The 57,671-nt window shown below is 38.6% G+C and carries 55 protein-coding genes and 1 tRNA gene (1 of these 56 running past the window's edge); 29 read left to right on the top strand and 27 right to left on the bottom strand.

Annotated features, from left to right (window positions below; all coding sequences use genetic code 11):
- Window positions 1–12 carry the beginning of a TerB family tellurite resistance protein gene (locus ASG38_RS05080; RefSeq protein WP_056067790.1) on the bottom strand. 420 nt of this gene lie to the left of the window's left edge, so 12 of the gene's 432 nt are visible here — the first part of the coding sequence; the start codon lies at window positions 10–12; its stop codon lies beyond the left edge, outside the window.
- A 130-nt stretch (window positions 13–142) separates the two neighbouring features.
- Between ASG38_RS05080 and ASG38_RS05075 the strand changes: the two genes are divergently transcribed.
- Both ASG38_RS05075 and ASG38_RS05070 read left to right on the top strand, forming a co-directional pair.
- Window positions 143–736 carry a HupE/UreJ family protein gene (locus tag ASG38_RS05075; RefSeq protein ID WP_056067789.1) on the top strand — a complete coding sequence of 198 codons (594 nt, stop codon included), beginning with the start codon at window positions 143–145 and terminating at the stop codon, window positions 734–736.
- 67 nt (window positions 737–803) lie between these two features.
- A complete protein-coding gene (locus ASG38_RS05070; protein ID WP_369814295.1) occupies window positions 804–1,553 on the top strand; it encodes a UDP-2,3-diacylglucosamine diphosphatase in 750 nt (249 codons plus the stop codon).
- Here ASG38_RS05070 and ASG38_RS05065 read toward each other — a convergent pair.
- The 5 genes from ASG38_RS05065 to ASG38_RS17635 all read right to left on the bottom strand — a co-directional run bounded on the left by ASG38_RS05065 (window position 1,550) and on the right by ASG38_RS17635 (window position 6,048).
- A complete protein-coding gene (locus ASG38_RS05065) occupies window positions 1,550–1,909 on the bottom strand; it encodes a hypothetical protein (protein ID WP_056067785.1) in 360 nt (119 codons plus the stop codon). The two genes, ASG38_RS05070 and ASG38_RS05065, sit on opposite strands and share 4 nt — an antisense overlap.
- Window positions 1,910–2,066: 157 nt before the next feature.
- Window positions 2,067–3,764: a single-stranded-DNA-specific exonuclease RecJ gene (gene recJ / locus ASG38_RS05060; protein ID WP_056067783.1), complete on the bottom strand. Its 1,698-nt coding sequence runs from the start codon at window positions 3,762–3,764 to the stop codon at window positions 2,067–2,069.
- A 78-nt stretch (window positions 3,765–3,842) separates the two neighbouring features.
- On the bottom strand, window positions 3,843–4,259 hold the full coding sequence (locus ASG38_RS05055) for an OsmC family protein (RefSeq protein ID WP_056067782.1): 417 nt from the start codon (window positions 4,257–4,259) through the stop codon (window positions 3,843–3,845).
- Window positions 4,260–4,291: 32 nt separating this feature from the next.
- The gene (gene rsmI / locus ASG38_RS05050; RefSeq protein WP_056067780.1) at window positions 4,292–4,969 is read right to left on the bottom strand and encodes a 16S rRNA (cytidine(1402)-2'-O)-methyltransferase; all 678 of its coding nucleotides are present in this window, start codon (window positions 4,967–4,969) and stop codon (window positions 4,292–4,294) included.
- Between the two features lie 5 nt (window positions 4,970–4,974).
- Window positions 4,975–6,048 (bottom strand): hypothetical protein, encoded by a 1,074-nt coding sequence (locus ASG38_RS17635; RefSeq protein WP_056067778.1) that lies wholly within the window; start codon window positions 6,046–6,048, stop codon window positions 4,975–4,977.
- Window positions 6,049–6,149: 101 nt separating this feature from the next.
- Between ASG38_RS17635 and ASG38_RS05040 the strand changes: the two genes are divergently transcribed.
- The 12 genes from ASG38_RS05040 (at window position 6,150) to ASG38_RS04985 (ending at window position 19,275) form a co-directional block, all read left to right on the top strand.
- Complete coding sequence (locus ASG38_RS05040; RefSeq protein WP_056067776.1) at window positions 6,150–6,776, top strand: thymidine kinase; 627 nt, start codon at window positions 6,150–6,152, stop codon at window positions 6,774–6,776.
- Between the two features lie 107 nt (window positions 6,777–6,883).
- Window positions 6,884–9,325 carry a bifunctional UDP-N-acetylmuramoyl-tripeptide:D-alanyl-D-alanine ligase/alanine racemase gene (locus tag ASG38_RS05035; protein ID WP_056067774.1) on the top strand — a complete coding sequence of 814 codons (2,442 nt, stop codon included), beginning with the start codon at window positions 6,884–6,886 and terminating at the stop codon, window positions 9,323–9,325.
- A gap of 99 nt (window positions 9,326–9,424) precedes the next feature.
- Entirely contained in the window at window positions 9,425–9,811 is a 387-nt protein-coding gene (gene mscL, locus ASG38_RS05030; RefSeq protein ID WP_056067771.1) for a large conductance mechanosensitive channel protein MscL, read from the top strand.
- A gap of 177 nt (window positions 9,812–9,988) precedes the next feature.
- Window positions 9,989–10,978 carry an aspartate-semialdehyde dehydrogenase gene (locus tag ASG38_RS05025; RefSeq protein ID WP_056067769.1) on the top strand — a complete coding sequence of 330 codons (990 nt, stop codon included), beginning with the start codon at window positions 9,989–9,991 and terminating at the stop codon, window positions 10,976–10,978.
- A gap of 163 nt (window positions 10,979–11,141) precedes the next feature.
- The gene (locus tag ASG38_RS05020) at window positions 11,142–11,972 is read left to right on the top strand and encodes a hypothetical protein (RefSeq protein WP_056067765.1); all 831 of its coding nucleotides are present in this window, start codon (window positions 11,142–11,144) and stop codon (window positions 11,970–11,972) included.
- A gap of 77 nt (window positions 11,973–12,049) precedes the next feature.
- A complete protein-coding gene (locus ASG38_RS05015) occupies window positions 12,050–12,376 on the top strand; it encodes an STAS-like domain-containing protein (RefSeq protein WP_056067763.1) in 327 nt (108 codons plus the stop codon).
- Between the two features lie 3 nt (window positions 12,377–12,379).
- Complete coding sequence (locus ASG38_RS05010; protein ID WP_056067761.1) at window positions 12,380–12,997, top strand: hypothetical protein; 618 nt, start codon at window positions 12,380–12,382, stop codon at window positions 12,995–12,997.
- A gap of 107 nt (window positions 12,998–13,104) precedes the next feature.
- Window positions 13,105–13,449, top strand: coding sequence for a hypothetical protein (locus ASG38_RS05005; protein ID WP_101471163.1), 345 nt, complete (start codon window positions 13,105–13,107; stop codon window positions 13,447–13,449).
- Window positions 13,450–13,530: 81 nt separating this feature from the next.
- Window positions 13,531–15,918: a TonB-dependent receptor domain-containing protein gene (locus ASG38_RS05000; RefSeq protein ID WP_056067758.1), complete on the top strand. Its 2,388-nt coding sequence runs from the start codon at window positions 13,531–13,533 to the stop codon at window positions 15,916–15,918.
- A gap of 19 nt (window positions 15,919–15,937) precedes the next feature.
- Window positions 15,938–16,507, top strand: a complete 570-nt coding sequence (locus ASG38_RS04995) for a hypothetical protein (RefSeq protein ID WP_056067755.1) — start codon at window positions 15,938–15,940, stop codon at window positions 16,505–16,507.
- Window positions 16,508–16,722: 215 nt separating this feature from the next.
- Window positions 16,723–17,103 (top strand): hypothetical protein, encoded by a 381-nt coding sequence (locus ASG38_RS04990; protein WP_056067752.1) that lies wholly within the window; start codon window positions 16,723–16,725, stop codon window positions 17,101–17,103.
- 48 nt (window positions 17,104–17,151) lie between these two features.
- Complete coding sequence (locus ASG38_RS04985) at window positions 17,152–19,275, top strand: prolyl oligopeptidase family protein (RefSeq protein ID WP_056067751.1); 2,124 nt, start codon at window positions 17,152–17,154, stop codon at window positions 19,273–19,275.
- A 67-nt stretch (window positions 19,276–19,342) separates the two neighbouring features.
- Here ASG38_RS04985 and ASG38_RS04980 read toward each other — a convergent pair whose 3' ends face one another.
- The 7 genes from ASG38_RS04980 to ASG38_RS04950 all read right to left on the bottom strand — a co-directional run bounded on the left by ASG38_RS04980 (window position 19,343) and on the right by ASG38_RS04950 (window position 25,340).
- On the bottom strand, window positions 19,343–19,948 hold the full coding sequence (locus ASG38_RS04980; protein WP_056067749.1) for a carboxypeptidase-like regulatory domain-containing protein: 606 nt from the start codon (window positions 19,946–19,948) through the stop codon (window positions 19,343–19,345).
- Between the two features lie 246 nt (window positions 19,949–20,194).
- Complete coding sequence (locus ASG38_RS04975; protein WP_056067747.1) at window positions 20,195–20,497, bottom strand: hypothetical protein; 303 nt, start codon at window positions 20,495–20,497, stop codon at window positions 20,195–20,197.
- Between the two features lie 55 nt (window positions 20,498–20,552).
- On the bottom strand, window positions 20,553–21,479 hold the full coding sequence (locus ASG38_RS04970; RefSeq protein ID WP_235498567.1) for a lipid A deacylase LpxR family protein: 927 nt from the start codon (window positions 21,477–21,479) through the stop codon (window positions 20,553–20,555).
- Between the two features lie 27 nt (window positions 21,480–21,506).
- Window positions 21,507–22,184 (bottom strand): monofunctional biosynthetic peptidoglycan transglycosylase, encoded by a 678-nt coding sequence (mtgA, locus tag ASG38_RS04965; protein WP_056067743.1) that lies wholly within the window; start codon window positions 22,182–22,184, stop codon window positions 21,507–21,509.
- Between the two features lie 26 nt (window positions 22,185–22,210).
- Window positions 22,211–23,335, bottom strand: coding sequence for an FAD-binding oxidoreductase (locus tag ASG38_RS04960; RefSeq protein ID WP_056068447.1), 1,125 nt, complete (start codon window positions 23,333–23,335; stop codon window positions 22,211–22,213).
- Between the two features lie 53 nt (window positions 23,336–23,388).
- A complete protein-coding gene (locus ASG38_RS04955) occupies window positions 23,389–24,087 on the bottom strand; it encodes a DedA family protein (RefSeq protein ID WP_056067741.1) in 699 nt (232 codons plus the stop codon).
- A gap of 2 nt (window positions 24,088–24,089) precedes the next feature.
- The gene (locus tag ASG38_RS04950; protein ID WP_056067739.1) at window positions 24,090–25,340 is read right to left on the bottom strand and encodes a dicarboxylate/amino acid:cation symporter; all 1,251 of its coding nucleotides are present in this window, start codon (window positions 25,338–25,340) and stop codon (window positions 24,090–24,092) included.
- 259 nt (window positions 25,341–25,599) lie between these two features.
- On the opposite strand from ASG38_RS04950, the gene ASG38_RS04945 reads away from it, so the two are divergent.
- Both ASG38_RS04945 and ASG38_RS04940 read left to right on the top strand, forming a co-directional pair.
- Window positions 25,600–29,202, top strand: a complete 3,603-nt coding sequence (locus ASG38_RS04945) for a GEVED domain-containing protein (RefSeq protein ID WP_056067737.1) — start codon at window positions 25,600–25,602, stop codon at window positions 29,200–29,202.
- A 112-nt stretch (window positions 29,203–29,314) separates the two neighbouring features.
- Window positions 29,315–31,216, top strand: a complete 1,902-nt coding sequence (locus ASG38_RS04940; RefSeq protein ID WP_056068445.1) for a S9 family peptidase — start codon at window positions 29,315–29,317, stop codon at window positions 31,214–31,216.
- 60 nt (window positions 31,217–31,276) lie between these two features.
- Here ASG38_RS04940 and ASG38_RS04935 read toward each other — a convergent pair whose 3' ends face one another.
- The 3 genes from ASG38_RS04935 to ASG38_RS04925 form a co-directional block, all read right to left on the bottom strand.
- Window positions 31,277–32,119 carry a T9SS type A sorting domain-containing protein gene (locus ASG38_RS04935; RefSeq protein WP_056067733.1) on the bottom strand — a complete coding sequence of 281 codons (843 nt, stop codon included), beginning with the start codon at window positions 32,117–32,119 and terminating at the stop codon, window positions 31,277–31,279.
- Between the two features lie 173 nt (window positions 32,120–32,292).
- Window positions 32,293–33,015, bottom strand: coding sequence for a tetratricopeptide repeat protein (locus ASG38_RS04930; RefSeq protein ID WP_056067731.1), 723 nt, complete (start codon window positions 33,013–33,015; stop codon window positions 32,293–32,295).
- Between the two features lie 7 nt (window positions 33,016–33,022).
- Window positions 33,023–33,604 carry an RNA polymerase sigma factor gene (locus ASG38_RS04925; RefSeq protein ID WP_056067730.1) on the bottom strand — a complete coding sequence of 194 codons (582 nt, stop codon included), beginning with the start codon at window positions 33,602–33,604 and terminating at the stop codon, window positions 33,023–33,025.
- A 173-nt stretch (window positions 33,605–33,777) separates the two neighbouring features.
- On the opposite strand from ASG38_RS04925, the gene ASG38_RS04920 reads away from it, so the two are divergent.
- The 6 genes from ASG38_RS04920 to ASG38_RS04895 all read left to right on the top strand — a co-directional run bounded on the left by ASG38_RS04920 (window position 33,778) and on the right by ASG38_RS04895 (window position 41,573).
- On the top strand, window positions 33,778–34,218 hold the full coding sequence (locus ASG38_RS04920) for a hypothetical protein (protein ID WP_157486050.1): 441 nt from the start codon (window positions 33,778–33,780) through the stop codon (window positions 34,216–34,218).
- A 52-nt stretch (window positions 34,219–34,270) separates the two neighbouring features.
- Window positions 34,271–35,236, top strand: coding sequence for a hypothetical protein (locus tag ASG38_RS04915; protein ID WP_157486048.1), 966 nt, complete (start codon window positions 34,271–34,273; stop codon window positions 35,234–35,236).
- Between the two features lie 63 nt (window positions 35,237–35,299).
- The gene (locus ASG38_RS04910) at window positions 35,300–35,905 is read left to right on the top strand and encodes a hypothetical protein (RefSeq protein WP_056067724.1); all 606 of its coding nucleotides are present in this window, start codon (window positions 35,300–35,302) and stop codon (window positions 35,903–35,905) included.
- Between the two features lie 67 nt (window positions 35,906–35,972).
- The gene (locus ASG38_RS04905; RefSeq protein WP_056067721.1) at window positions 35,973–36,941 is read left to right on the top strand and encodes a hypothetical protein; all 969 of its coding nucleotides are present in this window, start codon (window positions 35,973–35,975) and stop codon (window positions 36,939–36,941) included.
- Window positions 36,942–37,023: 82 nt separating this feature from the next.
- Window positions 37,024–39,030, top strand: a complete 2,007-nt coding sequence (locus ASG38_RS04900; protein WP_056067719.1) for a PKD domain-containing protein — start codon at window positions 37,024–37,026, stop codon at window positions 39,028–39,030.
- Window positions 39,030–41,573, top strand: coding sequence for a CHAT domain-containing protein (locus ASG38_RS04895; protein WP_157486045.1), 2,544 nt, complete (start codon window positions 39,030–39,032; stop codon window positions 41,571–41,573). Before ASG38_RS04900 ends, ASG38_RS04895 begins: the two co-directional genes overlap by 1 nt.
- 33 nt (window positions 41,574–41,606) lie before the next feature.
- Here the strand turns inward: ASG38_RS04895 and accC are convergent, their stop codons facing one another.
- The 6 genes from accC to pdxA form a co-directional block, all read right to left on the bottom strand.
- Entirely contained in the window at window positions 41,607–42,953 is a 1,347-nt protein-coding gene (gene accC / locus ASG38_RS04890; protein ID WP_056067716.1) for an acetyl-CoA carboxylase biotin carboxylase subunit, read from the bottom strand.
- A gap of 102 nt (window positions 42,954–43,055) precedes the next feature.
- On the bottom strand, window positions 43,056–43,544 hold the full coding sequence (gene accB, locus ASG38_RS04885; protein ID WP_056067715.1) for an acetyl-CoA carboxylase biotin carboxyl carrier protein: 489 nt from the start codon (window positions 43,542–43,544) through the stop codon (window positions 43,056–43,058).
- Window positions 43,545–43,568: 24 nt separating this feature from the next.
- Window positions 43,569–44,567: a beta-ketoacyl-ACP synthase III gene (locus tag ASG38_RS04880; protein ID WP_056067713.1), complete on the bottom strand. Its 999-nt coding sequence runs from the start codon at window positions 44,565–44,567 to the stop codon at window positions 43,569–43,571.
- A gap of 167 nt (window positions 44,568–44,734) precedes the next feature.
- Window positions 44,735–44,929: a 50S ribosomal protein L32 gene (gene rpmF, locus ASG38_RS17375; protein ID WP_082482157.1), complete on the bottom strand. Its 195-nt coding sequence runs from the start codon at window positions 44,927–44,929 to the stop codon at window positions 44,735–44,737.
- A gap of 9 nt (window positions 44,930–44,938) precedes the next feature.
- On the bottom strand, window positions 44,939–45,484 hold the full coding sequence (locus tag ASG38_RS04875) for a DUF177 domain-containing protein (RefSeq protein ID WP_056067711.1): 546 nt from the start codon (window positions 45,482–45,484) through the stop codon (window positions 44,939–44,941).
- An 84-nt stretch (window positions 45,485–45,568) separates the two neighbouring features.
- The gene (gene pdxA, locus ASG38_RS04870) at window positions 45,569–46,618 is read right to left on the bottom strand and encodes a 4-hydroxythreonine-4-phosphate dehydrogenase PdxA (protein ID WP_056067710.1); all 1,050 of its coding nucleotides are present in this window, start codon (window positions 46,616–46,618) and stop codon (window positions 45,569–45,571) included.
- A 57-nt stretch (window positions 46,619–46,675) separates the two neighbouring features.
- Between pdxA and ASG38_RS04865 the strand changes: the two genes are divergently transcribed.
- On the top strand, window positions 46,676–47,263 hold the full coding sequence (locus ASG38_RS04865; RefSeq protein ID WP_056067708.1) for a riboflavin synthase: 588 nt from the start codon (window positions 46,676–46,678) through the stop codon (window positions 47,261–47,263).
- Window positions 47,264–47,280: 17 nt separating this feature from the next.
- On the opposite strand, the gene ASG38_RS17970 is transcribed toward ASG38_RS04865, so the two are convergent.
- The 3 genes from ASG38_RS17970 to ASG38_RS04850 form a co-directional block, all read right to left on the bottom strand.
- Window positions 47,281–47,547 carry a hypothetical protein gene (locus ASG38_RS17970; RefSeq protein ID WP_056067706.1) on the bottom strand — a complete coding sequence of 89 codons (267 nt, stop codon included), beginning with the start codon at window positions 47,545–47,547 and terminating at the stop codon, window positions 47,281–47,283.
- 276 nt (window positions 47,548–47,823) lie between these two features.
- Entirely contained in the window at window positions 47,824–49,287 is a 1,464-nt protein-coding gene (locus ASG38_RS04855; protein WP_056067703.1) for a tetratricopeptide repeat protein, read from the bottom strand.
- Window positions 49,288–50,266: 979 nt separating this feature from the next.
- A complete protein-coding gene (locus ASG38_RS04850; protein WP_056067701.1) occupies window positions 50,267–51,154 on the bottom strand; it encodes a hypothetical protein in 888 nt (295 codons plus the stop codon).
- Between the two features lie 329 nt (window positions 51,155–51,483).
- Between ASG38_RS04850 and ASG38_RS04845 the strand changes: the two genes are divergently transcribed.
- The 4 genes from ASG38_RS04845 to ASG38_RS04830 all read left to right on the top strand — a co-directional run bounded on the left by ASG38_RS04845 (window position 51,484) and on the right by ASG38_RS04830 (window position 54,805).
- Window positions 51,484–51,663, top strand: a complete 180-nt coding sequence (locus tag ASG38_RS04845; RefSeq protein ID WP_056067698.1) for a hypothetical protein — start codon at window positions 51,484–51,486, stop codon at window positions 51,661–51,663.
- Window positions 51,664–51,731: 68 nt separating this feature from the next.
- The gene (locus ASG38_RS04840; RefSeq protein ID WP_082482156.1) at window positions 51,732–53,672 is read left to right on the top strand and encodes a tetratricopeptide repeat-containing sensor histidine kinase; all 1,941 of its coding nucleotides are present in this window, start codon (window positions 51,732–51,734) and stop codon (window positions 53,670–53,672) included.
- 17 nt (window positions 53,673–53,689) lie between these two features.
- Entirely contained in the window at window positions 53,690–54,358 is a 669-nt protein-coding gene (locus ASG38_RS04835; protein WP_056067695.1) for a response regulator, read from the top strand.
- A gap of 165 nt (window positions 54,359–54,523) precedes the next feature.
- A complete protein-coding gene (locus tag ASG38_RS04830; RefSeq protein ID WP_056067694.1) occupies window positions 54,524–54,805 on the top strand; it encodes a hypothetical protein in 282 nt (93 codons plus the stop codon).
- A gap of 442 nt (window positions 54,806–55,247) precedes the next feature.
- Here ASG38_RS04830 and ASG38_RS04820 read toward each other — a convergent pair.
- Together ASG38_RS04820 and mce are read right to left on the bottom strand one after the other, a co-directional pair.
- Window positions 55,248–55,321: transfer RNA gene (locus ASG38_RS04820), tRNA-Ile, on the bottom strand.
- A 131-nt stretch (window positions 55,322–55,452) separates the two neighbouring features.
- On the bottom strand, window positions 55,453–55,854 hold the full coding sequence (gene mce, locus ASG38_RS04815; RefSeq protein WP_056067690.1) for a methylmalonyl-CoA epimerase: 402 nt from the start codon (window positions 55,852–55,854) through the stop codon (window positions 55,453–55,455).
- 277 nt (window positions 55,855–56,131) lie between these two features.
- Between mce and rbfA the strand changes: the two genes are divergently transcribed.
- Window positions 56,132–56,524 carry a 30S ribosome-binding factor RbfA gene (rbfA, locus tag ASG38_RS04810; protein ID WP_056067688.1) on the top strand — a complete coding sequence of 131 codons (393 nt, stop codon included), beginning with the start codon at window positions 56,132–56,134 and terminating at the stop codon, window positions 56,522–56,524.
- 1 nt (window position 56,525) lies between these two features.
- On the top strand, window positions 56,526–57,671 hold a 1,146-nt coding region (locus tag ASG38_RS04805; protein ID WP_056067686.1), incomplete at its 3' end, for an ABC transporter permease.

Below are 57,671 nucleotides of genomic sequence, written 5' to 3'. Positions count from 1 at the left end.
TGAAATTGACATAATTATATATTTTTTGCAAATATAATTCTATTTCTATTTTAACGGCATAAATTGCTGACTTTTCTTAACAGAAATAAACTCTTTCCAAAATATATCGTATGTTTGAAATCCCAATCAAAAATATCTATATATGTCTGAGTTTTGGATTTACTTCAACACAGGATTACGTCATGTTTTAGACATCAACGCCTACGACCATGTCTTGTTTTTAATCGCATTGACAATTCCTTATGCTTTTAAGGACTGGAAAAGAGTATTGCTTCTGGTCACTCTTTTTACTGTGGGGCATACCATGTCATTGTTGCTTTCTGTATATGGCTTTGTACAAATCAAGGTCAATCTTGTTGAGTTTCTAATTCCAATCACTATATTAATCACGGCCGTTTTCCATCTTTTTACTGCCGGAAAAAATTCAAAAAAGGAAAGTATCAGCTTTATCGCTATCGTAACGCTTTTCTTCGGAATCATTCACGGATTGGGATTCTCAAATTATTTCAACACCATCCTTCCGGGAAATTCTTCTGACAAATTGCTTCCGTTACTGGAATTTGCATTAGGTATTGAAGCTGCACAGATTATTGTAGTTCTTATCGTGTTGATTCTGTCCTACATCGTACAAACCGTTTTCCGTTTTTCCAAACGCGACTGGACGCTCGTCATGTCTTCTTTTGTTATAGGTGTCGTTATCCCGATGGTTATTGAAAGTGAAATCTGGGGAAGGTAAAAGAAGAAAGCGCCATATTCTGTTAAGTGCTCAATCTTTCTTATCTTTGGATTTTAATTGAATAAACGTGGCAGACACTAAAATATATTTTGCTTCCGACCAGCATTTTGGAGCGCCAACGCCTGAATTGAGTTTTCCAAGAGAGCAGAAATTTGTAGCCTGGCTTGATGAAATCAAAAAAGATGCAACTGCATTATTCCTATTAGGTGACTTGTTTGATTTTTGGTTTGAATACAAAACCGTAGTTCCGAAAGGATTTGTACGCGTTTTGGGCAAATTAGCTGAAATTCGCGACAGCGGCATTCCGGTTTATTTTTTTGTAGGCAATCACGATTTATGGATGAGTGACTATTTTGAGAAAGAACTTAATATTCCTGTTTACCATACTACAAAAGAATTCATATTCAACGACAAACATTTTTTGATTGGCCACGGTGACGGATTAGGCCCCGGCGACAAGGGCTATAAAAGAATGAAAAAAGTGTTTACCAATCCTTTTTCAAAATGGCTTTTCAGATGGCTTCATCCTGATTTGGGCGTGAAACTGGCACAACATCTTTCTGTAAAAAACAAATTGATTTCCGGAGCAGAAGACGTTCGTTTTTTAGGCGAGGACAATGAATGGCTGGTACAATACTCCAAACGAAAACTGGAAACCAAACACTACGATTATTTTGTATTTGGACACCGGCATCTTCCTATGACAATAAAAGTTGGCGAAAATGCTACCTATATAAATCTGGGGGATTGGATTGGCTATTTTACCTACGGCGTATTTGACGGAATTACTTTTGAATTAAAAGAATACAAATCTTAATTCTGGCAGATTTCATCCAGATAATCTTTTAATTGGATTTGGAACAGGGTGCCTTCTACCAGGTCTTTAATCTGCATCAATTCATTGACGGAAACGGCCAAATCAATCTGCTGCACGGGTGTTTTCAGTAAAAATTTGTGGCATTTTCTTTTGAACTCGCAGGTGTCACAATTGGCATTGACCTCATAGCAAGTGGCATCAATCGTTTCTGCAAAATAATTCAGTTCTTCTTTTGAAAGATAGAAGCCTGTTTCCTTAAAAACCAGTTGTATTTTGTTTTTCAACACCTTCTGCTCTTTTTTCCAATGGAAAGCGACACCAAAGTCATTAAAATAGATTTGCTCGATTTCTTTCATAACTGAATTGTTTCGAACAAATATAAGAATTATTTAAAATCGTTCTAAATTAAATTTTCATAAAGTTTTTTCTTGGCATCTTTGTCTCTTTGCGAGAAAATAATGGCACGCGAAGGCGCAGAGGCGCAAAGTTTCTAATATGCTTATTCGTATAGTCTTATTCTTTGCCTTTGATATCGCGGAGTCTTAGCTGCAGGCTGACGTTTCCATTGAATTCATTTTCTTCAAGTGAGTAGACTGCATCGAATGGTTGCTGATTTTGAGTAAGTTCAAACTTATTCCCCATTCCAAATCCTATGGCACCATAACCTTCTGAATCGTCTTGCTTTACAAAAAGCCTCAGGTGGCTTTCATCACTGCCAATTCTTTTTCCGTAACCGGTATCTCTCAAATTTTCCGTCATAAAAACCGGCATCATGTTCATAGGCCCGAAAGGCTCGAATTGATTTAAAATGCGGACAAATTTTTCGGTAATATCGTTCAGGTTGATTACGGCATCAATCAGGATTTCCGGAGTCCTTAACTCTTCCGGAATAGTTTCCGAAATCACTTTTTCAAACTGTGCCTTGAAATTCTCGAATTGTGCTTCTTCCAAAGTCAATCCGGCGGCATACATGTGCCCGCCAAACTGCAACAAATATTCAGAACAGGCTTCCAATGCATTGTAAACATCAAAATCTTTGACAGAACGGGCAGATGCCGCTAGCTTATCGCCACTTTTGGTAAACACTAAAGTCGGACGGTAATAGGTTTCAATCAGGCGTGAAGCCACAATCCCAATAACTCCTTTGTGCCAATCTTCTTTATATACGACCGTTGAATACCTGTCTTCTTCCTGATTTTCTATAATCTGGAGTAAGGCTTCCGAAGTAATCTGTTTGTCTAATTCTTTTCTATCAGCGTTAAAAACTTCCAGTTCTTTTGCAAAGGCTTCTGCTTCTTCAATTCCGAATTCCGTGAGTAATTTAACGGCGTAATTGCCATGCTTTATTCTGCCTGCTGCATTGATTCGTGGCGCCAATATAAAAACGACATCCGTAATGGTAAGGTTTTTTTTCTTGAGGTTTTGGGTGATTGCCTTAAAACCCGGTCGTGGATTTGAATTAATAACTTCCAACCCGAATTTGGCCAAAACTCTGTTTTCACCCGTTATCGGAACAATATCAGCGCCAATAGCCGTTGCCACCAAATCCAGATACAGACGCAAATCTTCTATAGTTTGTTTTCTGTTTTTGGCCAATGCCTGCAATAGCTTAAAACCGATACCGCAACCGCACAATTCGTCATACGGATAATGGCAATCTTCGCGTTTCGGGTCTAAAACAGCAACTGCGTCCGGCAATGTATCGCCCGGCCTGTGGTGGTCGCATATGATAAAATCGATGTTTTTTTCTTTGGCATACGCTACATGGTCTATAGACTTGATGCCACAATCCAGTGCAATAATCAGCGTAATCTCATTATCATCCGCATAATCGATACCTTTAAAAGAAACGCCATAACCTTCGTCATAACGGTCCGGAATATAAGTATCAACATTAGGATAAAAGCTTTTCAAATAGGAAGAGACCAATGATACTGCCGTAGTACCATCAACATCATAATCTCCAAAAACCAGAATATTTTCCTGTTTTTCAATGGCCTTTTCAATACGGGCCACTGCCTTATCCATATCTTTCATGAGATATGGGTCGTGCAGGTCTTCTAACTTTGGCCGGAAAAACTGCCGGGCCTGTTCAAAGGTTTCAATACCTCGTTGCAGGAGCAACGTTGCAATAAGTTCATCAATGTTTAAGGAATCCTGCAGGCTTTTAATTTTTTCTGAATCGGGTGTAGGTTTAAGGTTCCAGCGCATTTTTAAGATTCTAAGTTACTAAGTGGCTAAGCGGCTAAGGTCTTAGAAACTTAGTACCTCAGCAGCTTAGCAACTCTATTAATGATACAATATTCTAACTTCTACCTTTGCAAAATGACGGAACATTTCCATCACGCCGCAATATTTTTCAACGGATAGGTCTACGATTTTCTGAAGTTTGGTTTGGTCGAGATTCAATCCGTAAAAATGGTAATCGACACGAACCGTATGGTAAAATTTCGGATGTTCTTCCGTCAGGTCGCCTTCCACTTCAATCGTGAAGGTATCAATATCTACTTTCATCTTTTTTACCAAAGAAGCAATATCAATTCCGGTACAGCCTGCCAAAGAAGCCAGCATCATGGCTTTTGGACGAAGTCCGTCGTCATGTCCGCCATATTCCGGATCTGAATCCATTTTTATTGTTCCTCCGGGATTAGTGGCTTCAAAAGCCATGTCGCCCAGCCATTTTGTAGTTACGTGATGTGTTGTCATGAATGTTTACAGTAAGGTATTAACTGATAAAATTATTTATTGCTTTTCCCTCCAACTATAACAACAATTTCGCCTTTTGGAGGTTTGGTTTCAAAATGTTTCAAAACTTCTGTAGCTGTGCCGCGAACCGTTTCTTCATGCAATTTGGTCAATTCGCGCGAAACCGAAACCGGCCTTTCTGCTCCAAAATACTGTATAAATTCTGCCAGAGTCTTGACTAATTTATGAGGCGAAACGTATAAAATCATGGTTCGGGTTTCTTCTGCCAAAGCCAGAAAACGTGTCTGCCTTCCCTTTTTATCAGGCAAAAAACCTTCAAAAACAAATTTATCATTTGGCAGGCCGCTGTTGACCAAAGCCGGAACAAAAGCAGTTGCTCCGGGAAGACATTCTACTTCAATATTATTTTCTACACAAGCCCGCGTCAACAAAAAGCCCGGATCAGAAATAGCAGGCGTACCAGCATCCGAAATCAGGGCAATCGTTTCACCTGACTTTAGTCTTGCAATCAGATTTTCCACCGTTTTATGCTCGTTGTGCATATGGTGACTCTGCATGTGCGTTCCAATCTCGAAATGTTTTAGCAGCTTGCCGCTGTTGCGGGTATCTTCTGCCAGAATCAGGTCGACTTCCTTCAGAACTTTTATAGCCCTGAATGTCATATCTTCAAGATTCCCGATAGGTGTTGGAACTAAATATAATTTTGACATCCGGATTATTTAAACTTGTTCTCTACCACTTCAAGGAAACGCTCGGCATAATCTTCCTTACCTTTCCATTCGTTATAGTCCGGCTTTACTAAATCTTCAATAAAATTTCTGGCATCCTGGAAAGTATCAAAGGTGTTCAACTGAGATAACACTCTGTTGAAATCTTCATTACTACCGCCAAAAAGATGGTTTACAAAACCAACCCTGTCGTTTAGCCCAATCGTAATTCCTTTGGTTACTTTTTCAACAGCCGGTTTTGGAGTTTCCGCAACAGGCTCTTCTATCTTTTGAGGCTCTTCTGCTTTGACTTCTTCTGCAATTTCTTCTTTTACTTCTTCCTTGGTTTCTTCTGCGACAGGCTCTTCATCGTGGTCATGCCTGTGCTTTTCTTCGATTTCCGCCTTTACAAATTCAAGGTCTTTATAATCCGAACCTAAGAAATCCTCAAAAATTATCTGGTGTCCTGACTCTTTTGCTACTTCTTCAACATCCTCTTTTTTATCAAAAGCCAATTCAAAAGCCGGTTCTGCCAATTCTTCTTTTATTTCTTCAGAAGCTTTTTCTTCCTCCTCTTCTTCCGGTTCTTCTATTGCGGGTTCTTCTTCCTCTTCTTTCTCAACAGGTTCCTCCTCTTCCATTTCTTCATCAGAAAGTTCAATTTCGCCCACTACCACTTTTTCCTGTTCAGATTCCGGTTCATTAGCCACTTCCTCTTCTGCCTCTTTTATTTCTTCAGCAGTGGTTTTTTCTTCTTCAGGCGCTTTTTCTTCCTGTATTTCTTCTTTCGGCGCTTCTTCTATTGTTTTTTCGGCTTCCAAAGCAATTTCTTCCTGTACATCCATTTCAATTTTTCCAGGAACCTCATCATTATCAAAAGCGGTTTCCAAAACTTCATAAGCCTCAGACCTGCCAATTGTTGGCTGCGACCCTGTAAAATTCTCTTCTACAAACAGCAAGACAGACAGTTTTTCATACAATTTTTGGCTTTCCTGATGGAGCTGAATCAATTCAGATTTATTTTTCAGCTTCAAAATCCTGTGTGCTATGCTGATTAACTCGGCCTCTAATTTTTTCTTCATAACTTTTGATATTATATTGAGTAAAGCAAGGGTTTTTTAATAAATTTGTTTTCAGCACAAAGTAAAAAAAACTAATCCTTTTTAAGGCTGAAAAATACAAAATGTTTCTCGAAAATACAGTAAATCATAAAGAACAATTTGGCTGGATTGAAGTAATCTGCGGTTCAATGTTTTCGGGAAAGACCGAAGAGCTTATCCGCCGTCTGAAAAGGGCGCAATTTGCCAAGCAGAAAGTAGAAATTTTCAAGCCTGCAATCGATACGCGCTACCATGACGAAATGGTCGTTTCGCACGATTCTAACGAAATACGCTCAACTCCGGTTCCCGCCGCCGCCAACATCCGCATATTGGCTCAGGGCTGTGAAGTGATTGGCATTGACGAGGCACAGTTTTTTGACGATGAAATTGTTTCGGTCTGCAATGACCTCGCCAATTCCGGAATACGCGTGATTGTGGCCGGACTGGACATGGATTTCAAAGGCAATCCTTTTGGCCCTATGCCCGCTCTTATGGCTACTGCAGAATATGTCACAAAAGTCCATGCCGTATGCACCCGCACCGGAAACCTTGCCAATTACAGCTTCCGAAAAGCCAATAACGACAATCTGGTGATGCTTGGCGAAACAGAAGAATATGAACCTTTAAGCCGTGCAGCCTATTTTAATGCGATGAAAGAATTACAGGAAAAAGAAGAAGGCTTTTTTGCCAAAAAGAAAGAAAACAAATAATTGTTTCAGACATAAAATAACCCGTTTTTCTTTTTGTTTCTATTATCATTCTTCCTGTGAATCGTCTAAAATCGCTACCTTTAACCTAGCTTTAAAAAGAAACCAAATTGAGCCTGAAAATTCAACATATTGTTCCTGAGATACAAGCCCGTCTTTCAGGAAATCCAGACATTGAAATCAACAATGTTTCCATAGACAGCCGTTCGCTGCAGAACAATTCCGGAACTTTATTTTTTGCCCTTTCCGGACAAAATAATGATGCACACAGCTATATCCCGGACCTTATCGGTAAAGGTGTACGCAATTTTGTTGTGAACCATATTCCAAAAGGACTGGAAAACAAGGCTAATTTTTTGGAAGTAAACAATACGCTGCAGGCATTACAGGAATTTGCTTCCTATTACAGAAAAAGCTTCCGTTTTCCAATCATCGGGATTACGGGAAGCAACGGAAAAACCATCGTAAAGGAATGGCTTAATTTTCTGTTGAGTCCGGATTACAACATCATCCGAAGCCCAAAAAGCTACAATTCGCAAGTTGGCGTACCGCTTTCGGTAATTTCTATAAATGAAAAACACAATCTTGGGATTTTTGAAGCCGGTATTTCCACCGTACATGAAATGGAAAAACTGGAAAAAATCATCCAGCCTACCATTGGAATCCTAACCAATATAGGTTCTGCCCATGATGAAGGTTTTCAAAATCAGGAAGAAAAAATCAAGGAGAAACTGCGCCTTTTTGAACATTCAGAAGTCCTGATTTACCAAAAAAATACTCTTGTCGATTCGCTTATCAGACCAGAAATCAAGACTTTTTCGTGGAGTCTTGACGACAAAGAAGCATCAGTACACATTTTGCAAAAATCGGTTGCAGAGAAAACCCAATTGACCATCACTTATGATAAAATTTCTTTTGATGCGGTGATTCCTTTTCAGGACAAAGCGTCTATCGAGAATGCCATAAACTGCCTGATGGCTATGCTTTATTTGGGCTACCTGCCGGAAATTATACAGGAAAGAATCCAGCTTCTGTATTCTGTTGAAATGCGACTCAAAGTGAAAAACGGAATCAACAATACTGAAATCATTGACGACAGCTACAGTTCCGATTACCAATCGCTCAGAATTGCCCTGGATTTTCTGGAACAGCAAAAACAATACAAGAAAAAGACAATTATCCTTTCGGATATTTTCCAAAGCGGATTGCCCACAGACGATTTATACAAAAGAGTTTCGGAACTCGTCGCTTCCAACAAAATAGACCGTGTTATTGGCGTAGGAGAAGAAATAGGCACTTATTCCGGCAGTTTCAAAAATATCATTACCTATAAAAATACGGATGAACTGATTGCCGACTTCAAAAACCTAAATTTCGCCAACGAAACCATATTGATAAAAGGAGCCCGTATTTTCCAATTTGAGAAAATCGCTTCCTTGCTCGAAGAAAAGACCCATGAAACGGTTTTGGAAATCAACCTGAACGCCATCAGTCATAATCTGAATTTTTTCAGGTCAAAGCTAAAACCCGAAACCAAACTTATGGTTATGGTTAAAGCTTTTGGTTATGGCAGTGGCGGTTTTGAAATCGCAAAACTTCTGGAATATCATAAAGTAGACTATTTGGGTGTTGCCTTTGCAGATGAAGGTATTGCCTTGAAAAGCGCAGGAATAACATTGCCAATTATGGTGCTTAATCCTGAAAACACGAGCTTTGGCGCCATAATCGAACACAATTTAGAGCCTGAAATTTATTCCATAAAAGGATTAAGAGCCTTTTTGAAAATAGCCGAACAGAGAAACCTGCAACAGTTTCCAATCCATATCAAACTGGACACCGGAATGCACCGTCTTGGCTTTCAGGAAAATGACCTTCCGGTATTGATAGATACGCTCAGAGGAACTTCCTACATACAGGTAAAAAGTATTCTTTCACATATGGCAACCAGTGACGACCTGGAACACCACGATTTTGCGAAATCACAGATTGCCCTTTTTGAAAAATTATCATCCCGATTGATGCAGGAACTTTCTATAGAGCCAATTCGTCATATCCTAAATACCTCCGGTATCAGTAATTATCCGGAAGCCCAATACGGAATGGTACGATTAGGAATAGGACTTTATGGAATTTCCAACGACCCGTCGGAAACAAAATATTTAGAAAACGTAGGAACCTTAAAATCCATAATCTCACAAATAAGAACCATACAGTCTGGTGAAAGTGTTGGTTATGGCAGACGGTTTATGGCTCAAAAAGAAACCCGAATCGCCACAATCCCGATTGGTTATGCCGACGGAATTCCAAGAAGTTGGGGGAATCAGTTGGGTTATGTGCTAATCAAAAATGAGAAAGCCCCAATTGTAGGCAGTATCTGTATGGACATGCTGATGGTGGATGTTTCTGCAATTGATTGTCAGGAAGGCGACCCGGTTGTAATTTTTGGAGAAAATCCGAATGTTACCTACATCGCTGAAAAACTGGGAACCATTCCATATGAAATATTAACCGGCATTTCGCATCGCGTCAAGCGTGTTTTTTACAGAGAATAGCACATTTTTTAAAAAGCCGTCGTTGAAATGTTAAAATATTTAACTACTTTAGCTAGTAACAAAAACCAATTTATTTAATAATCCTAAAATCAAATAATTATGGGAATGGTATCTGAATTTAAGGCCTTTGCACTGAAAGGCAATGTTGTAGACCTGGCTATTGGTGTCATCATTGGTGCCGCTTTTGGAAAAATTGTCAGTTCTTTTATTGAAGACGTGATAACGCCGTTATTGCTAAAACCGGCTCTTGAAGCTGCTAACCTTTCCAAAATTGAGGACCTTGTTATTTTCGGGTCTGTCAAATACGGTATGTTCCTTTCTGCCGTAATTAACTTCCTTATCGTAGCGTTCGTTCTTTTCCTGGTTGTGAAAGGTATTAATGCTGCCAGAAAAAAAGAAGCCGAGGCACCTGCTGCACCACCTGCTCCAACCAATGAAGAAAAGCTGTTGATGGAAATCCGCGATGCCCTAAAAAACAGACCGTAATCAGCCAATACCGCTATACTATATATTCTAATTAAACCGCCTGAAAAACAGGCGGTATTTTTATAAAATATAATTTTATATAACAATTTGTTATATTTTTTAAATTCGTTTTTTCAATGATTTTATTAGCTACTTTTGCAGTCATAAATCAGTTTTAACCACTTTAAAAAATAGAATATGAGAGTTGCTGTTGTTGGCGCAACCGGAATGGTTGGCGAAGTAATGCTTCAAGTTTTGGCAGAAAGAAATTTCCCTGTAACCGAATTAATTCCTGTAGCTTCTGAAAAATCAGTAGGCAAGGAAATTGAATTTAAGGGTAAAAAGTATGCCGTTGTCGGATTGGAAACAGCCGTATCAATGAAGCCGGACATTGCCTTATTTTCTGCCGGTGGTGAAACCTCATTGGCCTGGGCTCCAAAATTTGCAGAAGCCGGGACTACCGTAATCGACAACTCTTCTGCGTGGAGAATGCACGCCGACAAAAAACTGATTGTTCCTGAAATCAACGCTTCAGAACTTACAAAAGAAGATAAAATTATTGCCAACCCAAACTGTTCAACCATACAAATGGTTCTGGCTTTGGCACCTTTGCATAAAAAATACAACATCAAAAGAATTATAGTTTCAACCTACCAGTCTATTACCGGAACGGGAGTAAAAGCTGTACAGCAACTTGAAAATGAATATGCCGGCACTAAAGGTGAGATGGCCTACAAATACCAAATCCATAGAAATGCCATTCCGCAATGTGATGTTTTTGAAGACAACGGATACACCAAAGAAGAAATGAAACTGGTTCGCGAAACTCAAAAAATATTAAGCGACAAAACGATTGCAGTAACCGCTACAGCTGTTAGAGTGCCTATCGTGGGGGGACATAGTGAAGCTGTGAATGTTGAATTTTCTAATGATTTCGATGTAAATGAGGTAAGACGAATTCTACATGAAACTCCGGGAGTTGTTGTTCAGGATAACACCGATACGTTTACTTACCCGATGCCTCTGTATGCACAAGGAAAAGACGATGTTTTTGTGGGAAGAATCCGCCGGGACGAATCACAACCGAACACGCTAAACATGTGGATTGTTGCTGACAACCTTCGCAAAGGTGCTGCAACCAACACTATCCAGATTGCAGAATATCTGGTTGCTAACGGCTTGGTATAAAATGCTGTATAAAAGCCGCAATTTAATTGTGGCTTTTATACAAACCACTCTTATTTTTTATCAAAAAAAATATACCCGCTAAGAATAAATCCTATAAAAGCATCAGATTAATGTTAAATACATAAATATTAGCTATTTTTGTTAAAACTTATTATGGTTATGTATGGATACATTGATAAAAATTTCCGGGTATGTTCGTACAGACTTTATTGGAATTAACAAACTCTATGATTTTTACCGCAGTGCTTCACAATATCAAAAAAGAAACATAGTTCTAGATTTTAATGAATTAAAGTTTCTAGACGGTAATCTATGCGCTTTATTTATAAGTCTTATGTATAAATTAATGATTGAGCGAGATCTTACTTTTTCAACAAATCATAGTTTTATTAAAGAAAAATTTAATGTACTCATAAGAAATGGTTTTATAAAAACCGATGAGAAGATAAATGATGTACAAAAATCGACTCTCCATTTAAAACATTTCGACATAAAAAATTTAGATGATTTTGTCGGATATGTTCAACAAGATTTAATGCAACATAGGGGTTTAAATCTTCGAGAAGATATTGCAGACAAAATAATGGACTCAATTATTGAAATTGCAACAAATATTGAAATCCACTCAAATACTCAACATCCTTTTTTTGCATGTGGTCAATTTTTCCCAGACAATAAAATCTTTAAATTTAGCATGGTTGATTTAGGCGATGGTTTTTTACCTGCAATTAACAAACATACAAGCGGGTTAATATCAACTAGTCATGATGCTATAAAATGGGCAATAGGAGGCAATACAACGAAAACAAATGAACCTGGCGGGTTAGGTCTTTCTGGGTTAAATGAGTATTTTTCAAATAACAATGGTCATTTACAAATCATAACAGGGGATGCTTTTTGGAGTACTGAATTACAATTGCAAAATCATAGTGGTAAAAAATTCGACATCCCTTGTTGCGGCACAATGATTAATTTGTTATTCATATATAATTAACATACCTTTGCGCCCTTAAAATTTTTACATTAATTTATCATATTATTGTATCTAAATTTTGTACTTTAGTAAAAGTTATGAAAATCGAAATTAAAAATATTATTGGTTCTTCAAACGCAATTAGTCAATCAGACGGATTTGCTGTTTACAAAGTGTTGGAAAAAGGAAACCTCAATAATGATAAAATAACCATTGATTTTAGCAATATCCAATTACTTTCAACAGCTTTCCTAAACGCTTCAATTGGTCGTTTGGCTCAAATGCATGCCCCTGAGACTATAAAGAATTTACACTTTATTTTTCCTAAAGAAAAAAACATGTTTGAAGTTAAGGTCAATAAAGTCCTGGAAAATGCCATCTTAGGAGATTACTTTGACAAAATAGTTGACGAAGCAACATCCTAAAAAATGGCTTTCAATATAGTTAGCGCAAAAAATCATACACTTGAAAGCGGAACACATTACTTTCTAGACGCTAACATATGGATTAATATCCTTACTGCCCCATCAAAAACTTCTTACAAGATAAAAATTTATATCTCTTTTTTTGAAAAAATATTAGCGCGCAATGATATTAAGATTGTTGTACCTATCATTCTAATGTCAGAAATTATCAACAGAATAATAAGAGATGTTTATTTTCTAACATTTGCCAAAAAAAATAATCTAGAAAAGCCTAACATCCCGCTAGATTATTTTAAATCGGTATTTAGACCCTCCCAAGAATACATCGATTCATTTAATCTTATCATTGATGAATTCAAATCCTACTCAACACATATTGAATTTATTAATGATGGCCTTGGAAGCGATATTTCAAAAGAATCAATATTTGAAAATATAGATCAACATTTTGATTTCAATGATAATTTTTACTACCAACTTGCCCTAGCAAGAAATTACAAGATCGTTACTGACGACAAAGATTTTTGGAGGGAAAACGTAATGATTATAACAGAAAACGAAACCCTTTTAAATAAGCAAACAAAAATCCATATTGCTGCACAAAGCGGTAATAAAAAGTAACACATCTACTTTTTTTATTAATATTACTCGACAGGACTCAAAATACAAACCATAAAATTTGTTAAAACGGGCGGTATTTTTTTTCACTTTCATACATTTGCATTGGAATGAAGAAGAAGTTTGCCATAATAAATCTCTCATTGATGATTGCAGTATTGTTTTCAATACTGTTTCAATCCGTTCACTCCTATGAGCATTTCTTAAGTGGAAAAGCAGCAACAGTAAGCCAGTCAGACGACAATGGCCATACTAAAATCCAAACTTTAGACCACGACCACGAAAAATGTTTTGTCTGCGAATTTACGCTAAGCAGTTTTATCGCGACAGAAACCTACACTTTTGATTTATTTGTCCCTTTTAAGGCAGTTGCCTATAACTTTGCTTCTGTAGAATCATCTGAATTCTTTGCCGGAAGCCTGTATTCACATCGCGGACCACCATCTAACTGCTAATTAACGAAAAGAGCAACGCTCTTCTTTCGGACGGCTTCATTCCCGAAGCACGTCTCAATTATCATTTTAGATTTTTTCAAAATGCGCTATATCTTATTTTTTGTTTTCCTCCTGGCAGGAAACCAAACTCGTGTATATTCCCAACAGGTGTTGAGCGGAATGATAACCAACGAGAAAAAACAACCTTTGGCAGGAAGCCACATCCATGCCGGAACTTTTTTTGCAACCACTGCTGTTGACGGCCGTTACGTAATAAATGGAATCCCGCAGGGAAACATTCCGGTCACTATTGAATATCTGGGTTACAAAACCCTGGATACTATAATCGCCATACAAAATGACAAAGTACTGGATATTTCCCTCCAACCGGACGTATCGCAACTGTCTGAAGTAGTGCTAAAAAAGACTGTTTCTGAAAAGAACGCCTCAACACAGGAACTCAAAGCTAATGTGCTCGAGAACTACAGCAGCGAGAGTCTGGGCAATGCGCTTAAGGAAATCAGCGGTATTTCTTCGCTAAAAACCGGGAGTACTATTGTCAAGCCAATTATTAACGGATTGCACAGCAGCCGTGTATTGATTATCAACAATAATGTGCGTCTCGAAGACCAACAATGGGGGACTGAACACGCTCCGAATATGGATGTCAATACGGCCGGGAAGATTTCCGTAATCAAAGGTGCTTCCGGGCTGCAATATGGTGGCGATGCCATTGGCGGAACCGTAATTGTAGAACCTGCCCATATACCGGTAAAAGACACCATTTTTGGAAAAACCATTATTAACGGTGCTACGAACGGACGAGGTGGCAGTGTTTCTTCCTCACTTTCCAAAGGTTATGAAAATGGCTGGAACTGGAACCTTCAGGGCACTTTCAAATATTTTGGAGATTTTGAAGCACCGGACTATGTGCTTTCCAATACCGGAAGCCGTGAGAAAAATTTTTCCGGAAATGTGGGCTATAAGGGAGAAAACCAGGGTTATAGTTTTTTCTACAGTTATTTCAATGCTGATATCGGTATTTTGAGGTCATCACATATCAGCGGTATGTCTGACCTGATTCGGGCTATCAATAGCGGACAGCCACAAATTATCAGGGATTTCACTTATGATATTAACGCACCCAGACAGGAATTACAGCATCATTTAGGAAAAATAAATTACTATACTTTCTTCTCTGACGCTTCAAAACTGTCTTTGCAATATTCTTTCCAGTTCAACAACCGTAAGGAATTTGACCTGAGAAGAGGTGATGACCGCAACAAAGCCGCTGTTGACCTCGACCTGATGACACATTCTTTTAATGCCGATTTTGAAACCAATTCTTCAGAAAAGGCAAAATACAAAGCCGGAATTAGCGCTGCTTATCAAAACAATGCGGCGAATACAGGAGACACACAGGTTCGTGCCCTGATACCGAATTATAACAAATTTGATGTGGGAGCTTATGCTGTTGCCAGCTATCAAACCAATGAAAATCTGGTTTTGGAAGCAGGCTTACGCTACGACTTTAGCCATATTGATGCCAAGAAATATTATTTGAAATCGCGATGGACGGAACGGGGTTACGACCGTGACTTCAGCGACATCATTATTGGTGAAGAAGGACAGCAATGGTATACGAATCCTGTCTTTACCTATCATAATTTTTCAGGAAGTCTGGGTGCCAAATACCAACTCAACGACAAGCTGACGTGGTTTTCCAACATTGGAATAGCCAGCAGAAATCCAAATCCTGCCGAATTGTTCAGTGACGGACTGCACCATGCTACCGGACAGATTGAACTTGGCGACCTGAGACTGAAACGCGAAGTGGCGCTTAAAATGTCAACGGCACTTCATTATGCCGGTGACGGTTTTGCTTTTGAAATCAATCCCTATTTCAACACTATTTCCGATTTCAAAATCCTGATTCCTACTACCATCATCCTGTCCAATCGCGGACCATTTCCGGTTTGGGAATACAGACAGGTTGATGCCAGAATGTTAGGAATTGACCTCACTGCAGATTATGATTTCGCCAAAAACCTCAACTGGCATTCAACTGCCGCTTTTGTATATGGCGAAGATGTGACAAATGACAGGCCTTTGATTGATATGCCGCCGTTGAATCTCAACAACACTATAAGCTTTAAGAAGGAAAATTGGAATCATCTGGTGCTGGGAATTAAAAACGAAACTGTGTTTACACAGCACCGCTACCCTAACAATGACTTTTATGTGGATGTAACGGATTCCGGCGAACCTGTCAGTACGCTGGTAAAAATAAGCAGACCGCCAAAGGGATACAGCCTGTTGCATTTTAACTCTGAAATGAGTTTTGATGTTTTGAAAAAATCTAAAATGACCATCGGATTCAATATCCAAAATCTTTTGAACACGAATTACAGAGATTACCTCAACAGAACGCGCTACTATGCAGACGAGTTGGGCAGGAATTTCAGGATTCAGGTGAAATTAAATTATTAATCTTTTAAACCATTATCTTATGAACGTATTTAAATTTTTATCAATGGGCTTAGCTGCCATAACACTTTGTGCTTCCTGCAGCAACGACGACAGCAATCCTGTAAATGAAGAAGAAGTAATCACAACGCTTACCGCTACTCTAACAGGCGGTGGCCAAACTATTACCCTGACCTCCCGCGACCTTGACGGTGCGGAAGGACCAAATGCTCCGGTAGTGACGGTATCCGGCAATCTGGCAACAAACACAACCTATAATGGTTCTCTGACTTTACTGAATGAAGCCGCAACGCCAACCGAAAGTATCACCGAAGAAATCCTGGAAGAAGGCCATGAGCACCAATTCTTCTTTACAGTTTCAAATGCCCTGGCGACTACTGCCTATGCTGTTCCAAATGATGTTAATGGCAAACCGATTGGCCTGAACTTTACGTTTACGACAAACGCCACAACAGGAAACGGCCTGTTTACCATAACTCTTAGACACGAACCAAATAAAAATGCGGAAGGTGTGTCTTCCGGAAACATCACCAATGCCGGAGGAGAAACAGACATACAGGTAAGTTTCCCTATAACGGTAGTTGCTCCATAATTTGTTATACTTATAAAAACCGCCTGAGTGGCGGTTTTTTTTATTCCTATCCAATACTTTTGAATTCTCCAAAAAAATGAAAATTTTACCTGTCCTCAAATTGCATTTTTGTTAATTAACTTTTTATTTTTTTAACATCCTTAATTTTAATTAACATTTTTTTAGTAATTTAGGATTTTCAATAAATAGTTAGTAACCAAAAAATTGTAGATAGTATGAATTCGAAATTTACCTCCCTGGTCCGAATATTACTCGGACTCGTTCTTTTAGTTTTTGGATTGAACAAGTTTTACACGCTACCTTTTATTCCAACGCCTAAACTTCCTGAACAGGCCGCAGACTTTATGGGTTCGTTAGCGGCAACAGGCTATGTACTGCCCATCATTGGTATCCTTGAAATTTTCATCGCATTGCTTCTTTTTACAAAAAACTGGATTGCATTTGCGTTGATTTTACTGGTTCCAATTTCTCTGAATATTCTTCTATTCCATTTATTTCTGGATATTCCGAGCATAGGCGGCGCTATTTTAGTAGCCGTTCTCAATGGTATCTTAATCTACAAACATTGGCCGCAATACCGACCACTTTTTAACTAATTACTAACTAATGATTCCCTATTTTTGTAAGAATCAAAAAACATTTTAATGAAAAAAGTATTATTAACCATGATTGCAGCATCAGCACTTCTATCTTGTAAAGAAGAAACTAAAGAAGAAGCCATAGTGCTGAAATATCCTGAAACAAAAAAGGTTGACACCACTAACACTTACTTCGGAACTGAAGTAAAAGACCCTTATCGCTGGCTGGAAGATGACAAATCTGCCGAAACTGCCGCCTGGGTAAAAGCCGAAAACGAAGTAACTTTTGGCTATCTTGAAAAAATTCCTTTCCGCAAAGAGATGAAAGACCGTCTTGAAAAGCTTTGGAATTATGAAAAGATTTCTGCCCCAACACAAGAAGGAGATTATACGTATTACTTTAAGAACAACGGACTGCAAAACCAATCCGTAATGTATCGAAAAGACAAGAGCGGTAAGGAAGAATTATTCCTTGACCCGAACACCTTCTCTTCAGACGGAACAACGTCTTTATCGTCTGTTGAATTTTCAAAAGACGGTTCTTTGGTAGCCTATTCGATTTCAGAAGCAGGTAGTGACTGGAATAAGATTATCATCATGGATGCTGTAAGCAAGAAAAAACTCGAAGCTGAATTGGTAGATGTAAAATTCAGCGGTATTGCCTGGATTGGCAACGAAGGTTTCTACTATTCAAGCTATGACAAGCCAAAGGGAAGCCAGCTTTCTGCTAAAACCGACCAGCACAAATTGTATTTCCACAAGTTAGGAACGTCGCAAAAAGAAGATAAGGTTATTTTTGGACAAAATGAAAAAAGAAGATATGTAGGTGCCAGCGTAACAGAAGACGACAAATACCTTGTAATTTCTGCTTCAAATTCTACTTCCGGAAATGAGTTATACTTTAAAGACCTTAGCACTCCTAACAGCAAAATAGTCAACATTATTGATAATTTTGACAGTGACAGCTATATTATGGATAACGTTGGAACGAAATTATATATCGTAACCAACCTGAATGCACCGAACCAAAAAGTAGTTACGGTTGACGCTTCAAATCCAAAACCTGCCAACTGGAAAGACTTTATTGCAGAAACAGAAAACGTGCTATCGGTTTCTACCGGTTCGGGCTTTATTTTTGCCAACTACATGAAGGATGCCGTTTCACAGGTAAAACAATATGATTATGACGGAAAAATGGTTCGTGAAATCAAATTGCCGGGAATAGGTTCTGCAGGTGGTTTTGGAGGTAAAAAAGAAGATAAAGAACTGTATTATTCATTCACAAACTACACAACTCCGGGAACAATCTATTCTTTTGAACCTAAAGGTGGCGTATCTGCTGTATATGAAAAACCAAAAGTAGATTTCAATTCTGCCGATTATGAAAGCAAGCAGGTATTCTACAACTCAAAAGACGGCACCAAAGTACCGATGATTATTACCTATAAAAAAGGCATAAAACTGGACGGTAAAAACCCGACTATTCTTTACGGATATGGTGGTTTTAACGTAAGTCTTACACCTGCTTTCAGCATTACCAATGCGGTTTGGTTAGAGCAAGGCGGTGTATATGCCGTTCCAAACCTTCGCGGTGGTGGTGAATATGGTAAGAAATGGCACGATGGCGGAACGCAAATGAAAAAACAAAACGTATTTGACGATTTCATTGCTGCAGCAGAATATCTGATTGCACAGAAATACACTTCATCTGACTTCCTGGCTATACGAGGCGGTTCTAACGGAGGGCTTTTAGTAGGAGCTACTATGACCCAAAGACCGGACCTGATGAAAGTGGCACTTCCGGCTGTTGGTGTATTGGATATGCTTCGTTATCATACATTTACTGCCGGAGCAGGATGGGCTTATGATTACGGAACAGCAGAAGATTCAAAAGAGATGTTTGAATACCTGAAAAAATATTCTCCGGTACACAATGTTAAAGAAGGTACCAGCTATCCGGCAACCCTAATTACTACAGGTGACCATGATGACAGGGTAGTTCCTGCGCACAGCTTTAAGTTTGCAGCAGAGCTACAAGCCAAGCAGAAAGGAAACAATCCGGTATTAATCCGTATTGAAACCAATGCCGGACATGGCGCCGGAAAACCGGTTTCCAAGACTATCGAAGAAGCGGCAGACATCCTTTCGTTTACCTTATACAATATGGGAATTCGCGAATTGAAAAAATAACCGATTTACTCAAATAAAAAAAGCATCCTTAGCGGGATGCTTTTTGTTTTTAATAAAATCTCAGACGTTATTTCAATTTGACTTTAACAACTTCACCGTCTTCTTTAATCTCTACAAATTCTTCAAGTCGTTCATTGTGATCCACAGTGTAGTATTTCTTTTCATAATGATTGGCTTGCGTACCGTAACTTCCATAACTGGTTCCCGTAAGTTGGTCATACGAACCTGTAGAACTCCAGGTCATAAAACCCTGTAGAAAATATTTCCCTGGTTTCATATCCGGAAAAGTAAACTTTCCTGCACTGTTGGTTATGGCTTCCAGCCTATACTTATAAGCTACATCAGACATATAAACATACCTGCGCTTTTTTAAGTTTTCCTTACTTTTTCGAAGTTTGTACCACGCTTCAAAATAAGGCGTGACCGGAAACAGCACAATCTTGATATTACCGGCATAAATTCTAGGTTGTGAAAATATTGGTCTGGTAAAGGCAACACCCGTAATTTTCCCTTTGCCTAATGCCAGGGCTTTTTTGGCCTGTATGGAATCAAAAACGACTTCAGGATAAAGGGTTGTGATTTTTTCTTCTTCTTCTTTTTCAACATACTGTGCCTGAATGTTCTGGTTAAGACAGAGCATAAAAACAACGGAACATAAGAACTTTAAATTCATAGCAATTTTTATTTTGGGTTATAATTGGTTTTCAAAAAAAACCGGTCGTTTTTAGATTGAATGATAAAATTAATAACCTCATTGCAGAATATGTTCAAAACAGCAATCAAAATATATAAAAATACCTGATATCAGGTAGATTTAGAGGCAATTACGAAATCGATTTGTACTATTTTGACATGTTTAAAAACAAAAAAACTGCCGGAAAAAGCAGTTTTTTTAAAGATATAGTATTGCTACAAAGTTTTATTTGAGTGAAAGCTTTTGCAATAACTCTTCAGAAATATCATCAATATACATTCCGTAAGAAGTTACCAGAATACCTTTTACACCATCTTTTGATTCAATACCATAAACGGTCGATTCTTCATCCGGATTGGAATCGCCTTCATAACGGTAAACTTCAACAATCTCGAAATCGTCGATATGGTAATTACTGGAATTTGCAGTCAAAAAATTTCCTTCTATATTAAAATCGACCATAAATCCGGCATCTCTTAATTGTTTTATGGCTTCCAGCACTGTGGCATATTTATATTGAGCACTCATGTAAAAAAAGTTTTGATTATGTTCCTAAAGTTAGGAAAAATATCAACGCCTAGGTCTAATACAGCAAATATGTCGCACCAATAGAGCCGTAAAAATAGTTTTCCATTCTGTCATTCCGCAATTCCTTACTCCTGAAAACGAAAAGGTAATGAAGATTCCAATGGTCTTTTCTGTAACGGAAACCCGCTTCTCCGTTAAAACGTAACGGCACAAGATTATAAGTTACAGGACTGTTGTCGTTAAAAAGCCGGCCCTGTATCGTGGCATCATAAACCTGAACATTCAGATTCGGATTGATGTAGAAATAAAACTCGGACTGTTCTTTATATTTTGCCTTATCTGCATTTAATGACGCGCCATACAGTCCCGAATCATAAACAGGCAACAATGTTTTTTTAAGACTGATTCGTGCCAGCGGACCTACTGTAATGCCGGTAAACACCGTCCCTAAATTTGCTTCACCCTGAATATGGTAGTCGATTTTATCCGTCTGTTTTGGACCAATCTTTTTAGAATAGAACAAACTTCCCTGTACGGCTATTCCGTTATGAATCTGATAATTCCATCCTTCCACATCTTTATAACCAAAAGCTTTATGAAATAATTTCTGAAAGCCCTCAGCCTGTGAATTGGGACCAATAACACCGAGTTGTGCTCCTAACTTCAAAACCGATTCGTTTTGGTAAAATTTTGCAAATCCCGCTTCTCCGAAAAGATAGCCTGCAAAAGGACGGTCGTGCTTTGAAATGGAAGCCGCTTCAACAGTGTGTGGATTATAAATGTATTGTCCAACCCTGAATTCGGTTGTTTTTTTATTGACTTTTGGGTTCTCGTTGTGATTCATGTACCGGTAGAAAATCTCGATACCGTTGGTGTAATACTGGTCATTGACCGTCGAAGTAAACAGGTCGTTATCTATAATTATTCCTATTTCTCCATTTCTTTGCTGAGCCATAAGCGGCAATGCAAAAATCAGTAGCAAAAACAAAGAAATTTTCCGGCACATAAATCAATAGTCTAGCTTGACATAATTCATGTGTTTCATGATTCTGCCTTTTCTTCTTTCAATATAGGCCGACGAATTGGTCGCCTTGAATTTTCGGGGATTAGGAAGTATTGCAGCAATTCCGGCAGCTTCTCTTTTTGAAACCTGAGAAGCATCTTTACTGTACCAATATTGCGATGCTGCCTGTACGCCATACACGCCATCTCCCATTTCGATACTGTTGAGATATACCTCCATAATACGTTCTTTGCCCCAAAATATTTCAATCAGGACTGTAAAATAAGCTTCAAGCCCTTTTCGCAGATAGCTCCTTCCCTGCCAAAGAAATACATTTTTTGCTGTTTGTTGTGAAATGGTGCTTCCTCCTTTCAGCTTTCTTCCCCGTGAATTATTTTTGTAGGCTTTTTGCAAGGCTTTAAAATCAAAACCATTATGGCTTAAAAAGGTCCCATCTTCACTGGCAATAACAGCCTTTTGAAAGTTAACGGAAATATCTTCAAGTGGCACCCAGTCATGGCTGCAAGTCATTTCTTTTCCTGCTTGCTTTTGTTCCAGAGCACGAATACCCATCAGAGGTGTAAACGGAACAGGAACAAATTTGAAAAGGATGACAAAAAAAACTGAGATTCCGAAGAACCAAAGCGCACACTTCCATAAAAACCTGAATATTTTTCTCAACATATGAATATAAAAACTTAACTATTTTTTTAGCCTGTTACCAAATCTGCCAATTCCTGACCTATAAGGCTGCCAATTGCAACTCCCATACCTCCCAGTCTTACGCCGCAATAGACATGTTCGGAAAGTTTTTCAACAATAGGCTTTTTGCTTGAACCCATTCCCATAATACCACTCCATCGGTGTTCAATTTTGAAATTGTGCCCCGGCAAAATTACTTCTTTTAAAATTTCCTCAAGTTTATTTTGGATTAAATCTGTCTGTCCAAATGCTGATGTCGTTTCGCCCTCAAAATCAAGATTCCTTCCCCCTCCAAAAAGAATGCGGTCACCAAAATTTCTAAAATAATAATAACCTCTGTCAATATGGAAAGTTCCTTTTATGTCCAGATTGGGAATTGGTTCTGTAATTAGCACTTGTGCCCTGGCCGGCTTTACGGCTCCGTTAGTCAGTTTTTCTGCAAATCCGTTGGTGGCAAACAACAGTTTTTTGGCGCTGAAATCAAAATCATCGGTGCTGATTTGAACGCCTTCCGAAGTTTCATGATAGGCAACCACATTCTGTCTGTTAAGAATAAGAATATTCGCGGCAATTGCCTGCTTCAACAAAACTCCCATCATGTTTCCGGTATCAATCTGACCTTCAAAAGGATTAAAAACAAGATATTCATGGATGCCTCTAAAATCAAAACGGTCAATTTGCTTAGCAAAAACATCCGCCTTGAATAAGGGCTTCAACACCTCATTAATAAATGGTATTTTTTGAAGACATTCGTTATAATGACTTTCCGAGTCTTTAAGGAAAAGCTCATAACCGCCATATAATCTATAATCAATAGCGGCATCACCCAATCGGTTCCTAAGCAGTTGCAATCCCTGCCAACGTTTTCGGATTAGCTGTATGACTTCTTCTTCAGAATGGTTCCTGAGGTCGTCTATAATTTCAGAAATACTGCCAAAGCAGGCAAATCCGGCATTTTTAGTACTCGCTCCTTGCGGCAGAAATCCTCTTTCCAAAACAAGAATTTTGCTTTCCGGAAATTTTTCACGGAGTCTTAAAGCCGCATGAAGCCCAACAATTCCGCTTCCAACTACAGCAAAATCTATATTTGAAAACCAGTTTTTGAGTTCCCAGTAGCTTAGATTTGCTTTCATCATTGATTTATTTTGGTTCTGAAATAGACAATTTCCAATTGCCGCCTACAAGATTATGCTCCTTCCTGACCGTCTTTTGGTGCAGTTCTTTTCTTCAGGTAATTGACAACCAGCGGAACAGTAGTAATGGCAACAATACCTAAAACAATAAATTCGATATGTGCTTTCAGGTCGATTTCAAATTTTGTCAGGAACAGGTCATAAAGATAATGTCCTGCAAAAATAAGCGTGAAGGCCCATAAAAACGAGCTGACAATATTATAGAACATGAATTTCTTTTTCTCCATAGAAACAATGCCTGCCACAATTGGCGCAAAGGTTCTGATAATTGGGACAAAACGGGCAAAAATGATAGCTCTCCCGCCATGTTTTTCAAAAAACACCCTTGATTCTATAAGGTATTTTTTCTTGAACCAGAACGTATCTTTTTTGTTATAGAGATAGTAGCCGCTTTTTGCTCCAAACCAATATCCGAAAGTATTTCCAAGTATTCCGGCTGTCGCTATCATGGTTGACAAAACGACCAGATTTACAAAATCACTGTTGATGGTAAAAAGTGTCGATGTCAGTTCTGTACTGTAAATTCCCGACAAGAACAACAAACTATCGCCCGGCAGAAAAAATCCGGCAAAAAGGCCAGTTTCTGCAAATACGATAAATAAGACAACATAAATTCCTATTGGAACACCGCTGATTTTTAAATTAATATAGAATTCCGGATTCAATAATTGAGTCCACTCAAAGCTTTCCATCGTTATGCTGTTTCTTGTGTTACTGTTTCAGGTTCTGATTCCCATTTATCAACTGCCGTTGTTGCCAAAGCATTTCCTAATACGTTGGTCATACTTCTTGCCATATCGCAAAAGTGGTCGATTGGCAAGATGAGTGCAATTCCTTCCGGCGGAATTCCAAACATGGCACAGGTGGCTACAACTACAATCAGCGAAGCACGGGGCACACCCGCAACTCCTTTACTGGTTAGCATCAGTACTAAAAGCATCGTAAGCTGTTCTCCCAATGACATATGTACGCCATAAACCTGCGCAATAAAAATACTGGCAAAAGTCATATACATCATACTTCCGTCCAGGTTAAAAGAATAACCTAACGGCAATGTAAATGAAACTATTTTGCTCTTACAGCCAAAACGTTCTAATTCTTCGACAAGTTTTGGAAATACGGCCTCGCTTGAAGTTGTGGAAAAAGCGATAAGCAACGGACTTTTTATCCTTTTCAGCAAAGTCCACAATCGGTTGCCTAAAATCATATATCCAACTAAAAGCAATAGTATCCACAGTACCACAATTCCGAGAGCAAAATCAACTAAATATCGGGCATACAGGCTAAAGATTTCAAAACCATAATTAGCAACTGCTGCTGCAACCGCCCCAAAAACACCCAAAGGCGCCGTCCACATAATGTAGGTTACCATTTTCAGGATTACGTGCGAAACAATATCAAGGGATTTCATAATCGGATTGCCAATCTTGCCCATTGATGACAAGGCAATTCCAAAAAGTATGGCAAAAATTACAATCTGAAGAATTTCATTGGTTGCCATAGCTTCGATTACACTTTTAGGCACCACGTGTGTTACGAACTGCTCTAAAGAAAATGAATTGGTATTTTTCAGCAAATCATCAGCAGATGACAAATCATCCATTTTTATAGAAGTTCCCTTGCCCGGCTTCAACCAGTTTACCAGTACTAATCCAACCGACAAGGATACTAATGATGCCGTAATAAACCAGGCCATAGCTTTGGCACCAACTCTTCCTACCATTTTCATATCGCCCATTTTGGCAATTCCAACTACCAAAGTCGAAAACACTAACGGAGCAATAATCATTTGCACCAAACGGATAAAAATCGTTCCAAAGAGTTTTATATTTTTGGCAAACTCTGCTTTTCCATCCGGATACTGGTAATGCACAAAAGCTCCTAAGCCTACCCCAAGAACCAAAGCAATGATAATCGCTATAAATAGTTTATTGTTGTTCTTCAAACCGTAATTATTTTAGTTCGTGAAAATAGTTATATTTTTTGACAACCCTCATTTGAATGGCCTTAAATTCTTAATTTTTTACCTAAAAAAGCTTTTTCAGCAAAAAAACCATCTCATCTCATAATTACAAATAATCCAACAATAACAACACTTGTAAGTTATATTTATAATTTTTTAATATTTTCTTTGGTTATTTATAACAATATAAAGAAAATTGATATACATTTGATATAACCAAATTTAACCAACCTACTAATTTATGAAGCAGATTCTACTATCAGTGGCCTTACTGGCTTTCACTGGATTTTCGTTTGCGCAAAATGGAAAATCGCCCTGGAAAAAAACAGACCTAAAAAGCAGCGTCACAATTTTTGAAAATCGGACGCCTCTTCCCACAAAGAACCTATTCGAACTGGACATTACTTCATTAAAAAATGAATTGTCAAAGGCACCGCTTCGAAACAAATCAAAATCAGATGTCATCGTTTCCATTCCCAATGCAGAAGGAATTTCCGAACAATACCGCATCTTTGATGTCCAAACCATGGAGGCTGAACTTGCTGCCCGATATCCTGAAATCAAGTCCTATATTGGGATTGGAATCACAGACCCGACCGCAACAATTTATTTCAGCGTTTCGCCACTTGGGTTTCAGGGAATGAAACTGGCAGCAGACAAGCCTGCTGAATTCATCGAGCCCTTTTCAAAAGATTTAAAAACCTATGCTGTCTTTAAAAGAGCAGACAAAAGAATGGGTTTCACAAAATTTGAATGTCAGGTAATCGACCATGCAAAAAACGAGATGGACTCTAATCTGGCACAACGCCCGAATGCAGACGACAGCACGTTGAGAACCTATCGATTGGCCATGTCGGTTACGGGAGAATATACCGCCTATCATGGAGGAACCAAAGCCCTTGCCTTAGCGGCCATCAATAATACGATGACACGGGTTAACGGTGTGTTTGAAAAAGATTTCGGCGTTAGGATGGTTCTTATTTCCAATACAGATGCCGTAATTTACACCAATGCATCAACCGACCCGTATGGCAGTACGGATGCGAATTACAATTCACAATTGCAATCTACCCTGACCAGCGTAATTGGAAATGCCAACTATGACATTGGGCATTTGATGTCGGCTATTGGAAACAATGGAAATGCAGGATGTATAGGATGCGTATGTGCTTCCGGAAAAGGGAGCGGATTCACGACCAGTACCGTTCCTGTAGGCGACAATTTTGACATTGATTTCGTAGCCCATGAAATGGGACACCAATTCGGGGCCAACCACACCTTTACCTTCAGCAACGAAGGAACCGGTGTACAAAATGAGCCGGGAAGCGGCACAACAATTATGGGGTATGCCGGAATCACGGGAGCCACAGACGTACAACCGCATAGCGACCCTTTCTTTCATGCCGTAAGCATCCAGCAGGTTACAAATTATGTAAAAACAACCACCTGTCAGACCAATACAGCAACAGGCAATGCCGTTCCAACAGCTAATGCAGGTGCCGATTATACGATTCCAAAAGGAACTCCTTTCCTACTGACAGGTTCCGGCACCGATGCAAATGGCGATACGCTGACCTATTGCTGGGAACAGATGAATTCAGGAACTTCAAGCACTACCTATCCGAGCGCTACCGCCACGTCAGGTCCTGCTTTCCGCTCCTTCGTGCCTTCAACTTCAGGCATCCGTTATTTTCCAAGACTGGAAACCATCAAGACAGGCGCAACAACCTGGAAATGGGAAGCCGTTCCAAATGTGGCACGAACGTTAAATTTTAGATTGACAGTGAGGGATAACAAAGCAGGCGGGCCGGCAAATAATAGTGATGATACGGTCATTACTGTAAACGGAACCGCAGGGCCTTTTGTAGTAACAGCACCAAACACGGCCGTTTCATGGGCAGCAGGAACTTCCCAAACTGTAACCTGGAATGTAGCAGGAACAACAACTAATGGAGTAAATGCCGCAAACGTAGACATCTTGTTATCTACTGATGGTGGTGATACCTACCCAATTACGCTACTGGCCGGAACTCCAAATGACGGAAGTCAGGCCATTACCGTTCCCAACAATCCCGGCACACAAAACAGGATTATGGTCAAAGGGTCAAACCATATTTTCTTTGATATCTCTAATACCAATTTCACCATCACAGCTGGTTCCGGCGATACGACAGCTCCAACAGCACCGACAAGTCTGGCAGCTTCGGGCACAACCCAAACAGCTACAAATTTATCATGGACGGCTTCTACAGACAATATTGCCGTTACCGGATATGAGGTATATCAAAACGGCGTACTGAAAACCACCGTAACCACTACGACCTATCCCGTAACAGGATTGACACCATCTACCGCCTATTCTTTTTATGTAAAAGCCAAAGATGCGGCAGGTAACTTATCAGCATCAAGCAACACGGTCAACATCACAACATTGGCCGGAACCGCATCCTATTGCGCCTCTAAAGGAAACAGCGTGGCAGATGAATATATTGGAAGAGTTCAATTGGGAACCATCAATAACACATCGACAGGAGGAACCGGATATACTGATTTCACCTCTATTTCAACCAACCTGAACAAAGGAACAGCCTATACAATTACCGTAACGCCAACATGGACAGGAACTTCTTATTCCGAAGGTATCGCTGCCTGGATTGACTACAATGGTGATGGCGATTTTGATGATGCAGGAGAATTGGTTTGGAGCAGAGCCGCATCAACAGCAACCCCGGCAAGCGGTTCATTTACAGTTCCGGCTACGGCTGCAACGGGCGCAACCCGAATGAGAGTGTCGTTGAAATACAATGCCATTCCAACAGCCTGTGAAACTTTTTCTTATGGAGAAGTAGAAGACTATACCGTAAACATTCAGGCCGGAACTGCTGACACCACACCTCCAACTGCCCCAACAAGCCTGACGGCCACAGGAACTACACAGACAACCACAAATCTGTCCTGGACAGCATCTACAGATAATGTTGCCGTTACCGGATATGAGGTATATCAAGACGGCGTTTTAAAAACAACCGTAACCACAACTTCCTATGCAGTAACCGGATTGACAGCAGCTACTGCCTATACTTTTTCTGTAAAAGCAAAAGATGCCGCCGGAAATTTGTCGGCTTCAAGCAACAATGCCAATGTAACTACCTTGTCAAACTCCGTTTCCTACTGCGCTTCGCAAGGAAATAGTGTAGCCGACGAGAAAATAGGACGTGTGCAGTTTGGCACTATTGACAACACCTCAACCGGAGGTACCGGATACACCAACTTTACTTCCATCTCGACCAATGCCACAAGAGGAGCAACATACACCATAACCATAACGCCTTCCTGGACAAGCACCGTTTATAGCGAAGGCTATGCAGTTTGGATTGACTATAATGGCGATGGCGATTTCACCGATTCCGGAGAACAGGTTTGGACAAAAGCGGCTTCAACTACAACCCCTGTAAGCGGCAGCTTTACGATTCCTGCCGGAGCTACTTTAGGAGCTACCCGTATGAGAGTCTCTATGAAATATGACGGAATTCCTACCGCCTGCGAAGCCTTTTCTTATGGACAAGTGGAGGATTATACAGTAAATATTGTAGCCACAGGAAAAGGAGAAAATAACATACAAAATGAAATTAAGCTATATCCGAACCCGGCTTCTTCGGTTATCAACCTGACATCGGTTTCAGAAAAAGCCAGTTTCAGAATACTAAACATGCTTGGACAGGAAGTCTTGAAAGGAAAAATTCAGGACGGCACCATTTCCGTTGCTTCTTTGAATGACGGAAACTATATCGTTGAAATTAATGACAATGAAATTGTATCTGTTAAACGTTTCATCAAAAAATAATTCTTTCTCATTTTTGCAGAAGGCTGTCTTTTCGGACAGCCTTTTTTTATTGCTCTTATTATGGTATTTGAATAAATGTTTACCTTTAAGCCTTTATTTAACAGCATTTGAAATGAAAAAAATTCTTTTTTTAACCATTAGCATGATTGGATTAACGGCTACCGCACAAAACGTAATGACTCCCGAACTGCTTTGGCAGCTAGGACGGGTCAGCCCTCTCGGCATCTCAAAAGACGGGAAAAACATAATCTACAAAGTTTCGATTCCTTCTGTAGAAGAGAACAAGTCAAACTCTAAATTTTACAGCATTCCAATTTCAGGAGGAAATCCGACCGAAGTTGCAGACTACACCACTCTTGTTCAGGACAAAAACATTTCTCCAGACGGAAAGCTTTTACTGGCAAGTAAAGAAGTAAAAGTTGGGAAGGTTTTAGGGAAAGACTACTATCCTAATTTAGAGAAATCGGATGCTCAGGTTTATGACGGGCTGAATTACCGCCACTGGGATACATGGAATGACGGAACGCACAATCACGTGGTTTTTTCAAATGTAAACGACAAGGAAAACTTTACGGACATCATGAAGGATGAGCCGTATGATTCGCCTCAGAAGCCTTTTGGCGGAGACGAGGACTATATCTGGTCACGTGATGGCAAAAGTATCGTTTATGTTTCTAAAAAATTAGAAGGTACGGCCTATGCACTTTCTACCAATACCGACCTTTACCAATACGACCTCGCCACAAAAACCACAAAAAACCTTACGGAGAAAAATCCGGGCTATGACACGGCTCCGCAGTTTTCTCCAAATGGCGACCTTACCTGGTTACAGATGAAACGTGACGGATATGAGGCCGACAAAAATGACATTATTGTCCGTTTTAAAGGAATGGACATCAATCTTACATCCGGTTGGGACGGAACAGTGGAAAGCTTTACCTGGAGCGCCGACGGAAAAAAAGTATATTTCCTGGCACCAATTAACGGAACAAAACAATTGTTTGAAGTTAATTTCCCGGGATTAACAAGAATTGCCATTACAGTAAGACAGCTTACGGACGGTGATTTTGACGTAACTGACATTGTTGGTTTTTCAGGAGATAAGGCTATTGTTGCCAGAACAGATTTTAACCATGCGGCAGAAATCTATTCGTATGACCTGAAGAAAAAAACATGGGCACAAATCACAAAAGTAAATGATGCTGCTTACTCAAAAATTGCACTTAGCAAATTTGAAAGACGTTATGTAACCACTACAGACGGAAAGAAAATGCTGGTTTGGGTGATTCTTCCCCCTAATTTTGACAAGAACAAAAAATACCCGACACTTTTATATTGCCAGGGAGGTCCGCAGTCTGCCTTAACACAATTCTATTCTTTCCGGTGGAATTTCCAGGTTATGGCAGCACAAGGTTATATTGTAGTAGCGCCAAACCGAAGAGGAATGCAGGGTCATGGAGTAGAATGGAACGAACAAATCAGTAAAGATTGGGGAGGCCAGGTAATGGACGACTACCTTTCTGCCATTGATGATGTTGCAAAAGAAAACTATGTTGACAAAACAAGACTGGGAGCCATTGGCGCAAGCTATGGGGGCTATTCTGTGTTTTATCTGGCAGGAATCCACCAAAAAAGATTCAAGACATTTATAGCACATTGCGGTGTTTTCAACCTTCAAAGTATGTATGGCACAACCGAAGAAGTATTCTTCACGAATTGGGATTCCGGAGGACCATACTGGGAAGCCGGTAATGCAGCGGCACAAAAAACCTATTCGCAATTCAACCCAATCAACAACGTGAGCAAATGGGATACTCCTATTCTAATCTTCCAGGGAGGAAAAGACTACCGTGTTCCAATCGGACAAGGACAGGAAGCTTTCCAGGCCGCACAATTGCAAGGCATCAAGAGTAGATTTGTTCTTTTCCCGGATGAAAACCACTGGGTACTCAAACCTCAAAACGCCCAGGTTTGGCAGAAAGAATTCTTCAGATGGCTGAAAGAAACATTATAAAAACAAAAAATCCCCTGAGAAAAATTCTCAGGGGATTTTTTGTTGCGTTATATATTTTTTTTATTTCTTGACAATTTTGAAAATCTCTTTGCCTTTTTCTGTGTTGGCATGAATTACATAATTGCCGCTGGTAAGAGACGAAATATCCAACTGTCCCTGATTTGAATTAATTGTAGATTCTAATACTTTTTGCCCTAACAGATTAAACACTGTCACATCAGAAATTGTCTCGCCGCTTGACAGATTCAACAATCCTCCTGTTGGGTTTGGATAGTATTTTACTACTGATTTTGAGAAGTCGTGAAGTCCAAGTGCATTGCCTTTTACTTCCAATGCATCAACTGTTGTAGAATATCCGTAATCGGTTTCAACTTCCACCGCAATCTGGTAGGTTGCAGAAGGTGACGGAAGTGCAATATCGCCTGATGAAGTCCAGGTTCTGACATCAGAATGGAACTCCGCAATTTGTACCCATGCCGCAGATTCGGATGTACGGTAAAAAATCCTTAGCCAATTCTGGTCTGGATTCCAAAAAGGATTTCTGAAATAAAAACTAACCGATGGATTACTTACAGCCGACAAATCCAACACAGGGCTCACCAGTTTGGTTTTGTCAAAATCGTGTGAAGTTCCGGGATAATTGGCAAATTTAACGCCTTCATAGGCCGTTACTCCGCCTCCACCTGTAGACGGCGAAGTAGCAAATGTCCACGACATATTATTTACTTCATAAATTTGGGTCCAGGCACCTCGGGATGGCGAATTGTCCTCAAAAGTTTCCATCCACGGAAACGTTGAAATCTGTGCATTAGCTCCAAAAGCCAATACAAATAATACCACAGTCAAAAAAGACTGTCTTTTGATTGGGGCAAAAAACAATTTTTGATGGTAATTTTGTTTCATAATGATTAAATTTTGATTATCGCAACATTTCAAATATATCAAAATTTAATTCAAAACATACAAAATATTCTCATTTTTAATTAATTACATAAATTATAATCAATAAAAACAGCTAAAACACCATTAAAAATTAAAAAGAAATAAAAAAACCGGCTGAGAAAGCCGGTTTTTCCTCACTCTAATTGTTGTAGTAATTTCTGGGCATATTCATAATCTTCTGCATCTTCAGGAATTTGCCGAAGCAATTCTTTACATTGCTCATAATCAAGTTGTTTCAATTCAGACAATGCCAGATACCATGTTGCTTTATTTTTATAAACTGAATTTCCGTTCCTGATGGATTCCAAAAGCATTTCCGCCTTTTTAAAATGGTTTGTTTCTATCAAGGCTATAGCATAAAAATATTGGTATTCCGGATTATCTGCATTTCTTATTTCTTCAAACGACGCCACTGCCTCAGCATATTTTTTTTGGTTGAAAAAATCCTGAGCATTTTTTAAATTCTCGTCATTCGTACTTCTTTCCACAAAAGCCGCATTCTCATGCTGGCTGTAATCGCTATATTCCGGCATGGAGTCTTTATTAAAAATCCAGGTTCCCAGAAGCAACAGCACTGATGCCGCAGCAGCATAATGCCAGGGCTTAATTGAAATGACTTTAGCCTTCTTTTTACCTTCAGCAAAATAGCCGTCAGAAATGGACTCTAAATTTTTCTTGAATGCCATGGTTTCCGGCGAAAATTTCTGCTTTACAAAAGCCGTTGTCTCTTTATACAATTCAAAGCCTTCCTTAAACTGTGAATTATCCCGGAGTTCCGATTCAAAATCCAGACGTTCTTCCTCTGACATTTCATTATTGAGGTAGTTTTCAAAACGGATGTATGCCTCTTCATTCATAATAATCTTATTTTTTTAGCGATTTATATCGGTTCGACTGCTGAATCATTTCTGTTAACTGCCCTGTGCAAAGTGATTTTTTCTTCCGCACATAACCGTATGTCACATTAAGCTGACGGGCCACCTCTTCCATCGTTTTCAAGACAAAACTGAGTTTGAGAACTTCCTGGCACTTTTCGCCAAGTTTCCGGAACATTTCATCAAACAGTGATTGTCTTTCATCAAAAGATTCTGATTGCAGGACCAGTTCATAGGCTGATTCGTCTGTAGATACAATGTTGTCATTAATTGTTACCCCTTTATTAGAAGGTTTTTTTAATTCATTGAGCCATTTCCTTTTGCAGAGCAGAAAAAAATAGGCTTCAAACGGACAGGTGAGCTGCAATCCTTTTGTTTTTGCCTGATGGTAAATAGTCACAAGAACTTCCTGAACGACATCGGCCGCATTATCATCATCGCCGCTATTGGTACGGATATAGTTTTTGACTTTAGGGACAAAATTTTTATAAATGGATTTGATAACTGCCGAATCATTTTGCAGCAATCCTTCAATATAAAATTGGTCAGAATGAATACTCTTTTCTGTCATAACTGCCTTGTTTACTGCTAATGTAGAAAAAATAAAAACACAAGGGTAACAAATTTGGCACAACAGGTATATAGGTATACAAAGCACATCAATTTCCGGTAGGGTAACAATTCAGAAAGACGATTGATGTACTGACAGAAACAAAGACAATAACACTAAAAAATTTAGAAATCATGAAAAAGTCCATTTTAACATTAGTAATGATAGCATTGTCGATAAGCGCAAATGCTACAGAAAAAAGAACTGCCGTAAATAATGAAAACACTACAGAAATCACAGCAGACAAAATCATAATCGTATATGACTGGAGCGTAAAAACTGACCAGGGAAGCTATTCCGGTACCGCACGGTCATTAGAAAAAGCAGAAAGCAGGATTGCCATGACAGCTGCCGGCGAAATTATTCTTGATAAAAAAATAGAAAGCTATTACCAATTAGCAGATGAAGCCTCTAATCCTATGCTACGCTTGTATTTCTGGGAAGTAGAAACCGTAAACGGTACTGCCAAAGGATTTTCAGGTTCTGAAAACCATGCCTTGAAAATGATTCAGTTAATCAGCACAAACGATATCCTTACTTATAAAATCATACGAAGTGCAGAATTTGAGAGGTAAGCCCGTCAAAAAAACTAGCGAACAATTAATCCAATTAAAAACAGTAGAAATTATGAAATCATTCTTTAAAAAAATAGGAATCCTGTCTATAGCCTCTTTTTCACTATTGAGCTGTGACATGAACGACGACAACAACCAAAACCTGAATCCATTCCCTACAAGCAACGAATTGAATGCTTTATTCTCTGAGGCTATTAATTCAAGAAAACAGGTTTTTACAATCGATGCGTCAACTACCAATTATATTACTACAACACAAGGAGCCATAATCCAGTTTAACGCAGGAGCTATCACGCTTAATTCTACTCCGGTTGCAGGCCCTGTTACAGTAGAGGTCATAGAAATTTACCAACGGGGCGACATGCTGGTAACCAACAAACCTACTGTAGCCAAACTTCCGGGCAATAATTTCGAAATATTGACTTCGGGCGGGGAAATTTATGTCAATGCAAAGCAAAACGGCCAGCAATTGGCAACATCGGGTTATGTGATACAAATTCCCGCAGCATTGACCGGAGGACTTGACACCGATATGGATGTTTTTACCGGAGAGTTTTTACCTGATGGAAATCTGGTCTGGGTACAGCAAAACCAATGGGATTTAGGATTTGGAAATAGTGCTGCGCCAGCCTACACTACTTTTTCTGCCAATTTTGGATGGACCAATGTAGATAAATTTTACACCCATCCGAATCCAAAAACTACTATTAACGTCATTCCTCCTGCCGGTTACACCAATGCAAACAGCGAAGTTTTTCTTTCGCTTGACGGAGACGACAACTCCTTGGTTAATTTGTTTGGAGACCCTTTAACGCAAACATTTACATTCAATAGCTATCCGGCTTTCCCAATCGGACTGGAATGCCATATCATATTTATTTCTGAAGAAAACGGAATGTGGAAATACGGAATAAAACCGGTTACTATACAGGAAAATGGCACTTATACTTTTTCTGCCGGCGAACTCAATACGGCCAGTGAAGCCAATCTTGTACAGATTATCAATAACCTTCCCTAAGATGGGTAACAATTTCAAGACACAATTGATATAAGAACAGTTAACACAAAAAATATAGAAATCATGAAAACAAGTTTTACAAAAATCGGATTAGTATTCTTAGGCCTGTTTGCAACCATAAGCTGCAATAATGATGATAATCAAAATCAGCCTGTGCCTGCCGGTTGCAACACGGCCAATTCCGAATTCAGTCAGCTATATACCACAACCCTGGCAAGCGACCCTTCTTTTACTGATGTCACGACAATGGATTTGCAGACTCACGAATATACTTTTGTGTTGAGCGCGAATAAAACAGTATGCTCCATAGGCTATCAGGGAAATGCGAATCTTTATACTGCCAATATTCCCTATCTCATTGAAATTGTAGACAATAGTACCAATACCGTTGTCTATAGCGGAAACCACATTTTCGATTCTGCTCTTACAGACTATGTTTCAATAACACCTACTGCCTTAACAGCCGGAACTTCTTACACGCTAAAGAGAACAGTCACAAATTATTTAGGAAACATTGGAAACACCGTTGGAAGATTACTGCGATTTAACGGACCAAGCCCATATCCTGTATCAAACACACTGATGACAATTACCGCTTCTGACTTTTATGGAACAGGAGGACCGGTACCGGATTTCGGAATTCCTTACATCGACATTGTTTTTCAATAACCAGGGGTAACATTTTACAGACCCAATTGATATATGTATATATAATAATCACAAAAAACCAGAAATCATGAAAACAAGTTTTAAAAAAATCGGACAATTCCTGCTATTAGGAATCCTGGTAGCCGGCTGTAGTAAAAATGACGATGGCGATTCGCCAGATTATGTACCATCAGCCTCTGCATTTGCAGCTTTAAGACAAGACGCTTTAGGCGTACAAACCTTTACTTTTAACGCAGAAGACGGAGTAACGACTTTCACGAGCGCAAAAGGTGTCCAATTCACAATAAACGGAAACTGCCTGACACAAAACGGGAATCCGGTAAGTGGAGAAGTAGTAGTTAAGTATTCTGAAGTATTTGACCCCGGCACTATGCTTGCCACTGACAAGACAACCATGGGAAGAATGTCAAACGGCGATATGGCATTGTTAATTTCAGGGGGAGAATTTTTTATCAATGCCACAAAAAATGGTCAGCAACTTCAGATTTCCTGTCCAATGCAGGTAATCATTCCTACCAACCTTACCGGAGGTCCTGATTCAGGAATGTCTTTATGGGACGGTACATTTGATGAAGACGGCAATCTTGAATGGGATCAACAAGACCGTGGTGCCAACGGACAAAACGGCGTTTTTGTAGAAGGCGCAAACTACTACGCTTATTTTAGCAGCTTCGGTTGGACAAACGTTGACCGTTTCTATAATGACCCAAGACCAAAAACTACCATATTGGCTGAAGCACCTGAAGGATATAATTTCGAAAACAGCGCTATTTATCTTCACTATGACGGCGAAGGAAGTTCTTTGGCAAAACTTGACACTTATAATCCCGTAACCAATCAATTTTCAGAGCATTACGGACAGATTCCTATCGGATTGCAGTGCCATATCATTTTTGTCACAGAAGATAACGGACAATGGCGTTATGCAATCAAACCGGCAACAATTGCCGCCAACGATGTACACGTTTTTACCCTGGCACAGACAACTCTGGGAACAGAAGCGCAATTAATAGCAGCCATCAATGCGCTGCCTTAAGAAACTATTAATATAATTTTAACAAAAGTGATGTCAACTCATCACTTTTTTTTACATTTATAGTAACAAAACACCTTTGATTATGAAGAAATTAATCCTCATAGCCGCTTTATTCTTGGGAATTTCTTTTTGCTTTTCGCAAACCAAACCAAAGGACACTATAACCCGAAAAGCCATAATTGGTTTTGACCAAAAGGGAAACAAGGTATCTTTCAAACCTGAAACTCCGCCTTTAATACAGATTGCAGGAGCACCTTCTGCCAATTACACTTATTTTTGGGAATTGGGGGACGGACATTACAGCAAGGAAAAGGAACCAAAACATACCTACAAAAAGAAAGGTGACAAAACCGTACGGCTTGCCGTGACCAACAATTACGACAACGGAAAGCCACCTGCCACACGCCCCAAAACAGTAGCTGTAACAGAACTATCGGAAACAGACTATCAGGACATTGCTTCTATTGAGCAACATGACGGTTTCTTGCTGCAAAAAAACCGGGAACCCATACCCGACGAAGAAATTATTGTGGTGATGAGCTACCAAAACCTAAAAGATTATTCTACTAACGGGAAACTCTATCTTTTTTATAACGACAAACAGTTCAAAGACGATAATTTTGGAATACCGGAAGCCCGGGCATACGAAAATGAAAAAGAAAAGCTGGAAGAAAACTATGCTTTTGTTGACGACTATGACAAACACGAAACCTATCTGGCGAGTAATGCAAATGCCTTTTTCAGAAATCCAAAAAACATAGAAGATTTGGAAAATCTGGAAGAAACGCTGGAACAGTCAAAAGCACTCTATCGCAATTCAAAGGTTTTTGAATTTGACAGCCTTGCTCCAAAACAAACCCGAAATCTGTTCTTCACTTTCAGGACTACACCCGAAATGATTAAGGACACCAGTGCTACCCTCACAATCCGAGGCGTTTTTGTACCGGACAGGAATTATAAAAACCACAAGGTAAAAAATCTTGAAATGGAAATTGTGACTTCTCACGACCCCAACAAGATGTCTTCCAATGGTTTTTTCATGAATTACAGGCTCGTCCGTTTTAAAACCCTGAATTTCAAAACCCGCTTTCAGAATGATGGTGAAGGTCCGGCACGAAAGATAAAGCTGGAAACGGATGTTCCGGATATTTTTGACAAATCGACCTTAAAGATTGTAGACATGTATCCGAAATGCGAAATCTGTCCCAAAAATGAAGAAGTAAATTACAGCTGTCTTGACACGATTGTCTTAAAAAACCAAATCCATTTTACATTTAAGAATATCTATCTGCCCGGAAGCAACCAAAAAAATGTAATGGAAAAAGACAGTACCAAAGGATTCGTAAAATACAGTTTAAAATTTGGTAAAGATTTCCACAAAGTTAAGACCAAAAGCCGTACTGCTATTATTTTCGATAAGAATGAACCTATCATTACCAATTATGCGGTGACACGTTTCAGTCCGGGAATTTCTATTGGCGTTCGCACTGGATATAATTATTTTCCCGACCAGGAAAATCCGAAAAGCTATTTTCTGGGCGCTACTATTTCCCCATATAAATCCTATCGTTGGTATTTGCAGGCCGAATTGTATTACAATTATATGGAAAGCAGTTCCTCTTCTGCGAGTGACCCGGTGTTGACACAAATTTCACCGCCTCTGGTCTTATCTAACGGAACGGTTCTCGACGTTGCCTATGTACAAAAAGAAAACAGCCAGAAAACAGTCCGGAATTTAGCCGAAGTCGTTCCTGTTTCCTTACGCTATAATCTTAATAACTATATAGGGTTTGGATTGGGTCCTCAGTTCTCGGTCGCATTGGATGAAACTATGGAAAACAACAGTATAACCCGATATTTTCAGCCACTATTCAATAATCCTGATGGCCCAAGACGCGGAGAGGAAGTGGCCAGAGACACCAAAACAGAAAAGACCAAAACAAAGGCATTTGAAAAAATGCAAAGCAATGTTTTTGCAGATGTCACATTTGGATTTTCCCGTATAGGGCCAAGCCTTGGAGCGCGTTATGTGTGGAGTTTTGAAAACGATTTCAGCCATTGGCAATTTTATGCAATCTGGAAATTCTGATGAAACAATTCTTAGTCTTCTTATTGTTTACCCAATGGGCCTTTGCGCAAAAAAATGCAACAAGGGAAGAAAAGTTGTATGCAGTTTTAGACCAATTCATAGCCAACCCTACAGTAACCGGAATAAAAAATCTTGAAATTACCGAAAAGCAATTTTGGGACGACCCAAAGCCCAAATCAAAAAACGAAATATTGGCTCTCGTAATTCTGGACTGCAATAAAGCTTTTTATGAGAAACAATTTGGTTTGTATTTTGATGCTATACGTTCTTACGAAAAAGCATTATCCTTATTTCAAAGCCATCAGTTCACCAACTATGATATTGTTGAGTACTGTCTCAAACCATTGGGGAATCTCTACACCTTAACAGGCGATTATACCAGTGCAGAAAACACTATCAAACAGTACCTTTTTCTTGCTATAAAAAACAATAACACAGAACAAAAAACCAGTGCTGTTATTAATCTGGCTGCCGTATACAAAAGCATAGGAAAAAGCGAGGAAGCAATTGATTTACTGGAAAGCCAGCCTGTTGACAAGCTATCTTCCGAAAAGAAATCCTTACTGCTTTCGCTTTTAGGTGAAAACTATCTTTTATTGGGAGAATACGAAAATTCAAAAAAAGCATTAGAAAAAGCCGAAAGCATACTGCCTGATTTTGTCGTATATAAAAATCTGGCCCTGGTTTACAGAAAGCAAAGGAATTACCCAAAGGCAGAAGAATATATCAAAAAAGCAAAATCCAGCCTGATTGGCACTTCAAGGCGTGATATTTCGCAGGTTTATCTCGAAGAAGCAAAATTATTTCTGGACCAAAAGAAAATAATGGCAAGCCAGAATGCAGTCCGTGCCATTTTTAAAGAACTCATTCCCGGCTATAACCCTAAAAATATACTTCCAAAAGAGAAAAACCTCTACCCTGAAACTCTTTTGATTGATGCATTGGAAATATTGGCGCAGACCTATACCGAACAAAAAAACTATTTCAAAGCCATTGACTGCTACCAACTTACTTTTGCCATTGATTCACGATTTTCCACCGTGTTTTTTTATGAAGAAACATCATTACTCCATACTTCGAATATCAGGAATCGTGTCGAAAAAGCAATCGGAATCTACGAACAGCTTTTCCATAAAACGAACGACAGGCAATATTTAGAGCAGGCCTTTAAACTACAGGAAACAACCAAATCAAAGGCCTTAAAAAACTATATTGCGCTAACAAAAAAATCAGGCAGTAAAAAACAAAAGGAAATTTTATATAAAATTCACGAACTGTCTGCCATTATCACCAAAGAGCAGGAAAAGGGTGAAAATGCCAACCTGGAAGTCATAAACAATACATTGTCATTCCAAAATGAAAAGATAGCCGAACTGAAAAAAACTTTTGGGAAAAACGGAATGGAACTGACTTCAGAATTTGATATGGACAGGCTGTATGTCAAGCTTAAAAACGATGATATCACGCTTACCTCCTACTTTTACGGAAAAGACACTATTTATATTTTTGACATTGCATCCAACGGAATACGGCTGAAGTCTTTCCCGAATTCCCCAAAAAACAAAAAAACGATTACAGATTATCTGGATTATTTCACTGAAGCCTCTGCCATTTCAAACCATGTTTCCGGCTACCAAAAACAAAGTTTTGCCCTATATAAACTTCTTGCTCTCGAAAAAATAAAAACCAGCAAACACCTCATAATTCCGGATGGCCTCCTGTGTTTTGTCTCTTTTGAATCTCTGCTGACAAAAGCTTCACAAAGCACAGACTTTTCAAAGCTCCCATATCTTATGAAAGACGAAATCATAAGTTACGAAACTTCTGCCGATTTTTATTTAAACCGTGAAAACCGCCACTTAAAAGAAGCCTCTGTTTTAGGAGTTTTCCCGGTTTTTGAAAACAGTAGCAGAAGCCTGGTTTTTTCTTTAGAGGAAATGAAAGCAATTAAAGAACTGTTTCCCGGAGCTTATCTTGAAAAATCGGAGGCAACCTATGGCCATTTTATAAAAGAAAGCAAAAAACATCCTATACTGCATCTTTCTACACATGCTTCGTCCGGTACTGTCGACGTTCCTGCTACTATTTCTTTTTACAATCAGGACATAGTATACAGCGATTTGTATTCGTTAGATATCCATCCGGATTTGGTAGTATTGAGCGCCTGCGAAACCGGAATAGGAAAATTATACAGAGGAGAAGGCGCAATAAGCATTGCCAGAGGATTCCAGAATGCAGGTGCTGAAAATCTGTTGTTTTCTTTATGGAAAGTAAATGATTTTACGACTTCCTTGCTTATGAAAAACTTTTATACCCATTATAAAAAAGGCAATAGTTACTCAATTGCAAACCATAAGGCAAAAATGAAATTCCTGAATGACAAGGCTATCCCTAATGGCAAAAAATCGCCTTATTATTGGAGTGCTTTTGTTTTTTACGGGGAAGTTTCAGAAGATACTTCCTGCAACTATTGGTATTTGTTTGGCGGAGCGCTCATTATTCTTTCCTGTTTGATTGTACTCCAAAGGCAGAAAAAGAGCTAAAAAAAAATCCCAGCTAAAAAGCTGGGATTTTTTTTATTTAGGCTCTTCCATTTTGAAAGTTTCCATGAATTTTGTTGTATAATTTCCTTCTACATAAGCCGGGTCATCCATTAGCTGTCTGTGGAAAGGAATTGTCGTCTTAATTCCTTCGATTACGAATTCGTCAAGCGCACGTTTCATTTTGCTGATTGCCTCTTCTCTTGTCTGAGCAGTAGTAATCAATTTTGCAATCATAGAATCGTAGTTTGGTGGAATTGTATATCCGGAATAAACGTGAGTATCCAAACGAACTCCATGGCCGCCAGGCGTATGCAATGTCGTAATTTTTCCTGGTGACGGTCTGAAATCGTTATATGGATCTTCTGCATTGATTCGGCATTCGATAGCATGCAACTGTGGCAGGTAGTTTTTCCCTGAAATTGGCACACCGGCTGCAACCAAAATCTGCTCGCGAATCAAGTCATAATCAATAACCTGTTCTGTAATTGGGTGCTCTACCTGAATACGGGTATTCATTTCCATAAAGTAGAAATTTCTGTGTTTGTCAACCAGGAATTCTACTGTTCCGGCACCTTCATACTTAATATATTCTGCAGCTTTTACAGCAGCTTCTCCCATTTTTTGACGAAGTTCATCTGTCATGAACGGAGAAGGCGTTTCTTCTGTTAATTTTTGGTGGCGTCTTTGAACGGAACAATCTCTTTCAGAAAGGTGGCACGCTTTACCGTAGGCATCACCCACAACCTGAATTTCGATATGGCGAGGCTCTTCAATCAGTTTCTCCATATACATTCCGTCATTTCCAAATGACGCAGCAGCTTCCTGACGGGCACCTTCCCAGGCTTTTAGAAGGTCTTCTTCTTTCCAAACCGCTCTCATTCCTTTTCCTCCACCTCCGGCAGTAGCCTTAAGCATTACAGGATAGCCAAATTCTTTAGCCAGTTTTTTAGTCTGCTCATAAGATTCAAGCAAACCGTCAGAACCTGGAATGGTTGGAACTCCTGCAGCTTTCATCGTTGCTTTGGCAGTAGCCTTATCTCCCATCTTTTCAATCATTTCAGGAGAAGCACCAATAAACTTGATTCCGTGCTCCTGACAGATTTTTGAAAATTTTGCATTTTCAGAAAGGAAACCATATCCCGGGTGGATAGCATCTGCATTTGTAATTTCTGCAGCCGCTATAATATTAGACATTTTCAAGTAAGACAGGTTACTTGGTGGTGGGCCTATACAAACAGCTTCATCAGCAAAACGAACGTGAAGGCTTTCTGCATCTGCTGTGGAATAAACGGCTACCGTTTTGATACCCATTTCTCTACAGGTTCTAATAACACGAAGTGCTATTTCTCCCCTGTTTGCGATTAATATTTTTTTAAACATCTTATTTTGGTTAGATAATTAGACAATTTGGATGGTTTAGATTTTTAGATTGTAATTCTGGTCAAATCTGCAATCTAAAAATCTGCAATCTAAAATCTAAATTTAGGATGGATCAACTAAGAATAATGGCTGGTCAAATTCTACCGGAGATGCATCATCTACCAATACTTTTACAATTTTTCCAGAAACTTCTGATTCGATTTCGTTGAAAAGCTTCATCGCTTCGATAACGCAAACTACATCACCTTTTGAAATAGTGCTTCCAACTTCTACGAAAGGAGCTTTGTCTGGCGAAGGTTTTCTATATAATGTTCCAATAATTGGTGACTTAACAGTAACATATTTTGAAGTGTCTTCATCTGATGAAGGAGCGGCTGGCGCTGAAGGAGCAGCCGGAGCAACAGGTTGTGGCATTGCTGCTTGCGGTAGTGCATGGCTGATAGGTGCCTGCTGGATGTAAGTTGTAGTTTCAGAGGATCCTCCTTCTGTAGTTTTGATTGTGATCTTAAAATCATCCATCTCCAATTTTACTTCAGTAGCTCCCGATTTTGCTACAAACTTAATCAAGTTTTGAATTTCTCTAATATCCATGATATTCGATTTTAGGTTTTAGTTTTATTGTTTGTCGTATGCCCATTTCATATAGATAGATCCCCATGTGAATCCACCACCAAATGCAGCAAATATTAAATTATCTCCTTTTTTGAATTGCTTCTCGAAGTCGTTCAGAAGCAATGGCAGTGTACCTGAAGTGGTGTTGCCATATTTTTGAATATTAACGAGTACTTTGGATTCATCCAGACCCATTCTGTGTGCCGTAGCGTCAATAATACGCTTGTTTGCCTGATGGGCCACCAGCCAATCGACATCATCCTTGGTAAGGTTGTTGCGCTCCATTATTTTTTCGCTGACGTCTGCCATTCCTGAAACGGCATATTTGAAAACGGTTTTCCCGTCCTGAAAAACATAGTGTTGTCTGTTTTCAACTGTTTCTTTTGATGCCGGAAGTAAAGATCCCCCTGCTTCAATTTTCAAGAATTCGCGGCCTATACCGTCACTTCTTAAATACTGATCCTGAAAACCAAGTCCTTCATAATTTGGTTCGAACAATACGGCTCCTGCTCCATCACCAAAAATGATGCATGTTGCGCGGTCTGTATAGTCTATTATAGAAGACATCTTGTCTGCACCAATCAATAAAACTTTTTTGTATCTTCCTGATTCGATGTATGCTGCTGCGGTTGACATTCCGTATAAGAAACTGGAACAGGCAGCCTGCAGATCATAAGCAAAAGCATTGACTGCACCAATTTGCGAAGCAACATAAACGGCTGTTGCAGCTACAGGCATATCAGGGGTTGTAGTTCCCAGCAATACTAAGTCAATTTCTGCCGGGTTAATATTGTTTTTAGCAATTAAATCTTCTGCAGCTTTAATGGCCAGGTAAGATGTTCCTTTCGTATCATCTTTTAAAATGCGTCTTTCTTTAATTCCTGTACGAGAGGTAATCCATTCGTCATTCGTATCGACCAACGTCTCAAGTACTTTATTTGAAAGCACAAAATCAGGCACATAGGCACCAACAGCGGTAATTGCGGCTGTGATTGTATTCATATTATTTTTTAATAATTTCTTCCCGAAAATTAGTGTTTCGAAAAGAGGTGGAAATTACAAAAAAAATCTAAAACATACCTTCTTGCAATCTGTTATTTATCAATAAATTATAAATAACAAAAAAACTCCCACAACGTGAGAGTTCGATTTTTTACTGCAAAATTGTATTAAGCAACAGCTTCTTGCTTATCAATTACTACTTGACCTCTGTAGTACATCTTACCTTCATGCCAGTAAGCTCTGTGGTATAAATGCGCCTCTCCAGTCACTGGGCATGTAGCGATTTGAGGAACAGATGCTTTATAGTGTGTTCTTCTTTTATCTCTTCTTGTTTTCGAGGTCTTTCTCTTTGGATGTGCCATTTTACTATATTATTTATCCGTTAATAGTTTTTTTAATTGATCCCATCTGGGATCTGTCTCTTCTTGTTTTGCATCAGCTTTTTGTTCTTTCGCATTGACTTTCAATTCATCCAGCTTGTCAAGGATATCGGTTTTTAACGTACCGTCCTTCACACCCGGATGGATTCTTTTTAGAGGAATGGAAAGCGCAATCATTTCGTAGATATATTGCGAAATATCTACCTGATGCTCGCCATGAGGCAAAATGAGCAATTCTTCATTGTCATTATTAAAAGCTTCTCCAAACTGGACAATAAGATTGATTTTTCCTTTAACCGGCAAATCAAACATCTCATTAGTCAAATCACAAGGCACATGAATAGTACCTTTGTGTTTGAAATGAAGCTCAAGCATAGTGCTTTTTTTCTCTAAAACTACATTGACTTTGATATCACAACTCTCAAACTCGTCATAACCAAAGTCTTCAAAGAACTTTTTATTTATTTGATATTCAAACTGATGTTTTCCTAACTTTAATCCTATAAAAGGAATTAAAAACTCATTACTTACTCTCATCTTAACAACAATTTGCCCTAAACTTCGGGAGTGCAAAGATATAAAATAATTACAATTCCAAAAGCGTTATAAACATTTTTTTGTTTATAAGTGTTTTTCTTTTATTTTTAAGGGTTTCTCCGTCATGGCCGCATATTCATTTCTGGAATGGAATATATCAATAGCCAGATAAACGGCTTCTTTAAATGAATTATAATCTGCAATTCCTTTACCTGCAATATCATAAGCCGTTCCGTGATCCGGAGAGGTTCTGATTTTATTTAATCCCGCCGTATAATTCACTCCTTTTCCAAAGGAAAGGGTTTTGAAAGGAATCAGACCCTGGTCATGATATGTTGCTATTACCGCATCAAACTTTTCATATTGTCCGCTTCCAAAAAAACCATCAGCCGCATAAGGACCGAAAGCAAGTGTCCCGCTTTCAAACAGCTTTTTGATTGCCGGCCTTAAAATTTCATCATCTTCTTTTCCAATTACTCCTCCGTCTCCGGCATGGGGATTTAATCCCAAAACTGCTATTTTGGGCTTGCTTATGCTGAAATCCTGTATAAGCGATTTTTTTATTGTCTCAATTTTACTTTTAATCAGCGCTTCTGTAAGATGGGAAGCCACTTCATTTACCGGAACATGGTCTGTAATCAGTCCAACACGCAAATCGTCCTGAACCATCAGCATAAGGGCATCACCTTCCAATTCCTGATTGAGATAATCTGTATGACCCGGAAACTTAAATTCCTCAGACTGTATGTTGTATTTATTAATAGGTGCTGTAACCAAAACATCAATCTGCCCGTCCTTTAAAGCTTTTGTAGCTGCCACGAATGATTTTATAGCATACTTCCCTACATTTTCATCGTTGACTCCATATTCAATAGTAACGCTTTCTTTCCAGACATTCAGCACATTGATTTTCCCGGGTAGCAACTGCTCTATTTTGTCGATACCGTGTAGTGCTATTGTAGCATCAAGGTTTTTCTTAGCAAAGGACATTATTTTCACGTTGGCAAAAATAACCGGAGTACAAAGCTCAAGCATTCGGGTATCTTCGAAAGTTTTTAGGATAATCTCGCTTCCAATACCGTTCAAATCCCCTACTGAAATTCCAACGATTATATTTTCTGCTTTTTTCATAATGCTTGCTCCTTATTTATTGCTAATTTTGAAGTGCAAATTTAGTAAAATAAAACCAGAATGTTTACAGGAATAATAGAAACCCTCGGGACAATCAAAGACCTGCGTAAAGAGGGAGAAAACATACACATTACGCTTTCCTCATCAGTCACCCACGAACTTAAAATCGACCAAAGCGTCTCGCATAACGGCGTGTGTCTGACTGTTGTAGGAATTTCAAACGACCAATATACGGTTACCGCTATCAAAGAATCTATCGACAAGACAAATATAGGCGAGTGGAAAATTGGCGACCAGGTTAATTTAGAACGTGCCATGAGGCTTGGTGACAGATTGGACGGACATATCGTACAAGGACATGTTGACCAGACCGGAACCTGCATCTCCATTGAAGAAGCAGACGGAAGCTGGTATTATACATTTGAATATGACCCGAAGCTAAGCAACATTACAATAGAAAAAGGTTCCATTACCGTAAACGGAGTAAGCCTGACTGTTGTAAATTCCCAAAAAAATGCATTTAGCGTTGCCATTATCCCCTATACGTATGAACACACCAATTTCAAAAATTTTGAAGTCGGCACAAAAATCAACCTTGAATTTGATGTTATAGGAAAATATGTCTCACGACTACACCAATTAGCATAAAAACAAAAAACTCCGATTTACATCGGAGTTTTTTTATTTGTGTTTGATATTTTAAATCTAAAAAAAGCAAATGCCAGACCTATCACCAATAAAACCAGAATCCCATTATCGATGGGAAGACCAATTGGCGTTGGGCCTGTGGGCGGCGGTGGCGGCGGTTCATTATCTGCAAAACAATTTGCAACTGAAAACAAAACAACCGCAAGACTTATCATTGGGTTTGGGACAATCCTCATAGGCTGTAAAAGTAAATAAAAAATCTTTTTATCAAAATATTTTGCCAAAGAAAAATATCCTTTTATATATCTGCAAAAATCACACTGTCAAATTCTTAAATACTCTATATTTTTCATCAAAATCTGGGAAATAAGCAAAAAATTCCATTTTATTTTTTAAGAATTCCTCACTCTTCTACAGGCTCATCTAATTTCAGAAGACCCGGTATTCACAAAAAATTCCCGCCAGAATGGTTCCGGCTATAAGAGCAAGCCAAAATACATCAAGCCACTTTTCCATAAAAAAGGAGTCAATGCTCACACAATATGAAGGACTGTGCTTACTTATAAATTCATCATCCAGACATTAATATCTTCTTCTGAAGGAATGGAAAGCTTTTTGCGCAACCTGTATTTCTTAGCTTCCACCGCCCTGATGGAAGAATTGGTGAATTGCGCAATTTCTTTGGTAGAAAGGTCAAGCTTCAGGAAAGCACATAATTTTTGTTCTCCGGCAATGAGTCCGGGATTAATCTTGTTCAGTTTTTTATAAAAATCCGGATAGGTTTCTTTAAACAACATTAAAAAGGACGGATCATTGGTGCTCGCAAGGTGAAGTATCTTTTTTAGGTGCGCCTCATCTTTTTGCAGCAAAGTGAACATTGTGATAGAATCCTCAACTTCCGCCTGCAATCGTGCATTATTAGCCTTTTCTTTTTGGAACTTCCTGTAAATATGAATTAATATCATAATCAGCAACAGGACGAATATCGCTGAAAAAATAAGTGTCCGTTTCGAGTTTCCATCAACATCCGCAATAATGTTACCATCTTCCATTGCAGTCTGCATCTGTACGTCTTCTTTTTGATTCTTTTTGACGCTGTCATTTAACTCATTATAGAGAAGAAGATAGTTTTCAGCATTTTTAGTATCGCGAACTGCCTCATAGGATTTTGAAATTCCCAGATAAAGCGATTTAAGTGCATAAACATCATTTATGGCTTTGGCAACACCAATACCTTTTTCGAAATAATCAATTGACTGTTTGTATTTTTTTCTGAAGTAATTAAGACTGCCTAAATCACACAAAGTATTGGCTTTAACAGCTTCATGATTGACAGAATTTGCCAATTGCAGTGCCCTGTCAAGATAAAATTCTGCCGAATCCAATTGTTTTGCTCTTAAAAAACTGGAACCCACATTGGAGCAAGCCAGGGAAAGTGTCTTATTCCTCAACGGATTGTTGAGCACCATTTTCTGAAATTCCTGATAGCCTTTTCTATAATAAAAAGCTACAGAATCTGTTTCCCCGCCATTTTCATCCAGATTAAACGCGATGTCATTATAAAGTACACCAAGTCTTGAGCTTTTGACTTCTTTATCTGTAAGATTTTGGGCAAAACGGAGTGCTTTCCTGAATTGCGCCAATCCTTTTCCATAATCGCCGGTTCCGGTAAAGCCTATCCCTTTTAGCCGAAGCGCATCGGAAATTAATTTGGCATCGGAAATTTCAATGGCTAGTTTTTCTGCTGCTGTAGCATTTTTTAGAACATCTTCATATTTAGCCAATTCATGCTGTTTCCGGCTGGCAATCAGCAATCCTTGCGCCATGCCTTTTTTGTAGCCAATTTTTTTGGAATCATCATAAGCTTTCAGGCTCAATGTTACCCCATAAGCTGCATCTTTGATTTCAAGTTGCTCCGCAACCAGCAGCAAGCTGTCAATCTGGGGCTGATTAAAACTCTGACCAAAGCTTTTGCCTAACGACAGAAAAAAAATGAAAAGTGGGAGGTATTTGTTCTTTTTCATAAATATAGAAAGGCACTTATGCTGGGCTTTAGTTTTTAATCAATCCATATTTGAGGGCAGGCAAAATAAGTAAATATTTATTATATCATAAAAAACGCATTTTCACAACAAAACAATATAAAAACTAATAAATATTTGACCTTTAAATAGTTTTAAGAGAAAAATCACAACTATACAACCATTAAAGTTATAATATATTTAAAAAAGAAACCTTTTTGAAACAAAAAATAATTTTATTAACCGAATACTCTATTATAAGCAACTATTTTTACAAAGAGCCACAAGCAATAGAAAAAGTCTTTAAGTAAGGAAATTGGGAAAAGATAAAAATTGCAGAAATAAAAAATAAGGAGGGCGACATAAACCAAGAACATATTTTCCCCTAAAATAACACTTATGGGTCACCCTCCTCTCAAAAATTACCGCATTGACCTACCACCAATCAATGTTAAAGCTATGTCACTTTATTTGGTAATTTATTTTCATCTTGACAAACAAGATATTTCTTTATTCATAACAATTTTACGGCTTCTATGGTGAACCATAGAAAGGAATTTTCTATCAGTAAAAATTTATAGAATTTGTAGATTGTTCTTCAGCAGATTTGGGAACTTGAAGAATTGTAATTATTAAGAACCCTGAAGTTCTCTTGTAAAGCGATAGGACAAATAAAAGACGGAAAATCAAATTATGAAAAAAAACGCCTACTCACATCTACTCAAGCCGTAAAAAAACACGCAAAATTCTGTAAGTCAAGACATTAAAGTTTATAATTTATTTAAAATGAGTAGTAAAAAAGTAGCAATAATAAGACTACGAGTAACAAATAAGTACTTTTTTGACACTACCTGTTTGTTAATTACACCCCATTTTTGTCGAAATACAGCCTCCTTTACCTAAAAAGTATTTTTTAGGTGGCTAATGCAAGAGCCTGCATCTAATTGAAAATAATGAATAGGCCGCTTTTAGACGCTTAAAATTATTTTTTACCATACCCCTTTAAGATGTGTTTTTCCACCATATGTTTAGTAATTGGCTTTAGTGGTTTCCGGGTAATGGGATGTACACCACCATACGAAAAAAATTCGTATTTGCCGTTTTGTTTGATATACCAAATCATGGGTCTGTCATTAATAAAAAAAGTAGTGGTATCGCAAATTTCTATTCTTTTAAAATTCTCCAGAATATCTTTATTGAAAGCTATTACATTATCATAACTTTTTTCACCAAAAGCACGGCTATCATCACAATCTATTCTTTCATAATGATCTCCTTTCCAAATCATGCATTTGTCATCAAAAACATCCTTCACGAAAATTGTTAAAAAAAAAATTGCAGCAAAAGAAACCAGGGCAAACAGCATCCTTTTTGACAAAGGTGACCTGACTGTCAATTGATAATCATTCTCAACAGGTTTGGAGATTGCCATCCTTTCAGCAAAATATTCTCTGTTTGGAACCTCTTTATTGGCAATAGTGTTTTTGGAGTTTGTAATATCCAAAGCGCAATGCGTGTCAAGAAACTTAGTATATGGTCTCTGTTTAAAATCAACCAAAACTGCAATGAGGTTGGCGCTTCTGTAATCTTTTAGATTGGTTCCCAGCTTAAGGAAAGTGCTTAAAGGTTTAAATTTTTCTGTGTCAAAATTCTTAATCCATTTCGCAATGTCTTCATCAGACTTGAAGGAAAAGAAATGACGGAAGATTGTCAAATCTGAAAACCTCATTTCGTCTTCACTAATTAGCAGGCATAGCCTTTTTAGATTTGCGGGAGTGGGATCTAAAAGCAAATCAGCAAATTTCCCCATTTTTTCTTCTTCATATCGGGTTATGATGGCCTTTTTATATTCTTCAAAATTATTTTTCATAGTTATTAAATCAGAATTAATTGGAATCAATCGGAATTATCGGAATCATCGGAATTCCCTTGCTATCACCAGCAAAAACCACATTTACTTTGCCTCAGAAATCAGTTCTGTCCTAACATGCATTTAGGACAAATGTACAAAACTGATTTTACCTCAGTGTTGCCAGATCAGGATGGTACGACCATTCGGGAAGTATGATCTACTCTTCTGTTTTGGCACGCTGAACTTCCCAAAAAACAGGGCTACCACCCCATTAAAAAAAGACGGATTAAGATTTCAGAACCCCTCTGAAAGCAATCCCCTATGTCAAACTTTTTAATTCAAAAGAGATGAAAAATTTAATCCTGGCTTTGGCTATTTTAGCCTCAAGCACCCTGTTTATCTCCTGTACAGCAGATGACACAACAGATGAAGCCAATAAAATGACCTTGCAAGCTGACGAAAGTGGCGGTAATAATACGACAACAACTACAAAACCACCTCCACCACCCTTGAATCCAAGGCCATAGACTAAAAAACAGTAATAAAAAAAAGTTTTTGTAAAACACTTTTAGTATTTTCGGGGAAATATTCTTCTATGAAGCATTACTCCCCGATTTTGCTTTTTTTCATGACATTGATTTTCATTTCATGTGGAAAAAATATGCCTGTAAAAAAAGGGAGTGCCGCAACTGACAGCCTTGAGCATTACATAAAACTTTCTTATGACAGTAAATTTTCACAAGAAAGGCAAAGGGTTTTTAGCAACAAAGCCTATAAAATTGGAATGGAATCCGGCAACGACTCTTTGCTCTACAAAGGATTGTATACCAAAATCGAACACGATCTTACCTATAACTCAGACAGTTCCAGATATTACCTCAGCAAGCTCAAAAAACTGGCACTGAATACTAAAAAGCAAGCGGCTCTTGGCGGATATTATTATCTCTATGCTTCCTATTTTTCACCCATAAACATTGACAGCAGTTTTTCGTATTACGACCGTTCGAAAACAGAATATTTGAAAGCAAATGATAGCATGCGGGCAGGATACAGCTTATTGATGATGACCGACCTGCAGCGAATCTCTTCTGATTATTATGGGGCCGAAACGACTGCTACAGCAGCTCTTGCCTGCTTAAAAAACTCAGGAGAAGAGTCTTATCTTGTGGCTGTCTATAATTATCTGGGCATGTCATACAAACAGCTCTTTAATTATGAAAATGCTTTAAAATATTACAGCAAGGCCTATGAAATCACAAAGGATTCTCTTTCTAAAGATGCTGTGATGAATAACATAGCCCTTATCTACATGGACCAGAAGGAATATGCCAAGGCTATAAAAATACTCAGGGGGCTGGTTTTCAAAAAAAGGTCAGATACAGACATCGAATTCAAAGCCAAAGCTATGGACAATCTGGGGTATTCTTATTTTCTCTCAGGAGACAAAAGAGGCCATGAATATATGCTACAGTCATTGCGGCTAAAAGATTCCATTAAGGATGAATTTGGATTATTGGCAAGCTGCCTGCACCTTTCGGAGTATTATCTCAACCAAAATCCGAAAACGGCAAGGAACTATGCAGAAAGAGCCTATAGTTTAGCCAATAAACTAAAGAATACTGATGACAAACTGGATGCTATTAAATTCCTTTCAAAAACTGCCGCCTCCAAGCAAGAATCTGACAGGTTGTTTTCAGAATACACCAAACTGAATGACAGCATCAGGGTTGTACGCCAAAAGGCTAAAAATCAGTTTGCGAAGGTTCGTTATGATTCAAAACAGGCAGAAGAAGATTTGCTTAAATACCAGGCAGAAAATGCAGAAAACAAATTAAAAGCAGAAAAAGCAAAACGAAGAAACGAACTTTTATTATTGACAATATCATTTCTTGTACTTGTAGGAGTGCTTTTCTATAGACTGTTAAAGTCAAGACACGAAAAAGAAAAGTTTCAGGAAGCCTACAATACAGAAACCCGGATTGCAAAAAAAGTACACGACGAACTGGCCAATGACGTATATAACGCCATGACATTTGCCTCTACTCAGAATTTAGAAAGACCGGAAAAAAAAGAAGCCCTTATCCATTCGCTGGACAGCGTCTATTTAAGAACCCGGGATATCTCAAGAGAAAACAGCCCTATTGAATTGGGTGAGAATTTCCCAAATCAGTTAAAAATAATGCTTTCAGAATATCAAAACCAATCGCTTAACGTATTAATAAAAGATATTGATTCCGTTGATTGGATGAAGATTGACGAAAACAAAAAACTAGTGACCTACAGAGTGCTCCAGGAGTTAATGGTCAACATGAAAAAACATAGCCAGGCCACATTAGCTGTAATTGATTTTTCAAGTACCGACAAAAAAATCCAGATCCAATATTCGGATAACGGAATAGGAATGCCTTTCGGAAAAACTATTTTAAAAAACGGCCTCCAAAATGTGGAAAACCGTATAAAAAGCATTCGGGGAACGCTTATTTTTGACATACAGACAAATAGAGGAGTAAAGCTTTCTTTTGGCTATCCTGTTTAAAATTTAACACACCTACCATGTTTAGAAAAATTTTAGTTGCAGAAGACATTGACAGCATCCACGCTGCTGTAATTTCACAGCTTGACCAGCTAACACACGCAGAAATTCATCAGGCAAAATATTGCGATGAAGCCTATCTAAAGGTAAAAAAGGCGCTATTAGATGGCGAACCTTATGATTTACTCATAACAGACCTTTCCTTTAAGCAGGACCATCGTGATACTGTACTGGAGTCCGGCGAAGACCTCATCAAGAGTGTCAAAGAAACCCAACCTGAAATAAAGGTCATAGCCTATTCCATAGAAGACCGTTCTTATAAAATAAAAGCCCTGTTCGAAGAATGCGGTATTAACGGTTATGTCTCAAAAGGACGTGAAGGTTCAAAAGAGCTCGAAAAAGCGGTAATTGCCCTGGCTGGAACTACAGAAAACTATGTGCCGGCTCCGCTGTCCAACATATTCCAGGCAAATAACATTATTGAAATCGAAGAATACGACCTGAAGCTTATTAAATACCTGTCAATTGGCCTGACACAGGATGAAATAGGTGCCAAATTCAAAAAACAAGGCAACGTTCCTTCCAGCAACAGCAGTATTGAGAAAAGGATAAACAAGCTGAAGCTTTACTTCAAGGCAAAAAACACCATACATCTTATCAGTAATGCCAAAGATTTAGGACTCATATAGCCCTTATTGTCCCAAACCTACCATTTTCTAACCGACACAACCCTGTCGGTTTTTTTATTTCCAACCCTAAAAAAAAGCCTAAAAAAATGCCTTTACGGAAAACCGTAAGGAAATGGCCCTTACCGGCAGTAAATTTGAGTATCTAAACTACCACAATAGTAAGCTATGGGATACAAAGCTTTAGTCATTTTGGAATTACCTAATGCCAGCGAGGAACAGAAAAATATTTTTCATACTGTTCTATTAAAGGAGCTTTGGTTTAAAATTCAGAATCTGAATACGGCCTGGGAAATAGCGTTCAACCAAAACTGGTCACGGGGTAGTGCTATAGAAGCTATAGAAAGCGATTTAAAAAAAGCACAGGAAATCAGTGGCGTACAACAGATACAATACGCTTTACAGCTGGACATCCAACTGGTAGTCAAAAGTTGCCAAACACAACCCTAAGTAACTTTTCCCTAAATTTAACTCAAACCATCTGCAATTTTTAGTACAAAGTCCAGACTAGTGCTTTCTGTTCCCTGCAAAATACCGGATGCCTTAATAAAATAGGCAAATAACAACACTGTACAAACTGCTGATATTGCAATTAAAAACAGTTTTAGGAAGCGAAAAGAAATCCTTGATTCCTCCTCGACAATTATGGATGCGGAAGTAAAAAAATCTTTCAATATAACGGGGGTTTTTAATGAATGATCTATTATAAAAAATGGAAATTACAAAATTCCAATCAGTTAGAAAAGAAAATTTTTAAAGAAAGAGTGAAATCTTTCAAAATATTAGAAAATGAACCCCATTTGGTTTCAGAAAGAAAAATAATTTTTAAAAATTCATGAATTAATCACAAAAAAAAGCCGCAGACAGCAATTGCTATCGGCGGCTTTTTATGTGGTCCCACCTGGGCTCGAACCAGGGACCACCTGATTATGAGTCAGGTGCTCTAACCAACTGAGCTATAGGACCAGTTAAGAGGTTGCAATATTACTACTAAATTTAATATGTTGCAAATTATTTCACAGGAAACCGATTGTAAACTCCTAAAAAAATAATAGTACATCTATTTATTTTCTGCCAACTCTTTCGATTTGAAACTTTTATTTTATTTCCTGGCACAGTTCAACTAAAACTCCGTTGGTGCCTTTTGGGTGTAAAAATGCCACCAGTTTATTATCGGCTCCTTTTTTAGGAACTTCATTCAGAACCGTAAATCCGGAAGACTGCAACCTTTTGATTTCCGCAACAATGTCTTCCACATCAAAGGCAATATGATGGATACCTTCTCCTTTTTTTTCTAAAAATTTGGCAATCGGACTATCCGGATTGGTTGCTTCCAGCAATTCAATTTTATTGGGACCATTCATAAAAAAAGAGGTCTTGACACCTTCGCTCTCCACTTCTTCCATTTTATAGGCCGGTGCTCCAAAAAGCTTTTCAAAAAGAAGGTTCGATGCTTCTAAATTTTTTACGGCAATGCCAATATGTTCTATTTTTCTCATGTGTATATCGTATTAATCCTTAGTCTTATGTTATTATTCCAGCAAATATAAAAACTTTATGACTATCGGAAAGTTAGCGTCAAAAGACGCTAAAACATTTACTTTCAAAAATTTTATCATTACGAACTTTGCGGCTCTGCGACTTTGCGTGAAAATAACCGCTCGCAAAGACGCAGAGCCGCAAAGTATAAAATGTATCTTGCCTTTGCTCAGACATTCTTTATCGTTGTCATTCAGAACCTTTTTGCTACTCTAAAATTAATCGTACTTTTGCAGTATGGAAACGAACAGACAGAAAAAAATAGGAAGTGTGCTCCAAAAAGACCTGGTAGACATCCTTCAAGGCGAAGTGAGAAAAAATGGAATCCCAAATTTGGTGATTTCTGTTTCTAAAGTTAGCGTAACTACAGATTTATCTATTGCAACCGTATATCTCAGCATTTTCCCACCGGAAAAAGGCCCGGAATTATTGGCTGCCATAAAAACGAATACACCGTTAATCAAACACGACCTTTCTCAAAGAGTACGCCTTCAATTGCGAAAAGTGCCTAATCTGGTATTTTTTATTGACGACTCACTTGATTATATTGAGAAAATAGACAAGGCATTGACCGGCCAGGAAAACCCGATTGAAAATCCGGATTTGTTAGAAAAAAGAAAGAAATCATAAATTGAATTTTCCTTTTTACATAGCTCGACGTTACACTGTAAGTTTCAGCAAAAGCAGCGCCATCAATATCATTACGGGCATTGCTTCTCTGGGAATTATTGTAGGCGCGGCAGCTTTGTTTGTAGTGCTTTCTGTTTTTAGCGGATTAAAGGATTTCAGCCTTTCTTTCTCAAATGATTTTGACCCCGACCTTAAAATCACAAGCACATTAGGAAAATCTTTCCTTATCTCACCCGAACAGGCACAAAAAATCCAAAAAATTGATGGAATTGCCGCCAAAAGCAACATCATTGAAGAACGGGTGCTTTTTTTGTATGAAGGTAAAGAAGTCGTGACCTACCTTAAAGGTGTAGACAGCAGTTATACGGATGTAAATAAAGTACAGAAAAAACTTTATATGGGCGAATGGATGGAACCAAAAACACCGCAAGTGGTTGTGGGTTATGGAATCCACCAAAAACTTTCGCTGGGGTTACTGAGCTATAGCAATCCGTTGGAAGTTTATGTGCCAAAACCCGGTAAAGGAGCCATAAATAATGCCGAACAGGCTTTTAATAAAACTGCCCTGCTTCCTGTTGGCGTATATGCGGTAAGTGAAGAACTGGATGAAAAATATGTTTTTGCCGACCTGAATCTGGCACAGGAATTATTGGAATTCAAGCCTAATCAGGTGACGGGAATTGAGTTCAAATTTAAACCCGGAGCTGACGAATCAGCGATATCTGAAGAACTTCAGAATATCTTTAACCATAAGCTGACTATCAAAAACCGGGCACAATTGAATGATTCTTTATATAAGATGTTGAATACGGAACAGACGGCACTTTATCTTATTTTCACTCTGGTAATTGTACTTACGCTTTTCACATTGGCCGGAGCCATAATCATGCTGATAATTGACAAGAAAAGTAATCTTACCACTTTATACAATTTAGGTGTAGAAGTCAAAAACCTGCGAAAAATCTTCTTGTTTCAAGGCTCCATACTAACGGTAACAGGAGGGCTTATTGGCCTGATATTAGGAATTATCATTGTATTGCTACAGCAAAACTATCAGTTAGTCATGGTTACGCCTTCCATGCCTTATCCTGTAATTTTCAATGTAGAAAACCTCATTATCGTTCTGGCAACCATTTTTTCTCTTGGA

The sequence above is a fragment of the Flavobacterium sp. Leaf359 genome, from assembly GCF_001423985.1.
Taxonomy (GTDB): Bacteria; Bacteroidota; Bacteroidia; order Flavobacteriales; family Flavobacteriaceae; genus Flavobacterium; species Flavobacterium lindanitolerans.
This window is presented reverse-complemented; position numbering and strand designations above follow the sequence as displayed.

Bases quoted from the DNA above. Each gene is read 5' to 3' on its own strand.
- ASG38_RS04990 (WP_056067752.1), top strand. From the start codon at position 16,723: ATGAATTCGAAATTTACCTCCCTGGTCCGAATATTACTCGGACTCGTT.
- ASG38_RS05075 (WP_056067789.1), top strand. From the start codon at position 143: ATGTCTGAGTTTTGGATTTACTTCAACACAGGATTACGTCATGTTTTA.
- ASG38_RS04840 (WP_082482156.1), top strand. From the start codon at position 51,732: ATGAAGCATTACTCCCCGATTTTGCTTTTTTTCATGACATTGATTTTC.
- ASG38_RS04900 (WP_056067719.1), top strand. From the start codon at position 37,024: ATGAAGAAATTAATCCTCATAGCCGCTTTATTCTTGGGAATTTCTTTT.
- ASG38_RS05040 (WP_056067776.1), top strand. From the start codon at position 6,150: ATGTTTCTCGAAAATACAGTAAATCATAAAGAACAATTTGGCTGGATT.
- ASG38_RS04980 (WP_056067749.1), bottom strand. From the start codon at position 19,948: ATGAATTTAAAGTTCTTATGTTCCGTTGTTTTTATGCTCTGTCTTAAC.
- ASG38_RS04830 (WP_056067694.1), top strand. From the start codon at position 54,524: ATGGGATACAAAGCTTTAGTCATTTTGGAATTACCTAATGCCAGCGAG.
- ASG38_RS04850 (WP_056067701.1), bottom strand. From the start codon at position 51,154: ATGAAAAATAATTTTGAAGAATATAAAAAGGCCATCATAACCCGATAT.
- ASG38_RS04945 (WP_056067737.1), top strand. From the start codon at position 25,600: ATGAAGCAGATTCTACTATCAGTGGCCTTACTGGCTTTCACTGGATTT.
- ASG38_RS04905 (WP_056067721.1), top strand. From the start codon at position 35,973: ATGAAAACAAGTTTTAAAAAAATCGGACAATTCCTGCTATTAGGAATC.
- accB (WP_056067715.1), bottom strand. From the start codon at position 43,544: ATGGATATTAGAGAAATTCAAAACTTGATTAAGTTTGTAGCAAAATCG.
- ASG38_RS05010 (WP_056067761.1), top strand. From the start codon at position 12,380: ATGGCTTTCAATATAGTTAGCGCAAAAAATCATACACTTGAAAGCGGA.
- mce (WP_056067690.1), bottom strand. From the start codon at position 55,854: ATGAGAAAAATAGAACATATTGGCATTGCCGTAAAAAATTTAGAAGCA.
- ASG38_RS05005 (WP_101471163.1), top strand. From the start codon at position 13,105: ATGAAGAAGAAGTTTGCCATAATAAATCTCTCATTGATGATTGCAGTA.
- ASG38_RS05015 (WP_056067763.1), top strand. From the start codon at position 12,050: ATGAAAATCGAAATTAAAAATATTATTGGTTCTTCAAACGCAATTAGT.
- ASG38_RS04955 (WP_056067741.1), bottom strand. From the start codon at position 24,087: ATGGAAAGCTTTGAGTGGACTCAATTATTGAATCCGGAATTCTATATT.
- ASG38_RS04935 (WP_056067733.1), bottom strand. From the start codon at position 32,119: ATGAAACAAAATTACCATCAAAAATTGTTTTTTGCCCCAATCAAAAGA.
- ASG38_RS17635 (WP_056067778.1), bottom strand. From the start codon at position 6,048: ATGAAGAAAAAATTAGAGGCCGAGTTAATCAGCATAGCACACAGGATT.
- mtgA (WP_056067743.1), bottom strand. From the start codon at position 22,184: ATGTTGAGAAAAATATTCAGGTTTTTATGGAAGTGTGCGCTTTGGTTC.
- ASG38_RS04915 (WP_157486048.1), top strand. From the start codon at position 34,271: ATGAAATCATTCTTTAAAAAAATAGGAATCCTGTCTATAGCCTCTTTT.
- ASG38_RS04925 (WP_056067730.1), bottom strand. From the start codon at position 33,604: ATGACAGAAAAGAGTATTCATTCTGACCAATTTTATATTGAAGGATTG.
- ASG38_RS04895 (WP_157486045.1), top strand. From the start codon at position 39,030: ATGAAACAATTCTTAGTCTTCTTATTGTTTACCCAATGGGCCTTTGCG.
- recJ (WP_056067783.1), bottom strand. From the start codon at position 3,764: ATGCGCTGGAACCTTAAACCTACACCCGATTCAGAAAAAATTAAAAGC.
- accC (WP_056067716.1), bottom strand. From the start codon at position 42,953: ATGTTTAAAAAAATATTAATCGCAAACAGGGGAGAAATAGCACTTCGT.
- ASG38_RS04910 (WP_056067724.1), top strand. From the start codon at position 35,300: ATGAAAACAAGTTTTACAAAAATCGGATTAGTATTCTTAGGCCTGTTT.
- ASG38_RS04875 (WP_056067711.1), bottom strand. From the start codon at position 45,484: ATGAGAGTAAGTAATGAGTTTTTAATTCCTTTTATAGGATTAAAGTTA.
- ASG38_RS04865 (WP_056067708.1), top strand. From the start codon at position 46,676: ATGTTTACAGGAATAATAGAAACCCTCGGGACAATCAAAGACCTGCGT.
- ASG38_RS05020 (WP_056067765.1), top strand. From the start codon at position 11,142: ATGGATACATTGATAAAAATTTCCGGGTATGTTCGTACAGACTTTATT.
- ASG38_RS04880 (WP_056067713.1), bottom strand. From the start codon at position 44,567: ATGAATACAATCACAGCCGCAATTACCGCTGTTGGTGCCTATGTGCCT.
- ASG38_RS05065 (WP_056067785.1), bottom strand. From the start codon at position 1,909: ATGAAAGAAATCGAGCAAATCTATTTTAATGACTTTGGTGTCGCTTTC.
- ASG38_RS04835 (WP_056067695.1), top strand. From the start codon at position 53,690: ATGTTTAGAAAAATTTTAGTTGCAGAAGACATTGACAGCATCCACGCT.
- rbfA (WP_056067688.1), top strand. From the start codon at position 56,132: ATGGAAACGAACAGACAGAAAAAAATAGGAAGTGTGCTCCAAAAAGAC.
- ASG38_RS05000 (WP_056067758.1), top strand. From the start codon at position 13,531: ATGCGCTATATCTTATTTTTTGTTTTCCTCCTGGCAGGAAACCAAACT.
- ASG38_RS04975 (WP_056067747.1), bottom strand. From the start codon at position 20,497: ATGAGTGCTCAATATAAATATGCCACAGTGCTGGAAGCCATAAAACAA.
- ASG38_RS04960 (WP_056068447.1), bottom strand. From the start codon at position 23,335: ATGAAAGCAAATCTAAGCTACTGGGAACTCAAAAACTGGTTTTCAAAT.
- rpmF (WP_082482157.1), bottom strand. From the start codon at position 44,929: ATGGCACATCCAAAGAGAAAGACCTCGAAAACAAGAAGAGATAAAAGA.
- ASG38_RS04940 (WP_056068445.1), top strand. From the start codon at position 29,315: ATGAAAAAAATTCTTTTTTTAACCATTAGCATGATTGGATTAACGGCT.
- ASG38_RS04985 (WP_056067751.1), top strand. From the start codon at position 17,152: ATGAAAAAAGTATTATTAACCATGATTGCAGCATCAGCACTTCTATCT.
- rsmI (WP_056067780.1), bottom strand. From the start codon at position 4,969: ATGTCAAAATTATATTTAGTTCCAACACCTATCGGGAATCTTGAAGAT.
- ASG38_RS04920 (WP_157486050.1), top strand. From the start codon at position 33,778: ATGAAAAAGTCCATTTTAACATTAGTAATGATAGCATTGTCGATAAGC.
- ASG38_RS05025 (WP_056067769.1), top strand. From the start codon at position 9,989: ATGAGAGTTGCTGTTGTTGGCGCAACCGGAATGGTTGGCGAAGTAATG.
- ASG38_RS04855 (WP_056067703.1), bottom strand. From the start codon at position 49,287: ATGAAAAAGAACAAATACCTCCCACTTTTCATTTTTTTTCTGTCGTTA.
- ASG38_RS04930 (WP_056067731.1), bottom strand. From the start codon at position 33,015: ATGAATGAAGAGGCATACATCCGTTTTGAAAACTACCTCAATAATGAA.
- ASG38_RS04845 (WP_056067698.1), top strand. From the start codon at position 51,484: ATGAAAAATTTAATCCTGGCTTTGGCTATTTTAGCCTCAAGCACCCTG.
- ASG38_RS04995 (WP_056067755.1), top strand. From the start codon at position 15,938: ATGAACGTATTTAAATTTTTATCAATGGGCTTAGCTGCCATAACACTT.
- mscL (WP_056067771.1), top strand. From the start codon at position 9,425: ATGGGAATGGTATCTGAATTTAAGGCCTTTGCACTGAAAGGCAATGTT.
- ASG38_RS05055 (WP_056067782.1), bottom strand. From the start codon at position 4,259: ATGACAACACATCACGTAACTACAAAATGGCTGGGCGACATGGCTTTT.